Annotated in this window: 60 protein-coding genes and 2 riboswitches (1 of these 62 running past the window's edge); of the genes, 13 read left to right on the forward strand and 47 right to left on the reverse strand. The window is 31.8% G+C overall.

Annotated features, from left to right (window positions below; translation table 11 throughout):
* Nucleotides 1-156 precede the first annotated feature (156 nt).
* On the reverse strand, nt 157-1,542 hold the full coding sequence (locus COC46_RS15145; protein WP_098810565.1) for a HAMP domain-containing sensor histidine kinase: 1,386 nt from the start codon (nt 1,540-1,542) through the stop codon (nt 157-159).
* Nucleotides 1,539-2,183: a response regulator transcription factor gene (locus tag COC46_RS15150; RefSeq protein WP_098810672.1), complete on the reverse strand. Its 645-nt coding sequence runs from the start codon at nt 2,181-2,183 to the stop codon at nt 1,539-1,541. The genes COC46_RS15145 and COC46_RS15150 overlap by 4 nt, the downstream gene beginning before the upstream one ends.
* A 172-nt stretch (nt 2,184-2,355) precedes the next feature.
* Between COC46_RS15150 and COC46_RS15155 the strand changes: the two genes are divergently transcribed.
* Nucleotides 2,356-3,225: a metallophosphoesterase gene (locus tag COC46_RS15155; protein WP_098810567.1), complete on the forward strand. Its 870-nt coding sequence runs from the start codon at nt 2,356-2,358 to the stop codon at nt 3,223-3,225.
* Nucleotides 3,226-3,305: 80 nt separating this feature from the next.
* On the opposite strand, the gene COC46_RS15160 is transcribed toward COC46_RS15155, so the two are convergent.
* Nucleotides 3,306-3,617, reverse strand: coding sequence for an antibiotic biosynthesis monooxygenase (locus COC46_RS15160; RefSeq protein WP_098810569.1), 312 nt, complete (start codon nt 3,615-3,617; stop codon nt 3,306-3,308).
* 151 nt (nt 3,618-3,768) lie between these two features.
* On the opposite strand from COC46_RS15160, the gene COC46_RS15165 reads away from it, so the two are divergent.
* Nucleotides 3,769-4,254, forward strand: a complete 486-nt coding sequence (locus COC46_RS15165) for an FUSC family protein (protein WP_098810571.1) — start codon at nt 3,769-3,771, stop codon at nt 4,252-4,254.
* 116 nt (nt 4,255-4,370) lie between these two features.
* Here COC46_RS15165 and COC46_RS15170 read toward each other — a convergent pair whose 3' ends face one another.
* The gene (locus COC46_RS15170; RefSeq protein ID WP_176545171.1) at nt 4,371-4,754 is read right to left on the reverse strand and encodes a glyoxalase superfamily protein; all 384 of its coding nucleotides are present in this window, start codon (nt 4,752-4,754) and stop codon (nt 4,371-4,373) included.
* 591 nt (nt 4,755-5,345) lie between these two features.
* Here COC46_RS15170 and COC46_RS15175 point away from each other — a divergent pair.
* Nucleotides 5,346-6,077: a DUF6612 family protein gene (locus COC46_RS15175; protein ID WP_098810575.1), complete on the forward strand. Its 732-nt coding sequence runs from the start codon at nt 5,346-5,348 to the stop codon at nt 6,075-6,077.
* A 220-nt stretch (nt 6,078-6,297) separates the two neighbouring features.
* Here the strand turns inward: COC46_RS15175 and COC46_RS15180 are convergent, their stop codons facing one another.
* Both COC46_RS15180 and COC46_RS15185 read right to left on the reverse strand, forming a co-directional pair.
* Nucleotides 6,298-6,822, reverse strand: a complete 525-nt coding sequence (locus tag COC46_RS15180; protein ID WP_098810578.1) for a nucleotidyltransferase domain-containing protein — start codon at nt 6,820-6,822, stop codon at nt 6,298-6,300.
* 324 nt (nt 6,823-7,146) lie between these two features.
* Nucleotides 7,147-8,634: a SulP family inorganic anion transporter gene (locus COC46_RS15185; RefSeq protein WP_098810580.1), complete on the reverse strand. Its 1,488-nt coding sequence runs from the start codon at nt 8,632-8,634 to the stop codon at nt 7,147-7,149.
* A 162-nt stretch (nt 8,635-8,796) separates the two neighbouring features.
* Here COC46_RS15185 and COC46_RS15190 point away from each other — a divergent pair, with 162 nt between their 5' ends.
* Together COC46_RS15190 and COC46_RS15195 are read left to right on the forward strand one after the other, a co-directional pair.
* Entirely contained in the window at nt 8,797-9,339 is a 543-nt protein-coding gene (locus tag COC46_RS15190; RefSeq protein WP_098810581.1) for a recombinase family protein, read from the forward strand.
* Nucleotides 9,340-10,139: 800 nt separating this feature from the next.
* The gene (locus COC46_RS15195; protein ID WP_098810582.1) at nt 10,140-10,907 is read left to right on the forward strand and encodes a divergent polysaccharide deacetylase family protein; all 768 of its coding nucleotides are present in this window, start codon (nt 10,140-10,142) and stop codon (nt 10,905-10,907) included.
* 88 nt (nt 10,908-10,995) lie between these two features.
* Here COC46_RS15195 and COC46_RS15200 read toward each other — a convergent pair whose 3' ends face one another.
* The 15 genes from COC46_RS15200 to COC46_RS15265 all read right to left on the reverse strand — a co-directional run bounded on the left by COC46_RS15200 (nt 10,996) and on the right by COC46_RS15265 (nt 21,858).
* On the reverse strand, nt 10,996-11,517 hold the full coding sequence (locus COC46_RS15200) for a P-loop NTPase family protein (protein WP_098810583.1): 522 nt from the start codon (nt 11,515-11,517) through the stop codon (nt 10,996-10,998).
* A gap of 119 nt (nt 11,518-11,636) precedes the next feature.
* Nucleotides 11,637-12,428, reverse strand: coding sequence for an aminoglycoside phosphotransferase family protein (locus tag COC46_RS15205; protein ID WP_098810585.1), 792 nt, complete (start codon nt 12,426-12,428; stop codon nt 11,637-11,639).
* Nucleotides 12,429-12,591: 163 nt separating this feature from the next.
* Nucleotides 12,592-12,789 (reverse strand): hypothetical protein, encoded by a 198-nt coding sequence (locus tag COC46_RS15210; protein WP_098810587.1) that lies wholly within the window; start codon nt 12,787-12,789, stop codon nt 12,592-12,594.
* 305 nt (nt 12,790-13,094) lie between these two features.
* Entirely contained in the window at nt 13,095-13,463 is a 369-nt protein-coding gene (locus COC46_RS15215; protein WP_098810589.1) for an iron chaperone, read from the reverse strand.
* A gap of 166 nt (nt 13,464-13,629) precedes the next feature.
* Nucleotides 13,630-14,337, reverse strand: a complete 708-nt coding sequence (locus tag COC46_RS15220; protein ID WP_098810592.1) for an SH3 domain-containing protein — start codon at nt 14,335-14,337, stop codon at nt 13,630-13,632.
* Between the two features lie 134 nt (nt 14,338-14,471).
* Nucleotides 14,472-15,005: a fibronectin type III domain-containing protein gene (locus tag COC46_RS15225; RefSeq protein WP_098810594.1), complete on the reverse strand. Its 534-nt coding sequence runs from the start codon at nt 15,003-15,005 to the stop codon at nt 14,472-14,474.
* 593 nt (nt 15,006-15,598) lie between these two features.
* Nucleotides 15,599-16,285: a Dph6-related ATP pyrophosphatase gene (locus COC46_RS15230; protein WP_098810595.1), complete on the reverse strand. Its 687-nt coding sequence runs from the start codon at nt 16,283-16,285 to the stop codon at nt 15,599-15,601.
* 49 nt (nt 16,286-16,334) lie between these two features.
* Nucleotides 16,335-16,508: a hypothetical protein gene (locus COC46_RS22265; protein WP_176545172.1), complete on the reverse strand. Its 174-nt coding sequence runs from the start codon at nt 16,506-16,508 to the stop codon at nt 16,335-16,337.
* Between the two features lie 440 nt (nt 16,509-16,948).
* Nucleotides 16,949-17,095 carry a YtzI protein gene (ytzI, locus tag COC46_RS15235; RefSeq protein WP_098810596.1) on the reverse strand — a complete coding sequence of 49 codons (147 nt, stop codon included), beginning with the start codon at nt 17,093-17,095 and terminating at the stop codon, nt 16,949-16,951.
* Nucleotides 17,096-17,233: 138 nt separating this feature from the next.
* Nucleotides 17,234-17,443, reverse strand: a complete 210-nt coding sequence (locus COC46_RS15240; RefSeq protein ID WP_255294922.1) for a DUF2187 family protein — start codon at nt 17,441-17,443, stop codon at nt 17,234-17,236.
* Nucleotides 17,444-17,749: 306 nt separating this feature from the next.
* Nucleotides 17,750-18,310 (reverse strand): DNA mismatch repair protein, encoded by a 561-nt coding sequence (locus tag COC46_RS15245; RefSeq protein ID WP_098810597.1) that lies wholly within the window; start codon nt 18,308-18,310, stop codon nt 17,750-17,752.
* Between the two features lie 362 nt (nt 18,311-18,672).
* Nucleotides 18,673-18,873, reverse strand: coding sequence for a hypothetical protein (locus COC46_RS15250; protein ID WP_098810599.1), 201 nt, complete (start codon nt 18,871-18,873; stop codon nt 18,673-18,675).
* Between the two features lie 209 nt (nt 18,874-19,082).
* Nucleotides 19,083-19,409, reverse strand: a complete 327-nt coding sequence (locus tag COC46_RS15255) for an ArsR/SmtB family transcription factor (RefSeq protein WP_098810600.1) — start codon at nt 19,407-19,409, stop codon at nt 19,083-19,085.
* 104 nt (nt 19,410-19,513) lie between these two features.
* Complete coding sequence (locus COC46_RS15260; protein ID WP_098810602.1) at nt 19,514-21,289, reverse strand: SulP family inorganic anion transporter; 1,776 nt, start codon at nt 21,287-21,289, stop codon at nt 19,514-19,516.
* A gap of 230 nt (nt 21,290-21,519) precedes the next feature.
* Nucleotides 21,520-21,858 carry a zinc ribbon domain-containing protein YjdM gene (locus COC46_RS15265; protein ID WP_098810603.1) on the reverse strand — a complete coding sequence of 113 codons (339 nt, stop codon included), beginning with the start codon at nt 21,856-21,858 and terminating at the stop codon, nt 21,520-21,522.
* Between the two features lie 776 nt (nt 21,859-22,634).
* Here COC46_RS15265 and COC46_RS15270 point away from each other — a divergent pair.
* Entirely contained in the window at nt 22,635-23,522 is an 888-nt protein-coding gene (locus COC46_RS15270) for a DMT family transporter (protein ID WP_098810604.1), read from the forward strand.
* A gap of 52 nt (nt 23,523-23,574) precedes the next feature.
* Here COC46_RS15270 and COC46_RS15275 read toward each other — a convergent pair whose 3' ends face one another.
* The 16 genes from COC46_RS15275 to COC46_RS15350 all read right to left on the reverse strand — a co-directional run bounded on the left by COC46_RS15275 (nt 23,575) and on the right by COC46_RS15350 (nt 40,457).
* A complete protein-coding gene (locus COC46_RS15275; RefSeq protein ID WP_098810605.1) occupies nt 23,575-24,294 on the reverse strand; it encodes a metallophosphoesterase family protein in 720 nt (239 codons plus the stop codon).
* A 44-nt stretch (nt 24,295-24,338) separates the two neighbouring features.
* Nucleotides 24,339-24,794, reverse strand: coding sequence for a GNAT family N-acetyltransferase (locus COC46_RS15280; protein WP_098810606.1), 456 nt, complete (start codon nt 24,792-24,794; stop codon nt 24,339-24,341).
* 828 nt (nt 24,795-25,622) lie between these two features.
* Entirely contained in the window at nt 25,623-26,288 is a 666-nt protein-coding gene (locus COC46_RS15285; protein ID WP_098810607.1) for a DUF2642 domain-containing protein, read from the reverse strand.
* 42 nt (nt 26,289-26,330) lie between these two features.
* Nucleotides 26,331-27,668: an arsenic transporter gene (locus tag COC46_RS15290; RefSeq protein WP_369700060.1), complete on the reverse strand. Its 1,338-nt coding sequence runs from the start codon at nt 27,666-27,668 to the stop codon at nt 26,331-26,333.
* A 323-nt stretch (nt 27,669-27,991) separates the two neighbouring features.
* Nucleotides 27,992-28,657, reverse strand: coding sequence for a DUF2642 domain-containing protein (locus COC46_RS15295; RefSeq protein WP_098810610.1), 666 nt, complete (start codon nt 28,655-28,657; stop codon nt 27,992-27,994).
* A gap of 208 nt (nt 28,658-28,865) precedes the next feature.
* A complete protein-coding gene (locus tag COC46_RS15300; RefSeq protein ID WP_098810613.1) occupies nt 28,866-29,366 on the reverse strand; it encodes a GNAT family N-acetyltransferase in 501 nt (166 codons plus the stop codon).
* A gap of 196 nt (nt 29,367-29,562) precedes the next feature.
* Nucleotides 29,563-30,081 carry a DUF2628 domain-containing protein gene (locus tag COC46_RS15305; protein ID WP_098810615.1) on the reverse strand — a complete coding sequence of 173 codons (519 nt, stop codon included), beginning with the start codon at nt 30,079-30,081 and terminating at the stop codon, nt 29,563-29,565.
* 279 nt (nt 30,082-30,360) lie between these two features.
* Nucleotides 30,361-30,786 carry a VOC family protein gene (locus COC46_RS15310; protein ID WP_098810617.1) on the reverse strand — a complete coding sequence of 142 codons (426 nt, stop codon included), beginning with the start codon at nt 30,784-30,786 and terminating at the stop codon, nt 30,361-30,363.
* Nucleotides 30,787-31,354: 568 nt separating this feature from the next.
* Entirely contained in the window at nt 31,355-32,230 is an 876-nt protein-coding gene (locus COC46_RS15315) for a LysR family transcriptional regulator (protein WP_098810619.1), read from the reverse strand.
* 70 nt (nt 32,231-32,300) lie between these two features.
* Nucleotides 32,301-33,011: a cysteate racemase gene (cuyB, locus tag COC46_RS15320; RefSeq protein ID WP_098810621.1), complete on the reverse strand. Its 711-nt coding sequence runs from the start codon at nt 33,009-33,011 to the stop codon at nt 32,301-32,303.
* A gap of 463 nt (nt 33,012-33,474) precedes the next feature.
* Entirely contained in the window at nt 33,475-34,809 is a 1,335-nt protein-coding gene (gene glnA, locus COC46_RS15325; protein WP_098810623.1) for a type I glutamate--ammonia ligase, read from the reverse strand.
* Nucleotides 34,810-34,923: 114 nt separating this feature from the next.
* Nucleotides 34,924-36,225, reverse strand: coding sequence for a glutamine synthetase family protein (locus COC46_RS15330; RefSeq protein WP_176545173.1), 1,302 nt, complete (start codon nt 36,223-36,225; stop codon nt 34,924-34,926).
* A 57-nt stretch (nt 36,226-36,282) separates the two neighbouring features.
* Complete coding sequence (locus tag COC46_RS15335) at nt 36,283-36,684, reverse strand: MerR family transcriptional regulator (protein ID WP_098810625.1); 402 nt, start codon at nt 36,682-36,684, stop codon at nt 36,283-36,285.
* 462 nt (nt 36,685-37,146) lie between these two features.
* Entirely contained in the window at nt 37,147-38,196 is a 1,050-nt protein-coding gene (gene mtnA / locus COC46_RS15340) for an S-methyl-5-thioribose-1-phosphate isomerase (protein WP_098810627.1), read from the reverse strand.
* Nucleotides 38,197-38,202: 6 nt separating this feature from the next.
* A complete protein-coding gene (gene mtnK / locus COC46_RS15345; RefSeq protein WP_098810629.1) occupies nt 38,203-39,369 on the reverse strand; it encodes an S-methyl-5-thioribose kinase in 1,167 nt (388 codons plus the stop codon).
* Nucleotides 39,370-39,449: 80 nt separating this feature from the next.
* A riboswitch (SAM riboswitch) is annotated at nt 39,450-39,608 on the reverse strand.
* A 51-nt stretch (nt 39,609-39,659) separates the two neighbouring features.
* Complete coding sequence (locus tag COC46_RS15350; RefSeq protein WP_255294923.1) at nt 39,660-40,457, reverse strand: carbon-nitrogen family hydrolase; 798 nt, start codon at nt 40,455-40,457, stop codon at nt 39,660-39,662.
* 143 nt (nt 40,458-40,600) lie between these two features.
* Here COC46_RS15350 and COC46_RS15355 point away from each other — a divergent pair, with 143 nt between their 5' ends.
* The 5 genes from COC46_RS15355 to COC46_RS15375 all read left to right on the forward strand — a co-directional run bounded on the left by COC46_RS15355 (nt 40,601) and on the right by COC46_RS15375 (nt 45,047).
* Nucleotides 40,601-41,785 carry a pyridoxal phosphate-dependent aminotransferase gene (locus COC46_RS15355; RefSeq protein WP_255294927.1) on the forward strand — a complete coding sequence of 395 codons (1,185 nt, stop codon included), beginning with the start codon at nt 40,601-40,603 and terminating at the stop codon, nt 41,783-41,785.
* 57 nt (nt 41,786-41,842) lie between these two features.
* A riboswitch (SAM riboswitch) is annotated at nt 41,843-41,947 on the forward strand.
* A gap of 63 nt (nt 41,948-42,010) precedes the next feature.
* Nucleotides 42,011-43,231: a 2,3-diketo-5-methylthiopentyl-1-phosphate enolase gene (locus COC46_RS15360; protein WP_098810633.1), complete on the forward strand. Its 1,221-nt coding sequence runs from the start codon at nt 42,011-42,013 to the stop codon at nt 43,229-43,231.
* A 6-nt stretch (nt 43,232-43,237) separates the two neighbouring features.
* Entirely contained in the window at nt 43,238-43,891 is a 654-nt protein-coding gene (locus COC46_RS15365; RefSeq protein ID WP_098810635.1) for a 2-hydroxy-3-keto-5-methylthiopentenyl-1-phosphate phosphatase, read from the forward strand.
* Complete coding sequence (locus COC46_RS15370; protein ID WP_098810638.1) at nt 43,888-44,514, forward strand: methylthioribulose 1-phosphate dehydratase; 627 nt, start codon at nt 43,888-43,890, stop codon at nt 44,512-44,514. Before COC46_RS15365 ends, COC46_RS15370 begins: the two co-directional genes overlap by 4 nt.
* A gap of 20 nt (nt 44,515-44,534) precedes the next feature.
* Nucleotides 44,535-45,047, forward strand: coding sequence for a cupin domain-containing protein (locus COC46_RS15375; protein ID WP_098810640.1), 513 nt, complete (start codon nt 44,535-44,537; stop codon nt 45,045-45,047).
* A 51-nt stretch (nt 45,048-45,098) separates the two neighbouring features.
* Here COC46_RS15375 and COC46_RS15380 read toward each other — a convergent pair whose 3' ends face one another.
* Nucleotides 45,099-45,797, reverse strand: a complete 699-nt coding sequence (locus COC46_RS15380) for a DUF421 domain-containing protein (RefSeq protein WP_098810643.1) — start codon at nt 45,795-45,797, stop codon at nt 45,099-45,101.
* Nucleotides 45,798-46,001: 204 nt separating this feature from the next.
* Between COC46_RS15380 and yjeM the strand changes: the two genes are divergently transcribed.
* Together yjeM and COC46_RS22270 are read left to right on the forward strand one after the other, a co-directional pair.
* The gene (gene yjeM / locus COC46_RS15385; protein WP_255294924.1) at nt 46,002-47,501 is read left to right on the forward strand and encodes a glutamate/gamma-aminobutyrate family transporter YjeM; all 1,500 of its coding nucleotides are present in this window, start codon (nt 46,002-46,004) and stop codon (nt 47,499-47,501) included.
* A gap of 84 nt (nt 47,502-47,585) precedes the next feature.
* Complete coding sequence (locus COC46_RS22270; RefSeq protein ID WP_176545174.1) at nt 47,586-47,726, forward strand: hypothetical protein; 141 nt, start codon at nt 47,586-47,588, stop codon at nt 47,724-47,726.
* 139 nt (nt 47,727-47,865) lie between these two features.
* Here COC46_RS22270 and COC46_RS22805 read toward each other — a convergent pair whose 3' ends face one another.
* From COC46_RS22805 to COC46_RS15430, 9 genes are all read right to left on the reverse strand, one after another.
* On the reverse strand, nt 47,866-48,375 hold the full coding sequence (locus COC46_RS22805) for a hypothetical protein (RefSeq protein WP_255294925.1): 510 nt from the start codon (nt 48,373-48,375) through the stop codon (nt 47,866-47,868).
* Between the two features lie 91 nt (nt 48,376-48,466).
* A complete protein-coding gene (locus tag COC46_RS15395) occupies nt 48,467-48,685 on the reverse strand; it encodes a hypothetical protein (RefSeq protein ID WP_098810645.1) in 219 nt (72 codons plus the stop codon).
* A 433-nt stretch (nt 48,686-49,118) separates the two neighbouring features.
* Nucleotides 49,119-49,733 (reverse strand): TetR/AcrR family transcriptional regulator, encoded by a 615-nt coding sequence (locus COC46_RS15400; protein WP_098810647.1) that lies wholly within the window; start codon nt 49,731-49,733, stop codon nt 49,119-49,121.
* A complete protein-coding gene (locus COC46_RS15405) occupies nt 49,687-50,955 on the reverse strand; it encodes an MFS transporter (protein ID WP_255294928.1) in 1,269 nt (422 codons plus the stop codon). Before COC46_RS15405 ends, COC46_RS15400 begins: the two co-directional genes overlap by 47 nt.
* A gap of 844 nt (nt 50,956-51,799) precedes the next feature.
* Complete coding sequence (locus tag COC46_RS15410) at nt 51,800-53,074, reverse strand: ATP-binding protein (RefSeq protein WP_255294926.1); 1,275 nt, start codon at nt 53,072-53,074, stop codon at nt 51,800-51,802.
* A gap of 447 nt (nt 53,075-53,521) precedes the next feature.
* The gene (locus COC46_RS15415) at nt 53,522-54,499 is read right to left on the reverse strand and encodes a VanW family protein (RefSeq protein ID WP_098810649.1); all 978 of its coding nucleotides are present in this window, start codon (nt 54,497-54,499) and stop codon (nt 53,522-53,524) included.
* Nucleotides 54,500-55,478: 979 nt separating this feature from the next.
* Nucleotides 55,479-56,366 (reverse strand): aminoglycoside phosphotransferase family protein, encoded by an 888-nt coding sequence (locus tag COC46_RS15420; protein WP_098810651.1) that lies wholly within the window; start codon nt 56,364-56,366, stop codon nt 55,479-55,481.
* Nucleotides 56,367-56,429: 63 nt separating this feature from the next.
* Nucleotides 56,430-56,873, reverse strand: a complete 444-nt coding sequence (locus tag COC46_RS15425) for a VOC family protein (protein WP_176545175.1) — start codon at nt 56,871-56,873, stop codon at nt 56,430-56,432.
* Nucleotides 56,874-56,904: 31 nt separating this feature from the next.
* A protein-coding gene (locus COC46_RS15430; RefSeq protein ID WP_098810655.1) for a MalY/PatB family protein crosses the window boundary here: on the reverse strand, nt 56,905-57,671 show its 3' portion. 412 nt of this gene lie beyond the right edge of the window; only the last 767 of its 1,179 coding nucleotides appear in the window; its start codon lies beyond the right edge, outside the window; its stop codon occupies nt 56,905-56,907.

Here is a 57,671-nt window from a genome sequence, read left to right on the forward strand (position 1 = left end):
ACCACTATAATCACACAGGAAGACTAGTTATCCTGTGTGATTATAGTGGTTTTTGTTCTACTAGAGTAGTTCTAAGTGCAGTAACAAGGAATTGCCCTAATTGTAAGCATAATGCTGCTATGTGACATGTATGTTACACCTAATAAAACCCTGACTCTAAAGTAAGGGTTTTGGAAAATGAATAGAAAATTGTATTTTTCCATCTGATAATTTCACTTCATGTTTTAATTGGTGCCGGTTTAAAATTGATTTTACGATTGCGAGTCCTAAACCTGTTCCGGTTAAATGTTTATTTCGTGAAGGCTCCATAACATAAAATGGATCCCATATATTCTGAATTTGGGTAGAATCTTTAAGATTTGTTTCATTTTCTAAAATGAAAATAATTTCCTCTTTATCTTCTAGAAATTGGATGTTAATTTCCCGATTATTTGTATATTTAATAGCATTACTAATTAAATTATTAAATACTTTTTCAATTTGGTCACGATCGGCTTCTATTAATAGCTGCTGTGTGGGATTATAGTCTTTTTTTAGTATTATACTATTTCGATTCAATTCTATATCAAAATCTCTCAAACAATGATCAAAAAGCTGAATTACATTTATTTGTGCTAGCTTTATTATTTCTCTTTCAATTCTTGATAACTCTAATAATTTATCGATTAATCGATTTATTTGATCTGTTTGTTTTATAATTGTATCAATGTATGTTCCATCATCTATTCCATCTTTTATTCCTGCAGAATAGGCTTTGATTAAAGCTAACGGTGTTTTAAGTTCATGAGAAATATCTGAAATAAATATTTTTAAATTTGCATTTCGTTGATTTAAATCTTCATGTGCAACCTTTAGTTTGTCACTCATTTCGTTAATACTTTTAGCAAGTTCTTCTATTTCATCATTTGTTGATATTTTAGCTTTTTTAAATTCTAATTGGGCAATTTCTTTGGAAATATCTTTTAACTCTTTTAATGGATCCGTTATTTTTTTTGACCAAATCCAAACCATTAAAATCAACAGTACTATTAAGAAAATCATAATATAAATGGTGAACTTATTAACGATTTGAACTGCATCACTTAAATAAACAATCGAAACACCAACTACAATAAACAAATTGTCCTTTTGAATAAAATCGACTAAAAAGCTAGATTTCAATTTACCTTGGTCGTAAATTTTACTAATTCTCTTACCACTTTTTACTTCTTTTAATGTTTGATCTGTTACCCAAAATTTATTTAAGGTTACTCTTTTTTGAATCAAATTATCTCTTAATGATCCATTAAATTGATCTAAATCTGAGCGAGTTGGTTCATATACAATCGTTACATTATATTTTTGCTCAAAATGTGTAACTGATTGTTTAAACTCATCCATTGGCATTTTGTTTAATTCACTTGAAAGTTCATGTACTCGATTTTTCATTTGAAATAAGTAATATTTAGGTAATAAATATGAATTGATAATCAGATAGAAAATAAAAACAAAAAGAATTGATACTGTAATTGTAACTGATATTTTTCTTCCTAATCGATTCATTTTTCTTTTATGAGACTGTATCCTAAACCTCGATGTGTTTGAATAAGATCTTCTCCTATTTTTTCTCTTAATCTTCTTATATGTGTATCAACAGTTCGGTCATCCCCATCATAATCAATTCCCCATACATTTATTAATAAATTTTCACGTGATAAAATGTTTCCTCGATTACGGACTAAACAACTTAATAAGTCAAATTCCTTTTTAGTTAAATTGAGATTATCATCGTTTTTATATGCTAACTTACCTTTAAAATCTACTTTTATATTACTAACTACAATAAGATGCTCATCGTTTAATAACTTTTTAGCTCTTGTAATCAAAACGCCTGGATGAAATGGCTTCCTTACATAATCGTCAGCACCTTGTTTTAGCGCTTGTAATTCGTCTTCATCCTCACTTTTAGCAGTAAGCATTAATACTTTTGTATGTCCATTTTTCTTTATTTCTTTACACACATTTATCCCACTATTGTATGGCATCATCCAATCCAAAATTGCTAAATCAATTTGCTCACTATAAAATAGATCAATTGCCTGTTCCCCGTCTTCTGCTAGAAAAACATTATATCCTTCCTTTTTAAAATAAGCTTGTAAAATCTTTAACATATCTTTTTCATCATCAGCGATTAATATATTTATTTTTAATCCCTCCACTATCTTTTATATTTTGTCACTTTCATGTAACAAATAGAACTTAAGCTTGTTTCGAGGAGTGATAACATGAGGATAATTGAAATTTTAGTCAGTGCATTATTCATTGTATTTACGCTTTATTTAGTTTCAATTCATTAATAAAAGGTAGGTAATCGTTATGAACTATAACATATTTCGAAAGCTAATTAGAAGTTTAATAGTTTTTACTTTGATATTATTAATTTTTCCAATAATGATATATAGTTATTCAAAAAATATCGAACCAAAAATGTTAGATTTAAATCATGTGACTATTTCTTCTAAATCCGTTTCAAATGAGATGAATGGACTAAAGATTGTTCAAATTAGTGATAGCCATTTAGGTACTTATTTTTCATTAAAGCAATTACAAAATATTGTCGCTAAAATTAATAAACAAAATCCAGATATAATTGTGTTTACCGGAGATTTAATTGATAATAGTGCTCTATACGATAAAATAGACCAAATCCCTTCTGTACTTCACCAATTAAAGGCAAAACATGGTAAATATGCTATTTACGGTAATCATGACGTTGGTGGTGCTGGGAAGAGGATTACTTCATCTGTATTGATTAATTCTGGTTTCACAATTTTAGAAAATAAACAGATTGAAATAAACTTGGACGAACATAGTAAGTTAAATATTATTGGATTGGATGACTACCTTTTAGGCAGACCTAACCCGTCTGAAGCATTCAAGAATGTACAAAACAATGCGTTTAACCTATTACTAGTACATGAACCTGATGTAGCAGATCGACTAAAAGAGTATCCAATTGACTTACAGCTATCAGGACATAGCCATGGTGGCCAAATAAAACTACCATTTCACGAAGCAATCTATACTCCACCACTAGCGAAAATTTATACTGAAGGGTTGTATGAATTAAAGAATCATCTAAAACCAATGTCATTATACGTGAATCGTGGCATTGGTACTACGAGACTTCCATTTCGACTTTTTAGTGTCCCAGAAATATCTGTATTTACTTTAACGAACAAATGATAAATCCCGCAAGGTTATATTTGGATCCTTGCGGGTTTACTTATTAATTTTAGATTGAATTTAGCCGATATCAGAACAGTTTAAGACATTGGACTAAAATCCTTCCAAATTGTCACTGATAAAAGTTCATGGGTTAGATCATCACTAAACCATGTTTCATTCCATTCATCTTGACTTCTCTCAAATTTTGTTCTTTCCTCATATTCTTCAACATTTCTATATTTAATAAATAAATTAATGTAATAAAATTGATCATCTTCTCTTTGCATAAAATTCATTCCAATATTTGACGGCTCTGATTGAAATTTTGATGATGCTGATTTTTTTAATCTTGCTTTAAAGTCCTCTAAATATTTTTTTTCAAGCTTATACTCAAACAAGACGGTAATCATTTTTTCAACCCATTTCTATCAATCATTATTTTTTAACTAAAGACTAGTATAAGTAGTTGATTTCTAATTTATACTTTCTAACAATTCATACATAATGGATTAATTTGAGTGGATAATATGAAAAAAATGGAAAATTCTACATGAGGTGCATATGGAAGAGTTAACATCACAGAATCCAGCCGATAATTTAACAACTCTAATTTGGAAATTATCAATTGGTTCTACTTTAGCATGGGAAATCTCAAAGTTTTTTGGTTCTGATCATCCATACTTAGGGCCGGTCTCTCTAATACTAACGATCCAATCAACAATGGACAAAACAATTAGTCTATCTTTGAAACGAGTAATTGGAACAATGATCGGAATTGGAGTTACAGTAATAATTGCGAGTTATCTAAAAGTTACCGGCTTGAACTTAGGGCTATTAATCCTGATTGGTTCTTATATTGCTAAATACTTAAACTTAGATAAAAAAGTACTTCACCAGGTTGCTTTAACAATTCTTTTTGTATTTGCATTTGAACACCAATCAAAAGACTATGCAATGGATCGAATGAGAGATACTCTTGTAGGTGTTTTAGTTGCTAGTTTAATACAGTTCATTTGGTCTTCAATAACCTCAAGAAAAAGAAATTGATTTAGGTCAAATTGAACATCTTAGTCCTTAATTTTAAAGAGGATTAACTTAGAATAATGCCTAAGTCAACCCTCTTTATTTTAAGGCTTATTCTGAAAACTTAACTTCTTTGGATATTATCCCTCAATATTTTCATAAAATACAATTCGATTACCGAATGGATCCCCAATGCGAACCTCGCGAGTATTCCAAGGAGTTTTTTCAATCCCAGGACGTGCATATTTGTAGTTCTTCGATAGTAGCTTGGAGTGAAGTAATTCTAAATTTTCTACCTCGATCCTAATAGCACCTCCTGGACTACAATCTCCATGGTGTTCAGAAAGATGAATAATACAATCGCTAAATGATATTTGCATGTATAAAGGTAGATCATCTTCAAATCTATGCTCCCAATCGATTTCAAATTCTAAAAATGTTATGTAAAATTCTTTTGCCTTAACTTCATCGAATATACGTAATATTGGCGTTGGACTTTTCATTGTTATTTTTGATTTGCTCATTGAATACATCACCTTTTCTTATTTTATTTTGAGCTCTATTAATTTTTTATTTCAGATACAAAAGATTACTTAAAGAATCTTTTTTCAAATTGAACACCACTTGTTACAAACAATCCTGAAAGCAAAATAACCAATCGTAAGATGATCATCTTGTATCTAAAAGAGATTTCCCCACCCTATCTGAATTCCATACTATTCTAAAATACATTGATGAAATATTTAGATTAAGTTTTCAATTTTTAAATATAAATTTATTATTGCTAGTTAACTATTTCAACATTTTATACAAAACTACCTTTTTCACCTATCCTTACTTTATTCATAATTAAAACCATAATTAAAATCATGAATTTGCTATACAAATGAATTAACTAGTTATTTAAGAAGTGGAAAATTCTATGTTTCTAAACTTAAAAAGAATAGTACGAAAAGGGATGATTTGTGCATGAAAGTTCAAATCACCCTCTAATTAAATTCAATTTGACTTTTTAAATGTCATTATTTTTACGAAATTATACAAGTTCTGTCGAATACATATATTTACAGGTTCCAATTTTTCAAGTCAAATCATCCAGGAAAGTAGGTTTGTATATGAAAAAGTGGCTTGTATGTTTTACTTTGGTTTGGTTTATAATCGTCCTTGGTGCATGTAATAAAGAGCTCACAAAAAAAGAAGTAATTGCTAAAGTTGAAGATCATGCACACGAAGTTGAGGATTACCATGCTGTTATTAAATTAGGAGTAGAAATTGTAGACAATTCATCGGATAAAACACTGCAGTCATCTAAAGCCATACTCACTACTGATTTGAACGAAAAGAATTTGGAAGGTTACGGACTTGTTGAGTCAAATTCAAATGGAATTTCAACCAATTCTGAGTATTATTTTACAAAAGAAAACACCTTTATAAACCAAAATAATCAGGGTTGGCAGGTAGTACCGAATCAAGATCAGATCATACAAGATAATACTTTCTATAAAAATGTCTTTCATATTATACCGAAGATTGCAGATAAATTAGTAATGACAAAACAGGCAGATTCATATGTCTTTACTTTTAAAGGAAAAGATTTAGACGTCTATCGGGCATTTGAAGATCCTTATTCAGTTAAGTTTGTTGGGGTTGAACCAGAAGATGTTCAACAAGATATCACGATTGTAATCAATTCAAAAACTTTTTATATTGAAAAACTGACAAACACTTTAAAAGGTCAAAAAGACAATATTTCTATCACAATCAATATTAATCACGTCTATAAAAAAATGAATGATATTGAAAAACTTAAAATTCCTAAGAAAGTAATCGATGAAGCCAATTTCTAAGAATCAAAAGGTTCCATAAGCAGGCTCTTGGAACCTTTTCTTGAAAATGTATTTATCTAGTTCAATAACATGTTCTACTAGTAGTGAATTTGTTGCGTTTAATTGATTCTTTTAATCAATTTTTCAATTGTTTTAGTTGAATAAATTAATTAGTATTCAAAAAAAACTGATTTTTGAACGACTATCACACATAATTTTAAAAATTGACTATTAATCCTCTTTATCTTATTGAATCAATAATCCTTTGAATTACTTTCATACTTTCAATGTCCTTTGGTCGAAGCTTACGTCCTGTACCTTTTTCATATATCTTTTTTTCTTCGAGTAACTGGTTTGGGTTTAGGACGCTAATCGAAATACCTTTTAAAATATAGTTCTTCAATGGTAAGGCATCTTTCCTCCATTCCCACTCTGGAAAACCATTGGCAATGATTTTACCTTCTTCCGATACGATTACAAAAACAAAACTCACATCAATATCGTTCTTTAGGAAATCTGTTTGTAGTTGACTAACAGGTATTTTCTTGAAACCAGCACTAACCAATGCATGTTCTATTGCATCCCTATATTGAATTAAAGTGACAAGATCAATATCTGAATGTTCGCGAGTAACTTGTCCGAGAAGAAAATCAATTGCCCAACCTCCTCGTAACCATATTTGAATATCTCGAGCTTTGCATATTTCATTTATTTCACGGAGTACATTTAGTTGTTTCTCTAGTAAACTAGTTTCATTATTGTCCAAATTACACCACACCTTTTTTACTGTTAATAATAAGTTTCGCTCTTAATGGATTCAAACCTTCTTTAACTAAGTATGGGGTAATTTATTATCCAAAAAAAACCATTAACTTCGTCTATTAATTACAACGATAATTACGTCGTTATTTGTATTCACAATACTACTTGTATTATTAATTTCTTGTGTTTAATTGTCTTTTATCTTAATTCTTGTTCATCTAAATCTATTCCTTTTTAAATAAGAATAAATAAAGGTTGTCTAATTAGACAGCCTCTTTTTCAGATCAAAAATCACCATTCATAAAGACAAAATTAAAAGGCTTCTTCATTACGAAGAAACCCTTTCTTGATGTCCCATATTTTGATTTATTCCGTTTGGTTTATTAAATACAGCTATTGAATCAACGATCGATTTGCTTGCTGCATTTAAACCAATTATGTTAGTTTTTATATTATTTTCGTGGAATTTAATCACTAGTTTATCAATAGCAGCTACACCAGATTCATCCCATATATGAGCTTTTGATAAATCTACATCAACAATTTTCACTTGTTCTTTAAAATTAAATGCTGCTACAAAATCAGTAACAGATGCAAAAAACAATTGACCTTCTACCTTATAAACTCGCTTATTTAAATCAATTTGAGATGTTACTTTTACTTTGGAGATTTTAAAAGCAAAGAAAACAGCGCTTAATACAATTCCGATAATTACACCAATTGCTAAGTTGTGCGTTGATACTACTGCTACAACCGTTACAACTAATACAATTGCATCGGTTTTAGGTAATTTGTGTAATGTTTTTATAGATGTCCAATCGAATGTGCTTATTGATACCATGAACATTACAGAAACTAATGCAGCTAATGGTATTTGGACGACTAATTTATTTAAAACAATAATTAAAAACATTAAAAATGAACCAGCGACAAAAGTAGATAATCTACTACGACCACCTGATTTCACATTAATGACAGATTGCCCAATCATTGCACATCCAGCCATTCCACCGAATAACCCATTAACTATATTTGCAATACCTTGACCTTTTGATTCCTTATTTTTATTACTTGTTGTATCTGTCAAATCATCAAGTAGTTGAGCTGTTAATAACGATTCAATTAAGCCAACTAACGCTAATGAAACAGCATAAGGAAAAATAATCTGAAGTGTTTCAAAATTAAAAGGCACATTTGGTAAGATGAAACTTGGGAGTGATCCTGAAATATTCCCCATGTCTCCAACTTTATTAACGTCACTACCAGTAAAAATTGCAATCATACTAATCACAATGATTGCGACTAAAGGTGCAGGGATTACCTTTGTAAGTCTAGGAAACGTATAAATTATTATTAAACCACCAATAACCATCGCATACATTTGCCATGATTGACCAACAAAATAAGGTAATTGCGCCATAAAAATTAAGATTGCTAAAGAATTAACAAACCCCGTCATAACTGACTTTGGAATAAACTTAACCAATTTACCAATTCCTAGAAATCCTAGTATTAACTGAATAATTCCAGTTAAAATAGTTGCAGCAAGCATATACTCAATTCCATGTTTTTTCACTAAGCCAGCTAGCACTAAAGCCATTGCACCAGTTGCAGCCGAAATCATACCTGGGCGACCTCCAACAAATGAAATGACAACAGCAATACAGAAAGAAGCATATAACCCAATCATCGGATCGACACCAGCAATAATTGAAAATCCGATTGCTTCAGGAATAAGAGCTAATGCAACAACAATCCCCGCTAAAACATCCGCTCTACTATTTGAAAACCATTCTTTTCTTATTTTATTTACCAACTAACTTTCACCTCAAATACCATTTATTGACTTTTAACTCTCATAAAAGTCGCGACTGAACACTAAAAATTAGTCTACCATCTTCTTTCCCAAAAAGGAACCTTTTTTGGGCATATTATATGTTATGATAATGTAAACCCCTTAACAGTTAGGAGATAATATATGTTAATCGGATATATGAGACCGAATCATGATGACCCAAAATGCGAACAACAACTAGCTCATTTAACACAAATTAATTGTGATGAAATCGTTATGGAGGATCATTCATCTGCTAAAAATAGAATACAACTGGATAAAATCGTAACTAACCTCATGCATGGTGATACAATCGTCGTTACAAAACTATTCAATTTAGCTGATTCAACTCGTCATCTTATGGAAATTTTAGAGACTTTAAATTCAAAAGGTGCTTTTTTACAATCAATAGAGGAAAATATAAATACTTGCATTCAATCTAAATATTTTTTCATCGAGATCGTAAAGCATTTGCTTTCTTTTCAAAGTGATGTAATAAGTGAAAATACGAAACAAGGATTATACGAAGCAAAACAAAAAGGGATATCTTCCGGACGTCCAAAAAAACCAGATGAAAATGTGAAACGAGCTATTTTAATGTACGAAAGTAAAAAATATACTTTAGACGATATTAAACGTGAAACCGGGATTAGTAAGTCAACGCTTTACCGTTATTTAGAAAATTAAAAATGACCTTTAACATCGCAAGGTCATTTTTTTTGATATTGGTATGGATTCTTTTAGTAATAAACAAAAATCCTATATTAGAAAAAATTAATAATCTCTAAAATTTAATTCCCTAAAAAATCCGGTTTAACACTGCAACGACAATTACCGCAAGAAAAAATGCAATTATGGCAGTTGTAACGGTCGTATCCTTTTTCTTACATTTTTTTTGCATTTTAATAAATCAGTCGTTAGTTAAAATTTTAAAATTACTACTACCGGTTTCTCTTTTTTAACAACTTGACTACATTCTCTTTTGGACTCCAGCAATTAAATTTATAATGTGTCTTCGTTTCAAAACCCAACCTGCTACAAGAATATCTCATTCCTTCTACTTTTTTCTCTGCTTTAAAATGCTGACATGTTGCACAGCAATGGTAATCCTTCATATATCCCCCTAATTATCTTCAAAATCTTGCTTTTTAACATACGATGAACTTTCATGAGTTAGTTTTTTTCTTCTTCTGAACCCTCATAAGTTAGATTTTTATCATCTTCTTTTTCTTCATGAACCAATATAATCAATAATTCTAAATTTAATCCTATTGAAAATAGAATAATTAAATTTTATTTTATTTCTCAGTTTTTTAATTGAGCACAAAATCTCATTTACTTTTAATACTTCAATCAATTCATTTTAATATCGAATTTTTTAAATTATTAGTGCTTTAAGCGAGTTCTTTTCAATATTTTACGGTTATTTTCTTTATAATCACAGAAAATAGAAGAGCATAGTAATTTATGGAAAAGGAGATTTACCGATGAAGCTTTGGATTACTTCTATTTTCTCTGTATTAGTAGTTCTATCAACTGCATGTTCTTCAGTATTTGCTGAGCCTAATCATAAGGTTGCTATTGTGATTGATGACTTTGGCAATAACATGAAGGGCACCGATCAAATGCTTTCTCTACCGATCCCGTTGACAGTTGCTGTCATGCCCTTTTTACCATCTACTAAGAAGGATGCAACAATGGCTCACTCTAAAGGCTATGAAGTAATTGTTCATTTGCCAATGGAACCAAGACGAGGAAAAGCAAGCTGGCTTGGCCCTAATGCAATTATAACTAACTTAAGTGTTCAAGAAATTAGAAGAAGAGTACTAGCAGCTATTGATGACGTCCCATATGCGATCGGAATAAATAATCATATGGGTTCGAAAGCAACTTCTGATGAGAGAGTAATGCGCATTGTATTATCGGTTTGTAAAGAAAGGGGATTGTTTTTTTTCGATAGCAAAACGAATTATCGAAGTGTAGTTTCGAAAATTGCAGATGAAATTGGAGTGCCAGTCATTGAAAATAAACTATTTTTCGATGACTTATACACACTTAACCACATTGAAAAGCAAACTCGATTACTATTAGAAAAAGTAAAAATAGAGCCCACTATGATTGCTATTGGCCATGTAGGAGAACCAGGTGAAATTACCTCAAGTGTGATAAAGAAATACATCCCTAAAATTAAACAAGAGGCAACATTTGTATTTTTATCTGAATTAGTTGAAAATGTCCCTATTCCATTACATTAAAAAAAGCTGGTGGAATATACAAAAAAATTAGGAACCGCTCTTTTGCGATTCCTTTTTTGTTATTTTTTTAGAATGCATACTACATCTGTTAGTTAAAATAATTTTCAATCTCACTTATATTATTTACAACCAATATTTTATCATTGTAATCATTAAACTTTTGAAAGAATTTTGGTTTTCCTACTTCTTCAAAATACTTATTCCATTTAAACATTTTAAGGAATATTTTTAGTGTAGGTTTATAATTTGATTTTTCTAGTCTAAGCTTCTGTAAGAAAAACCTTCTAATTATTCGATAAGTTCTAACGGAATAACTAGTATCTAAAAAAATGATTAACTCTGCTTTTTCAAAACTATTAGTAACCCATTCATCATTATGTACACCTTCAACAATCCATGTATCTGAACTACTAATGAGCTTATTTAAATGTAATTCTCTTTCTTTTTCTGATCGCATTAAATCTTTATGTCCCATTCGCCTTTTCCACACAACATTATCTAATTCATAATGGGGAATATTTAGCTCGGTAGACATTTTTCTTGCTAATGTAGTCTTGCCACTTCCAACTGAACCAATTATATGTATTTTCCTTGGCAAATTATTTTTCAATTAAATCACCACTTATCTTTATAACATTGAATCTATATTATTCGACTTAATACTTAAAATGACCTTTTCGGTTTATTATTTAGCGTGGAGAAGGTGACTTTCGTTCGTAGATTTAACGATTATATCCATTCATTACCGTGATTTCGAATGAACATACTATCTTTTAGATAATGTTCTAAATGCCCTTCCTCAATCATCCTTTGAAAAGCAACATCACCTTCACTTGCTTTTCTTTTAATGGTTTTACACAATCCTTCTAATCTTAACAACACCATCTTTAAATAATCTAATTCCTTTTCTTCACCGTAAGACTCAAAAAACAGGCTAACCCTTTGTTTTATCCGTTCTCTATTATGTAAAGGAGAATTATAAACTTCCTTACCACTTTCTGATAAATAATATCTACTTAGTGGTACACAAGTATAAAGTGTGTAAGCTATATCCCATAATCGTGGACCTGGTCCGGCAACATCAAAATCTATAATACCTACTGGTTTTTCATGTTGAAAGATAATATTATATCTTGCAAAGTCATTGTGACATAATACCTCCATTTTCCGAGGTGTATTATCAATCGCCTTCCAGTCATCTGATAACGGAAAATCACTGACGGCATCATGGTAAAGACGAAGCATTTTCGCTATATCTTTTAAGGAATCATTGGACCACATGTATTCTTTTAATGGGTCATTTCCAGCTTCCCCTTCAATAAACGATAAGATTTCTCTTCCATTTTCATCTATCCCTAAAAACTTTGGAGCATAAATGTAGCCCTTCTTCTCCAAATGTATTAATAATTTATGTATTTTGGTACTTTCAGGCTTTAATTCTCGTCGTACAGTATTACTGATGCGATAGACATTTGAAACATTACCTCCTGTTAGCTTTTCTTCATTTTCATAGTTTGACATCTAAAATTCCTCCTAAATTCCACTTACAATAGGAAAATTTATTTAAAATCATTAAGATCTTTTATTGCTACTTTTCTTAGTCATATTATATTTAATTTACTTTTTTCATACCTTTACCTCTAAAAAAAATAGGAACTGATCACTCAGTTCCTATTTTTTGCGCTTATTGACCTATTCTATTTTCTATCGGTTTAGCAAAAATAATCGAAATTAAAAATACGAAAAATCCACCACTAATTGAAGCAAATAATGTTACCTCTAAATCTGGTGCATGAAAAATGAATCCTCTAACAACAAAATAAATAACTGAAAAGATAAGTGCTTTAAAGATATTATTATATACTACTCTTTTATATATCAATTAGTACCTCCTTAAGCAACAATAAGTCTGATATGAAATAATTCGATGATAAAAATTAAAAACCTTTAATAAATCAACTTAAGTGTTAAAAAATCATAATTTTTATCGAATGTTGCACCTTATATTGATGTACGTATTTTTTTACATCTTTCTAATTCCACCGCAGTTCGTAACTTTATTTAATATTTTCTTACCTCCATGTAGCAATAATAAGATAATTGTAGTAAGAAGAGGCATTGAAATTACTTGCATTACAAAAAAGCATGACAATATCGTTGTCATGCGTTTTTACATAAGCTTAAAGACTATCTCCAAAAACTCGTATGGCCTGCTTTATCTTGAATATTAAATTTAATCATTTTCTCAAGTAATTCGTAATTTACAGGTTCTTTCCACGGAATGCGAAACAAGCCTTTTGTATAGCTATAACCAGCCTGTTTGAGATCATTAGCAAATTTTGTGATACCTGCTTCTTCAGGTGAAACGCTCATATGTTGCTTAGCTGTTGAAAAGCCCATTATAAATGTTCCATGATCAGAAAACATTGGCGTATTCCATTTGATTTGTGGTTCTAGATTAGGAAATTTAGTAGTAACCCACTCTAAAATTTTAGCTGTTCGCTCTCGGTGGTCTGGATTATCAATACTTGCTAAATAATCTGCAAAAACTTCCATCTTCTACCTCCTTAAATAGATTCTATTGTTCAGAAATGTTCTTTCATTTCTTCAACGATAAATTAATTTCTATACTTATTGTTTACAACTATCAATATTATCAATCAAAAAGGTATAAAATCGAAAACTCTCATTTATTCTTATAATCACATAAATGTCAAATTTTCTATTTCAAATGTGAACTTACCACATATCCTTTTTTGGTACCTATTTGCACGTAACTGTATGCTCGGCCACTTCCATAACCCTTACTTAATACTTTTACAGTCGTGTTCGAGTATAGTGTTTTTATTTTTTTCCCAGAGCTACTTGCAGAAGTTCGTAAATACGTTATAATTTTTGTTTTCATTGATTTATTTACTATGATCGCTTTTGGTGCAAAGTTTACTTTTATTCCTTTTGAGATGTTTTCGGCACTATCCATACTTTTAAACGTAAAACCATATACTTTTCCAACAATTGTTGCACCTTTATATATAAAACTACTTCTTCCTTTTGGTACCGTAACTTTAGACCCATTTGGAAGTGTCACAATCGTCGCCTTGTAATCATATTCATTTGCAGGTGTAAACGAAATTGTAATTACACCATTTACATCTTTAAATTTTATATTTTTAGCTTCAACTGGTGGTCGACCTGGATCTTCCCATAAAATTGTTTTACCTTTTGAGACATTCCCATTCCAATCTACTGTTTGAAGTTTAATAGTTGTAATACCAGTAAAGCTTGTTGGTTTGTAAGTAAGTATCCTCGGTTTGTCATAGTCATATATCATTTTTTTACCATTTGGAAGTGTAAGAATAGTCTCGACAAAATCTTCATCGCGTGGGTTGTCCCAGCTAAAAATTAAGTCATTTCCTTTACGCCATGACAATGCATTATTTATTTCTGCTGGTGCTTTCTTATCATATGTTGTCTTAAATGAAACTTTCTCGCCTTCTTCTAAGCTTTGTTCATTACCTTTCTGATCATAGCTTAAAAAATAAAAAGTATAAGAAGTATTTTCTTCTAAATAAAGAAGTGAATTTCTTTATCTCCCGCTTTAACATCTGTAACCCATTCTCCATCTTTATCGTAGATTGTTACACCTTTGTAATCCCAACTATATGGTTCATCCCAAGTGATATGAGCTTCTTTATTTATAGTTTCAATCTGTATATTTCTGATTTTATCAGGTGCGTATTGATCACTCGTAGTATGTACGTCGATCGAGAATTCATCACCATATTCCCTATTTGGCCCTAATCCGTAAACTGAATACTTATAATCTGTATTTTCGAATGCTATTTTGTCTGTAAACGAAGTAACTCCAGCGTTCACACCAAATGAACTGATTTCTGTTGCCGATTCGCGAATTATCATATAGCCGTTCACAGCATCAGATGCAGCTTCCCAAGTTAAGGTCACATTTTGACCAATTTGCGATGCTTGCAAATTACTAATCATGCCTGGTTTTATATACCCAGTTGCACCAGCACTCTTTACTGGAATAATAAATACGAATAATGTACATATACATATAATTCGAATCAATTTGTTCAAAATAACCTCTCCACCCTTTATTAAATTAAACGATAATTTACTAGTTTTTGACTAATTTTATTAATTTTTGACCTAGAAATTATTTATTCTATTTACTATTTTAACATCCATTTAACCGTTTTTTAATTAAAAACTAATTTTTAATAATGAATTAAATATACAATTCTGCTTTTAAATAAAAATAGACCACCTTTTCTTAAATAAATGGTGGTCTATTTTTATATGATTCTACTTTTATTGCGATTATATCTTTTAATTTGATTAAAAGATATACAAGGAAATAAATATAAAACTCCCTTTAATTTTTAATTCCTTTTTCCCTCAAATAATTTTCATAAACATCTTTTACCTTATCAGATTTTGGTGCTACTTCCGAGAGTCGATTATTTAAATCATTTAAAAGATAGATTCCTCTAAATAAAGTACCAGCTAAAATTCTAAAAACCTACTATTACACCCACAAATCCAAACATTGAAAGTAGATAACCTAAAATGGTTGCTTAAAACGATTGATAAAAATAATTTCATAAGAACGCCTCACTTATCTTTTAATTAAATATTTTCCATAACTTCTAAATCGCTACCAAATCGCTTTATGTAAGCCCCAATGGCAAATAAGCATATTCACCGTCCTTAATAATTTCACACTTCTTAACTAGAATCGGTACATTAAAAATAGGCCCATCTATTACCGTAGTGTGGAATTCTCCACTTTCACCGCATGGGTCAATTCCACGCGCTTCAAGTTCTCTTACATATTCTAGAGTTAATGTACGCCCTAAATCTTCTTCTCTCATTCCTAACTTTAAATTAACAGTAACAACAATCGTTTTAAAACCTCTATTTATAAATTCTTCGACAGCTTCACGATGATTCATTTCCCATAATGGCATCCCAAGCTTTAATCCCACACTTTTTGTAATCTTATCATGCCAACAATCTTGAACTGGCATATCCAGGTCTCCCGTTACTAATACTTCTGCGCCTTGATTTTTAGCATTTTCTAATAGCTGAGTGAATACCTTTTCATAATCAGCCCAACTTGCCACTCCAGTATATACAGGTAACCCAATTGAATCAGCTTGAGCACGTACTAATTCAGGAGGCATTCCATGCGATCTTGAACGTTTTCCTTCTTCCTCTAGCATAACGATTAATCCAATCGATTCCCCTACTTTCATTGCTCTATATAAAGCTAAGACACAATCTTTACCCCCACTAAATGAGGTTATAAATTTGCGACCATGGGCGTTATTTTTCCAATTTAAGGTTTCTATCATTCTAACTTTCTCCTTCTACCTAATGACTTTTTCATATATTTTTAAAAAGCTATATTTCTAATGTATTCATAGATCCAGGAGGAACCTTATATATCATCTTTCCATCTCCGTCTAAAAATTCAATACTTGGAATATCGTTTTCATCAACTATCATTCGAGTACGCGACTTACCGTTATGATCTGATAACTGAACCGTTACTTCTCCGATTGAATTTTTCCACATAAATGCATGAGGAGTATTTCCTCTCCAAATATTTTCTAACTCTCTATCTTTTTCTTTATAGTTAAACCAGTTTACTATATTTATATTTTCAACATTAATACTTTTGAAGTCATTAATAGAACTAGCCCCTATATTTCTATCTATTGGGAGTTCTATAATTTTCTTAATATTCCTTTTTTTAACAAAATACTACATTTGATATTTGTTTATTAACCGTTTCTACTGTTAACTATTAAAGACTATTAAAAAATGAAAAACACAAGATATTTCTCTTGTGTTTTTGGGTTGAGCTTATTTTCATTTACATACACAATTTATATACAATTTGTGTATCTAGATAATTCATAGTGTATTCATTAATTTTTCCCATTAACATTTCAAAAATATTGTGTAGTTTTTTTGAGGAATCATACTGATTACAAACCTTTCGTCTGTCAGTATTATTTTTCATCATAGTTATTTTTCTTTTTTACGTCTTCTAATTTATCTACTTTATGTTGTACGCTATAGCCTTTATTCACGGAAAGTACAAATGCTCCAAATATTACCACGATAATGATTCCGCTAACAACAAAAACTCCAGTCATGTGATCTCCTCCTAAATAACTTTATTAGTATGATGAAATAAAATGTCCAATTGCCAGAAATTCAACTATTTTAATAATATTATCAAATATTCTATCAATAATAATAAAACAGTTTAGTTAATAGACACACTTATACTTCTAAGGGTTTTTCACTTTAGAAACAACAACCTTATAATTTTTATGTGCTACAACTGTTCTATTTCCTGCAAATTCCATATTCGTCTTATTTTCAGTGATAAACACAATTACTGAATTTTCATAGACCTTCTCAACAATCCCTTTTATTCCATTCTTAAAAATGATATATTCTCCTAATTCTGCAACTTTTTTTTGCATTAAACACATCATTTTATCCCTCCAATCTATAAGATAAAGAGTGTTATTGCTTGATTTTTTCCCAAAAAATATAAATGGTCATCACTTTTTTCTCAAGTCTTAGTTGCATTCCTAACGAAGCTTAACGGAAGTATCAAAATTGAGGACTCATTAAACAACTTGTAATTATTAAGCATGGTTTTAACTTATACTTATCTAAAAAATACTACCGCATTTAAGACACTACCTAAAATAAGTTATTTTACATTTTATTGGAAAGTAACTACTTTTCAGTTTATTTTACGGTAATTAAAATTTTCCCCTTGAGAATCAACAAACTTATTCACAGGTTCTACTAGATTGAAGAGCATACTGGAAAGAGGAAAAACTACTTATTAATTGATTTAATTCATTTTTAGCTTTCTCCAAAATTACTTCATCTTTATAAATCGAAAATCTTGAAATATATCGATCTAATTTATCGTTTAGTTCGATAATATTCTCTTTCGCATTTAAACAAGTTAAATCTTTTGCCAAAGCTTCACTTAATGAGTGTATACTAGGAATATCTATTTCTTTTTGGATAGAAACAATAGCTGGTGTATAATCCATTCTGTATGATTGACCTGGTATTTGCTGCCAAAATTCTTCCCATTCATTAAGTAATCCTGCCATATAAAGAATCAACTTTAAATATCCACATAACCATGCAGTACAGCTAGTGTTTCTATTTTTACAACCTTTTCCATCTTCTAAGTCATTGCAATACATACAACAAGACCCACCATTTTCAATACAAACATTACAGATGACTGAAATACCAACGCCCTTTAAATACAGATGTCCAAAGTGTATCAGTTCTTCCCTTGTCATGAAACGTTTTTTTTCAGAAGAATTCATCACTTTTAATCCTTTCTTTTTTACTAAAAGAGAGTGTTTTGCACTTTAAAAACAGTTGAAATCTTTAAAACTAATCCCCATTGAATTGATCGATCATTGAGAGTGTATCGAACAAATACTGATTAAACATTTAACGATTAAATTATTCGATATTCAATAGGTCTTAAATGAAATAGATAACATTGTTACCTTCTTTAATGTCAGAAACAATGCTTTTACTCGTAATATTACAAGTTGTTGAGATCCCGTAGATCATCCATTTATCAGCCTCAAGGTACGTATCAATTAGATGAAATTATCGTGTTATTCAAGTGTAAAGATCCTGTTGTCTATTTTTCAAACACACTTATTCCACTTTGAAATTACGTTTGTTCGTCTTCCTGCTCATCTCTTTTTGCTTGTAAATAAAATTCTACCAATGTGTCAAAACCTTTGCGAAAATACGGGTCTCGATAGAATTTGTTGACAAATCCTTCTTCCGATAAACCATTCATCTCTTTTACTATTTCTTTTACGCTTTCTGCTGCTCCTTTTTGAATTTCATATTTTAATTTCAAATGCATACGTCCACTCTCCATTACTCTTGTTATTCATCTAGCATCTTTTACGAGTTAACACGCATATTAACCACTGTCCTAATCCTGAATAACTTTCGCATTTATTAAACAAGTAGTATTATCGTAATCCGACGCTCTACTTCATCGCCTACATCTTTATACCCAACATTATCTATGTTTATAAGAGCCAATAATAAAAATTTTTTCAAACGTTTTTAATCTTCATTAAATTTATCTAACATATTGATCGTATCAACTAAGTGATTATTAAAAATTTGACGGGCAACTAACAATAACTCAGAAATCACTGGATCTCTAAGGGAATATGTAACTTTATTCCCTTCCTTCCTACCATTTACAATGTTTTTATTTCGTAATATTGATAGTTGTTGAGATACTGCAGACCCTTCACTACCAATTATACTTTGGATCTCATTTACATTTCTTTCACCCTCACTCAAAATTTCAAGAATTTGAATTCGAAGTGGATGACCTAGTGCTTTAAAAAAATCTGCTTTAAATTGTTGTAGTTCTAAATTCAATTATGCTCCTCCAAACTATCTACATGATCAAAGATCCTAATTCCAATCTATTTATTATCTTAACTATACCTATTCAGAGTGTTATTTTATACTCTTTAAAATAATTACTCAATAGAGTCTAATATCTTAAGATCTATTTCTCCGTTTTTTTGATCCTTATTATCTAAAAGTTTTGGTTTGGATAAGATCGAACATTCTAAAAATGCAAAGTGCTTGCAACCTAGACACTTATTATAATTAATATTTAATAGTGCGTATGAAATGGCCTCACCTGAATGTTCAAAAATATTTTGTTTACCAATCACATCATACAGTTTGGTACGAATTAGTAAATCTTTTGCTTGGGAGTGAAGACCTGTAAGTAACACAAAACTGTTATTTTCTCTATGAAAATTAACGATACTTGCTAACTTAGCTTCACCTGTTGTATCGATAAAAGGAACCTTTCCAAATCTAAGAATTATGAACTTTGGTTTATTATCTGATAACTTCAACATAGATTGTTCAAATAGATTGGCAGTTCCAAAAAATATTGGACCTTCAATTGTATAAATGCTGATTTGAGGACAATCGTGATCATCATTAACCGTATTTGGCATCAATTTTTGATTCTGACGGGAACGATCGGGTAATACCTTTCTAACGATATGAAGTTCGGACATTCTTTTAACAAATAAAATAACTGCAACGATTAAGCCGACCTCAACAGCCGTTGTTAAATTTAGAAAAACTGTCAGTAAAAAAGTTAAGCATAAAATGATTGTGTCACTAGATTTAGTTTTAAAAATATGAATAAACTCTTTTCTTTCACTCATATTCCATGCTACAAACATTAATATTGGGGCCATACTAGCTAAAGGTATTTGTGATGCAAACGGTGCAAGCGCTAATAAAATAATCAGGACAATAATGCCATGGATAATTCCAGAGATGGGTGAAACAGCGCCACTCTTTATATTCGTTGCAGTCCTAGCAATTGCTCCTGTGGCGGGTATTCCTCCGAAAAAAGGAATAACCATATTAGCGATCCCCTGTCCTATTAATTCCTTATTACTATTATGCCTACTACTTGACATACCATCTGCGACTACTGCTGATAATAGTGATTCAATCCCACCAAGCATTGCAATGACAAACGCAGGACCAATTAGTGTATGAATTTTTTCCAAACTCAGATTAAGAAAATGAAATGCTGGAATACTACTCGGAATAGCCCCAAATGTGGAATTAATTGTTGGAACTTCCCCTTTAAAAAAAATGTAAGCGATTATACTAGAAAAAATAAGACCAATTAATGATCCAGGCAACTTTGGATATAGTTTAGTAACTGTAATAACGGAAATAAAACATATTATAGAAGTTATTAAACTATAAGGATTAATTGTTGTAATATGTAATCCTATTTCTCTCATATTTGAAATGAAATCTTCATGCGTAGTTATATTTTGAAGTCCTAAAAAATTAACAATTTGTCCAGTAAAGATAATAACTGCTATCCCTGCAGTAAAACCTATCGTAACTGGTCGAGGTATAAATTGAATTAGGAAACCCATTTTAAAAATTCCCATTAAAGTAAGAATAACACCAGCTAAAAAACCTGCAATAAGTAAGTTTTCATATCCGTAATGAATTACAATTGATAATAGTATAGGTATAAATGCGCCTGTAGGACCCCCTATTTGAAACTTAGATCCTCCAAAAATAGATATTAATATTCCACCAATAATTGTTGTATAAATTCCGTATTCAGGTTTCACCCCTGAACTAATCGCAAAAGCCATACCAAGAGGGATTGCAATAATTCCCACAATTATTCCAGAAATTAGATCCTTTCTAAAAAACTCTAAATTATACTGTTCAAATCTCCCTCGCCAACTCAAATTATTACACCTTCTCGTATATTTGATTATTTGAATATACAAATATTTATTATTATCATAATAACAGATTACTTCCCCGTCAAACAAAATCTTACAATTTGACTTGTAACTATTTACCAAAAGATTTTTACTACTTTCAATAATGTCTCTTGCATATAACTATTCATCAAATAAAAAAAGAACCTCGCTGAAAGGTTCTTTTGAAAAAGTGATGTATAGTATAAAAACATCTATATTTTTTTTACAAATTCAGATTTTAATTTCATTGCTCCAAATCCTTCAATTTTGCAATCGATATCATGATCTCCATCAACCAAGCGGATACTTTTTACTTTTGTACCAATTTTAACCACGAGAGAAGATCCTTTTACTTTAAGATCTTTGATGACAGTCACTGAATCACCATCATTTAAAATATTTCCATTAGCATCTTTTACAACTTTCTTATCATCCTTTTCAGTTTCAATATCCAGTGTCCATTCATGCCCACATTCAGGGCATACAAATAGATTCTCATCATGATATGTATATTCTGAGTTGCATTTTGGACAATTTGGTAGTTCGACCATTTTTTTATCCTCCTTAAAATTGCTTTTTTAATCAATGTTTTTATTTGGAAAAGAATACTTCCATTCAAAAATTTCAAAGGAAATTCTTCACCCACCTATACTGCCATAGTTTAATCATCCTGACAACTTATATTTATGTAAATTTGAATATTTGAATATACATATTTAAATTTGAAAGATTAACAATATTAAATTGCTTAATGTACCTAATTCGTTTTTTGCAAATAATGTCATAATTGAATGACACAATTTAATTTTTTCAATATAATCATCTGGAAACTCAATAAATCCCCGAAAATTCAACTCTCTGCTTTAACACTATTTGAGATAAGGTTCACGTAGTTATTTAAGCGGCAAAAAAAATGACAGGAGACCTTAATCCTGTCATTTTTTTGTATTATTTACTTCTTCAAGACTCTTTCCCTTTCCTTAGTTACTAATATAGTATCGAGATGAAGCTAAAACCACTTGAATCTTATCGGGCATAAAACTCTCCTTACTTATTGTAAAATATTTTACTGCTTGACAAGCTACTTCATGATTTAATTGTTAATGGCCTATAAGTATAATTGATATTATCAATAATATGATATTAGAAATAGGAGGGATTGAAATGCCGTTATCTACCATCAATTTATACTATTGGAAGCCATTTTCAACTTCACCACCACCACCGTTTACTTCAGCTGTTGAATCAACAATGAATGTGCTTATATTAAAAACAGATTAAGAATCTGCGAAATATAAGCTGTTTCGCAGATTCGAAGGAGTAGACGATGAAATCTAAAATTCAATTCTTACTATCAATGGTGATTTTTGGTACGATTGGCGTATTTGTGAGATCCATTGATTTAACTTCGAGTGAAATAGCTTTATTACGTGGTTTAATTGGAAGTTTATTTTTAACTACAGTCTTATTAATTAGAAAGAAAAAAATATTATGGGCTTCAGTAAGAGTTAATGCTTTACTTTTATTACTTTCAAGTATTACTTTAGGTGGAAACTGGATTTTCCTTTTTCAAGCATACAAATATACGACCATCTCTAACGCAGCACTAAGCTATTATTTCGCACCTGTCTTTGTTCTAATTTTTTCACCTTTATTATTGAAGGAAAAATTATCAACAAAGAAATTAATCTGCATTGGTGTTGCCATGTTAGGAATGATCTTAATTGTCGGAAGTGGCGGGTTAAGTACATCTGGTTTAAAGGATTTAATTGGGATTGGTTTTGGATTAATGGCAGCAGTGTTCTATGCTTCTCTAATGCTATTAAACAAGTTCATTAAAAACATGGACGGTTTGGAAACTACACTCATCCAGCTTGCAACTGCAACATTCCTTCTCATGCCCTATGTGTTCTTTACAGAAGGAATCGGTATTTTAGAAGTATCAGACTCTTCAATTCTATTAATATTTATCTTGGGAATCGTACACACGGGTATTGGTTTCTTACTATTCTTTTTAGGTATGCAGAAATTAAATGGACAAAGCATTGCAACATTAAGTTATCTAGATCCAATCACATCATTACTAATTTCTGCTGTTATCTTACAAGAACAAATGACAATTGTTCAAATGATAGGTGGGACTTTGCTATTAGGTTCCACTTTTGTAAGTGAAAAGCAATCTTTCAGATCATCGAAGCCGGTAATAAACAGATAAAATCAAATAAACAGTGGGAAGCTTTTCGATTCCCACTGTTTTGTATTTTAGTTTATGAGTTTCTGTACTTAGCAAACATAATTTCATCATAATATTTGTCAAGGTGAGGCAATTTCAATTCTTTGGCAACCCTTATTTCCTCTTCCTTATCATATTCTACCCTAACAAATTGGATCGAATTAGCCTTGTTTGTACCATCAAGGATCGCATATGATGCTGAAGTTAAATCAAGTGAGTTTCCGACACTTCCAACATTACATAGAATTCCATTTTTAAAGGTTTCTAAAAAGGTAGTATGTATATCCCCATAAAAGACGATATCAGGAGATTTATGGTTATCATTAGAATTTGTCATTTCGCTGTTCTCAAACATACTTAATCGCTTTTCAATTGGGTGAAAAGGCAAGATTCGCTCAAATTCACTTCTTGGTGAAGCATGAAAAAATCTGATTAATTGTCCATTTAATTCAAGATCTATGCTATATGGTAACGAGGAAAGAAATTCATAGTCTTTTTCAGTTAATCGATCTTTAAACCATTGAATAAAATCATTATCAGATGGTGATTGAATAAAGACATCCCAATTGCCACGAACTACTTGTTCACAATTTTTTTGAATGAGCTCTATACACTCTGAGCCTTGAGGTCCTTTACCAATTAGATCGCCTAAGCAAAAAATCCTTTCGATTTGTCTTGAGCGAATGTCTTCTATAACAGCTTCTAATGCCGTTTTATTTCCATGGATATCCGAAATAATTGCAATTTTTGTCACGTTTCTTCCTCCTTTTCATTTTGTCTTTTAATGCAGATTCGACGCTATCGATGTCCATTTTTTCGTGCCTGCTTATACCCATAATACACACATGTACCGTTTGTAGATATATCTTTTACTTCAAAACCACATTTTCTATAGAAATCGAAATTGTTAGTAGATGTATGTGCAAACCAATCACCATGTGGGAGTTTTTGAACACATAGTTCAACTAGTTTTTTGCCGATCCCTTTACCGCGATATTCTGTGTTAACGATCAAATCTAAGATGTTAGCATACATAATTTTATCTGAAATTACTCTTACCATTGCAATTATTTTGTTGTGATCCCAAACAGTAAATGCCCAAGTTGAGTTTTCAAAAATTAAGGTAAACTTTTCCCGCTGCCAGCTTGGAGTATTACTAACCCACCCTGCATCCTCAAAAAGGGCTTCAATGTCATCTACTGGTATTCCTTTAGTACTTTCCCTAATCACTAATCCATTGAAATATTGATACATACTTAAGCCCCCTTTAATAATACTTTTTATATACTACGATTAGAAAGCTTTTACCTTTAAATTCTATTAAATTAGTAAAATTGGGTAATAGTTTCTATTACTTTCTTTGATGCCCTGAATATTGTCTTTCTATTTGATAATATTGCTTACTCATAGGGGCTTCATGAGTTAATTAAATGTCATTTTCTTGATTTTTCCTTACTCATATGGGCTTCATAAAATAAGTTTGTAATTTTGCATAAAAAAAAAGAACAAAGAATCGTCCATTAAGGTCAAAAATTAAAGATATAATGTTTTTTCGTACTGGCAAATAGTAACCTACATTTCAATATAAATGTATTCAAAAACTATTTTAAGTAAAACAGTACTCTCATATTATTTTAGCATTTAATTTTAAAAAAGCTTGAATCTTGGACATGCGATGTAATCCTTAACATAATTGGGATAATTTTGGGTTGGTTTATTTCGAAAGTATATTCTTCTTGGTATATAAAACAACTCATACGTGCCAGTAAATCCTTGTGATATTTACCTGAGGTCAACAACAGCTATAAATTCATTTTTTAATAAGATCATCTAGCTATATGTAATAGAAGTAGATTTAATTTTCATCTACTTCTATTTTTATTAGCTTTCTCATTTAACTGATTCTTGTTTTTCACTCCTAACTTATTAAACTTATTTAGTCATTAAAGATGTAACATATCAATTTTTGAAATATATCCACATCATTTGTGATTAGGAAAACTGGAAGGAACATCAGAGTAATTAATGGTAGGAGATTGGCAATGAAAAGGAAGATAAATAATCTTTTTACGAAATTCATTGCTATGGTATGTGATAAGATTTAATATGATTAAGCCTCAATAACGTTACCTCTCCACTAGCTGCTACTAATTCAATTACTCCTTCCTCCACTCTCTTGAGCAATCCAATTTTCATTGGATCATGTCCCCCATCAAAAACGACAAATTTTCCTTGTTCTTTTTTTAATTGTGATTCAATTAAACGTGAAAATGGCATATTAGATGGATTTACTGGTAATAATTCGATTTCTGCGTTATAGGGATTTGTATTATGATTGTATGGTGTAAGCCATTTTAAATGAGATAATGAGATATATAACATTTTAAATACTGGTGAATAAAACACGATATAGTCACTTAATACATTTGTAATATATCCATGAAATGTGATGTTCCCAGTAACATAAATTTCTGCAAAAATTCCTTTTGCATTCATTAATATTTTTCGATAAGATACTGTGCCTATATCTTCTGCAATAGAAGGGGTAATAGGATGATCGATCTTATCTTTAAAGTTGTTACTAAGATTTACCCTATGGACATGAAACCATGGAATATAATAATATTTCTCACCATTATATAAAACTAAAACATCCTTACCATAATCAGTTAGAATCCCTTCAAAATAATTTTCTCCTGATAATTGGACATAAACTTTTTCACCAAGTAATGATTTTACATCACTCAATTATATTTCCTCCTTTTGTTCAAGTAGATTTTATACTTTAAATTAAGCGAAAATTAATTGCACCCAATAAAATAGTAGAAACAGCGTAACGATTGTTGTTAATGGGATTACGATTAATGATACATTTAGATAATCCTTCCATTTCACTTTAATTTTATTTTGTTTTAATATGTGCATCCAAATAAGCGATGCTAAAGTACCTACTGGGAGTAATAATGATCCAATGTCGCTACCGATAATATTAGCTAGATAAATCGTCTTCAAGGTAATTGGATCAAGCCCCATTTCCGTCAGTGTGATCGTTCCAACCATTAGAGCTGGATGATTATTAAACAAATTCGATAGGATTGAAACTAATCCACCCATTATAAAACTTGCTTGTAATAATCCATGGTTTACGATTGGTTCACAAAAATTTACTAATGCTGCAGTTAAGCCAGCATTATGCAGACCGTAAATAATCACATACATCGAAAATGCAAAGACTAATATATGCCAAGGTGTCTTTTTTAATATATCTACAGGGCTTGTCCGTAAGTGATACCATCTCCAAGCTAATAAGACGAGTGAACCTAAGACTGCTACATATTGAATCGGTATTCCCATGAAGGAAGCGACAAATAATAAGCAGCGCATTAGGAAAACAAATCCTAATACCTTTAACATAAATTTTGTTCTTTTTTGCTTTGTTTCTACTGACATTTTTCCTTTTAAAGGATGGAAGTTTTTAATAAAAAAAGACTCTTCAATATCATCGGTAGACACTGGTAATCGTTTTGGTAATTTATTTCTTAATACCATGTACATTAGCCATGACATAAAAAGTAGTCCTGTACTTGCAGGGACAAACATCATAGCTGTGTGCATATAGAGAGTCATATGAACAATTTTTAATGCGATTAAGTTTACGATATTACTTACACCGATCGGTGCACTCGAAGCTGTAGCAATTAATGCCCCGCTAAGAAGATATGGTATTTGTTGATGTGGCTTTAATCGTAGATTTTTTAATAGAAGAATTAAAATCGGAGTTGTAATTAGAATACTACCATCATTATTAAACAGTAATGTCATTAAAAAGCATAAAAGCTGGATATACCAGTATAATCTGCGCCCTGACCCTTTAGCTAAACTGGCAAGTCTAGCTGCAGACCAATGGAAAAACCCAAAACTTTCTAAAATAATCGCCATGACGATCGTTGCGATAATTGTAATAGATGCTTCTCCAATTTTGTGTACAATATCTATTAAATTACTTTTTGTTACGATCCCGGTTACTAAAATGATTGCTGCTCCAATTGCAGCAGGCCATGCTTCATTTATTCCTTTAGGTCTCCAAAAAATGATAGCCATTGTCAATAGAAAGACACTAGCACTCATTAAAATTTCGAAATTCAATAAAACTCACCTTCTTATAACATATTTTTCAATAGAACTTGTCCATTTGTTATATTATTATTCAAATATAACAATCATGTTTTAGGTTATTTCATTAAATTAAGAAAGATAGTTGTTTTACCTATATAATTCAAATGTCCCCTAAAGATAAATGACTATAGTGACAATTGTCCAATGGATCCGTGCAAATACCCTAATACTCCGTTTTGCCTATCTAATAAAAAAAGAGAAGCTCTAGTAAAAGAACTTCTCAATTAATTAATAAATAGATTTTAAATTTAAATGATTAAAGTTTGCTAGACTATTTAAGGTAAATGAACGGACTTTACATGGTTCAGTCTTAAATAGGCAATTTCTCCACTTGCAACTGAAAGCTCAATTACGCTATTTTCAATCTTATTAAGCAAACCAATCTTCATTGGGTCATTCCCACCGTCAAAAATAACTAGCTTTCCCTCTTCTTTTTTTAATTGAGATTCAAATGAGCGCACAGGGGAGATATTAGATGGATTAATTGGAAAGTTTGCATTATCAATTGAATACGGTGTCACATTTTCTGGGTAAGGTGAGAGCCATTTTAAATGGGATAATGAGATATACATCGTTTTAAAAACTGGGGAATAAAAAACGATATAATCACTTAAAACATTTGTAATATAGCCATGAAATGTTAAATTACCAGTAACATATATTTCTGAGAAGATTCCCCTCGCATTTGTTAAAACCTTTCTGTAGGAGATTGATTCAATTTCGTTTGCAATTGAAGGTTCGTTAGGTGATTCGATCTTTTCTTTTATTAGTTGACACAAATGAACACGGTGAACATGAATTCCAGGGATATAATAATACTTTTGACCATTATATAAAACAAGCATGTCTTGTCCTCCATCTGTTAATATCCCTTCAAATGCAATATCACCAGATAGAAGCACAAAAACTTGTTGACCTAGTAATGAATCTATATAACTCACCTTCTACTCCCCCTCGTTAATCTAAAAACAAAACTTTTTGTACTAAATGTTAGATAAATGAATAATCTATTTATTCCTTCCATTTTACTTCTATTCTTTTTTGCTTTAATATATGCTTTTAAACTAGTGTCACTAAAGTACTAAATTTTAAATTTTATAACACTGAATAAAAATAGCTTGAATCAATGTTATCTATGTAAACATTGATTCAAACTACCTTACATCTTGATAATATGAAATGCTTTATTAGAAGATTCAATTCTTTCCCTTCAATTTTAATCTTTTCAGATTTCAATAATTCAGCCCCATAATACTCGTAAAAATAGCGAGTTTTATTATCTTCTAACACTTCAACAAATACATTATTGAAATTCAATTCTTTAAATTGATTAAAAAGTTGCTTCAATAATTGCTTTCCAATTCCTGTTCCTTGATATTCTTCAAGTAGATAAATAGAAGTGAAGTCACCTGAATGTTCGACTTTATTCTTTTCTCTTTTTCCACAAGTCCCAACACCAATAATTTCTCCATCGTTATTTTCTGCTACATAAATAGTATTACTTTTATCAGTAAAATTCTGATTCCATGAAATAGTTCTTTGATCATATGATAGGCTTTGTAAAATATTTCTATAAGTAGTTCTCCAACTATCGACGTGTATCTTAGCTATTCTTTCTGCATCATTAAGATTAGCTTTTCTAATATTCATTTAATCCACCTCACACTTTTTTAGAGGTAAATTATATAATACATTTCAAACTTGGATAGTCCTTCCGCTTATCGAACACTCCAGCAGTTTTGTCAGCCCACATTTCGAGTATTTTCGTTTATAATCCCTATTCATCTAAAGTAAATTTCGTAGAATTCAAAAAACCTCCTGATTTTAGGAGGTTTTGTCATGGATTTCAAAGTTGCTCGATCTTGATGAGTAAAGTGATGATCGCTATTGTGAGCACGATCGCAAGTGCTACCGATCCACCACTTGTACCACCAACGCGTTCATATTCAGCATTTTTTTCTTGTGTTGAAATTGATTTTCTTTTGATTGCATCAATTTTTTTCGCAGCATGCGCGAAATACATCGCGTTGCCGTACATTCCGATGAGAATACTGATAACAAAATTCACAAAACGGTCTAATGCACTCACCTGGCTAAATAATAAATCGGACAGGACAAAATAAGCAAAATAAACACTGACCCATCCCCACATCTTGCGGTACGCCATCCAGTACACGCCTAAAAAGAAACTTGCCCAGTTCCAGCTCAATTGCTTGTGTTCCCGTGCATAATCATAGTCAGATTGAGAATAAATTTTCAAACGATTTGCGTACACATTGGCGTTGTAGCCGGCGAAAAGCCAAAATCGTTCCACATCCCGTGTGTCTGTTATGTTACTTGTTTGGTCTTGATCTTGTTCGGACATCGATCTATCCCCCTTTATATTTAATAGTATGACAGACACAATTGGTCATGAAATTTTTTTTCGAATTGTCTGCTTATTTATAACTTCCATAGAGGAATCGGAAATTTGCGTCTAAAGTGTTTGGGAATTTGCTTTAGAGTGTGTGTTAAAGGATTGAGACAAAAGATAGACGAACAAGTTGAAATTCGGACTAGAGCGATGGCTTGCTAAATATGTTTACTAAGGATTATCCTCATAAAAAAAGATCTTCGTAATTGAAGATCCTCTTTATTAGCTATATTATTGAGCTGGCAAAGTTGAAACCTGCCATGTAACACCAAATTTATCTATTACTTGTCCGTATAATGGACTCCAAAAAGTTTCGTGTAATGATATGATTACTTTACCGCCATCTTGTAATTTGCCAAATACTTCTTTCGTTGTTTCAACGTCATTAATTGAAAGAGCTAAAGTGGTCTGATCGCCAATTTGATATGGTAGACCTGTAAATGTGTCAGAAATCATTAAATCTGTTGAACCAACTTTGAGATGCGCATGTAGGATACGGTTTTTTTCTTCATCAGATAGTTTTGTATTTTCATCTCCAGGCATGTCGCCAAATCTTTGAAGTACAAGGGTCTTTGTATTGAATGCATGTTCATAAAATGAAACAGCCTCCTGTCCATTTCCATTCAATATTATATAAGGGTTGATACCTAAAATCATCGAAACACCTCTTTTTTATTTTCGATTTAATCTCTCCATCTTTTTTACTAGTATTAATCTACTTTAGCTTTAGACTGGTCACGATTTTGTTCCCACTTTTATAATTTCTACTTTAAAACATTCATTCCTTCAATTTTAAGTAAAAGGTTTTTTTAGCTTTGATTTATTAACAATTATTTAGTTCATTAAGGTGTAAACCGTCTTTTATTATTAATAAATTATCACAAAAATATACTATTTCTTTTTTAACTAACCGCTGAAAGAATTCAATTAAATAAAAAACAAAAAAGATACCACACTTTCCTGCACAGCAATTTTGAACTTTAGAGTGATTTAACTGCTTTTTCACATCTATGCATTCATATATTAAAAATTAAAAAAGATCTATTCACAAAAAATGAATAGATCTTTTTAGATTATTGATTGACTTTAAACATTAAATATCATATTTACTGCATGTGCGTTTAAATAGATTCAGACATTTAAATAATATCATCTACATATTCTCTCAACATTTCATCACTCAATTTTCCTACCCCAATGTCAAATGCGTCACAGTAAGTTCGGTTTATTGTTTTTCAAACATTTTATTTTTTAAAAAATCCATAAAAACAGACTTCGGTTTACCCTTTAAATAAATAAAGTCAATACTAATATTTGTTTTCACCGGAGGATTCATTTCTACTCTAAAAATTTCTTCATTTTCTAATTCTTTTCTTACACAATGTTCGGGTAAAAAGCTAATGCCTAACCCTTGCAATACCAAATTTTTAGCGGTTTCCATATGATCAACTTCAACATATATATTCGGTTTTACTCCATTACTTAAAAAGAGGCGATGAATAATAAGCCAATCAATAGAGCCATAATCAAAAAAGATTAGAGGCTCTTTGCTTACATTTTCTACTGTAACGCTATCCTCTTTTAAAAAAGGATGGTTTGAAGGGACAAAAAGACTAATAGGATCATTGTATAGACGAATTGATTCTACTTGTGGGTGAGTTTCTGTTCGTACAATTCCAAAGTCAACCTCCTTGTTGATAACCTTCTGTAAGATATCTTTTGAATGCCCCGTTATAATTTTCATCTTAACGTCCCCATACTTAGATTTAAAAGCTGGCAATATATAAGGGAGAACGTTATTGGAAATTGACAAAGCGCTCCCAAGAACTAGCTCATAAGGTACAGTAACTTGTTGTAATCCATACTTTGCTTCCTGATATGATTGAAGAATTTTTAGTGCATGTGGAAAAAAATATTCTCCCTTTTCAGTTAAAGAAATTTTGGTTCCATTGCGATGAAAAAGTTTTAAATTAATTTCACGTTCAAGTGATTGAATACGTGCTGTTACAGATGGTTGAGTTAAGTAAAGAGCCTCTGCTGCTTTATTGAAACTACCGAGTTGACAAACGTAGATGAAAGCTTCAAGATTTTCAATGTTCATTTATTACTGCTCCTTACTTCTTTAAGTGCACAATTGAGTTTACCTATTCTATTATATCTAATTTCATAATTTAATTTTCACCATTTGCATTTACTAATTCTGTCTCATGAGCTGATTTAATAACGATCCTAGCTAAAATTTCTGTTGGATCAATAACACAAATTTCTTCGGATGATTTAAGTACAAGAGGAATCTCTGTACAGCCTGCTATTATTGCTTCTGCCCCATTATTTATCAATATATTAGCTACTGTCGATAGGTATAAGTGCCCTTTTTCCATATCACTTCCTTTAATAGCATATATCCCATTCATCACTTCTTTCTGCATTTGTAAATCAGGTTCGATGACATTAATATTGTAAGCATTACAACAATGTTGATAAAGTCTTGTTTTTATTGTTCCATCTGTTGCTAATAACCCCACTCTTTTAATGTTGTTTTTATGTAAAAACTTAGCTGTTTCTAAAGGCATATTTAATACTGGGATACTTATAGAATTTTCTATTGAGTTAAAGTAAAAGTGAGCTGTATTGCATGCAATAACAAGAAAATCTGCTCCGGCATTTTCTAGTCTTTGTGCTGATTGTATTATAAATGGGGTTGGATCAGTCCCATTTCTCAAAATAGCTGTAGTTCGATCAGGTATTTGTGAGAAATTATCTGCAATGATATGGATATGATCCTGATCCTTCTTTGCAGGTGTATAAAAAATAATTTTCTTCATTAAATCGACAGTTGCTAATGGTCCCATTCCACCAATTATACCAACTACTTTTTGCATTTCCTTCACCACTTACTAATTAATTTTTTTCTAAAATTTTCGAAAAGCTCTCCTATATTATAATTTTTAATTTAATTGGCGGATTATAGAAATAATCTATAACCTGATAGAAACAATATATCGGTAGATAAATCGTTGAAATAGTTTCACCGTACTAATAATTTTTCAAATCCTCTTCATAAACGTTACTTTCAAACTCACTTAATATTGCTGTGTAACCTGCCTCTTACAGATAATCTTTATTGTTACGTTTCGTAAGTTAATTCAGTAGAAATGAAAAAGGCACTTATTTCTATAAAAAATAAGTGCCTTTCTTCCATATACATCTACTCCGAAAGATTATGTAGAATATCCTTCTAAAAAATTTGGTCCTTTTTTGGTCTATATTTTCTCCTACTTCCACCCCTTCTTTTTGTCCAAAATAAAAAACCCTCAACGCCAACAGCGTCAAGGGTTGATTTGATTAATATACTGACATATATTGATCTCTTTCCCAAGGGTGAACTTGAGTACGGAAGATATCCCATTCGATTTCTTTTGCTTCTACGAAGTGCTCGAATAAGTGTTCTCCAAGAGCGTTTACGATAACTTCATCTGTTTTTAATTGATCTAGAGCTGCTGCTAAAGTTGCTGGTAAGTCGATGATACCAACTTCTTCACGCTCTTCTTTTGTCATAACATAGATGTTACGATCAACTGGAGCTGGAGCTTCTAGTTTGTTTTTGATTCCGTCTAATCCTGCTGCTAATAATACTGATAATGCTAAGTATGGGTTTGCAGCTGGGTCAACTGAACGTACTTCTACACGTGTGCTTAAGCCACGAGATGCAGGAATACGGATTAATGGACTACGGTTTCTTGCAGACCATGCAACGTAACATGGAGCTTCATAGCCTGGTACTAAACGCTTGTATGAGTTTACAGTTGGGTTTGTTACCGCTGTAAAGTTTGGAGCGTGTTTTAAGATACCTGCGATAAAGTGACGAGCAGTCTCGCTTAAGCCTAATTCACCAGACTCATCATAGAATGCGTTTTTGCCATTTGTAAATAATGATAAGTTACAGTGCATACCAGATCCGTTAACACCGAATAATGGTTTTGGCATGAATGTTGCGTGTAAACCATGTTTACGTGCGATTGTTTTTACAACTAATTTAAATGTTTGAATGTCATCACAAGCTTTAATTGCACCAGCATATTTGAAATCAATTTCATGTTGTCCTGGAGCTACTTCGTGGTGAGAAGCTTCGATTTCAAAGCCCATTTCTTCAAGTTCAAGAACGATATCACGGCGGCAGTTTTCACCTAGGTCAGTTGGAGCTAAGTCGAAATAACCACCTTTATCATTTAATTCAAGAGTTGGTTCGCCTTTTTCATCTAATTTAAATAAGAAGAATTCTGGCTCAGGTCCTAAGTTGAAATCCGTGAATCCTAAAGCTTCCATTTCTTTTAACATACGTTTTAAGTTATTTCGAGGATCTCCTTCAAATGGAGTTCCGTCTGCATTGTAGATATCACAGATTAAACGAGCTACTTTTCCTTTTTCAGCAGTCCATGGGAATACTACCCAAGTGTCTAAATCAGGGAATAAGTACATATCTGATTCTTCGATACGAACGAATCCTTCGATTGAAGAACCGTCAAACATCATTTTATTGTCTAAAGCTTTTTCAAGCTGACTTACTGGAATTTCAACATTTTTGATAACTCCTAGTAAATCCGTAAATTGTAAACGTATGTACTTTACGTTTTGTTCTTTTGAAATACGGAAAATATCTTCTTTAGTAAACTTAGCCATTATAAAAGTTCCCCTTTCGTATGCAACAAACAAAATTAGTCTAACACACTTTAAAATAGAAAAGTAGAGATAACCTACTTCCACTTTTCTATTTTTTTATTTTAAGTTTAGTGATTAGCAGTTTAAATACGTTTCTTTTTCCCATTCTGATACTCGTAATCGATATGCATCCCATTCTTCTTTTTTGTTTTGAAGGAATGAATAAAATACGTGTTTTCCTAATACTTGCTGTAAAAATTCACTGTTTTCAAGTTCTGTAACTGCTTCTAGTAAGCTTCCAGGTAATGTATCAATTCCTTCAGCCTTTCTAGTTACATCATCCATTAAATACAGGTTTTCACTACGTTCAGCCGGAGGTGTTAATTGTCTTTCAATACCATCCAAGCCTGCAGAAAGTAGTACAGCTAAAGCTAAATAAGGATTTGCAGATGGGTCTGGATTTCTTACTTCAATTCGAGTACCTGCACCTCTTGCAGCCGGTATACGAATTGTACATGTACGATTACTTTGTGACCAAGCTACATAAACTGGTGCCTCATAGCCTGGAACTAATCGTTTATACGAATTAACAGTTGGATTTGTAACTGAAGCATTTGCACGAGCATGCGTTAATACACCTGCAATAAATTGACGTGCTGTTTCAGATAATCCAATTGAATCATGCTGATCATAAAAGGCATTACCATTATTATTTCCTAGACTCATATGACAATGCATACCTGAGCCATTTTCACCGAAAATTGGTTTTGGCATAAATGTTGCAACTAAACCATGTTTTTCGGCAATTGTTTTAACTGTATATTTAAATAATTGAATATTATCAGCTGTTTGTAATCCTGGTGCGTACTTCCAATCAATCTCATGTTGACCGATTGCTACTTCGTGATGTAAAGCTTCAACTTCTAAGCCTAACGCCTGAAGTGCTTTCGTAATTTCACGTCGAATAGTAACTGTTTTATCTAGGGGAGCTACATCAAAATATCCACCATTGTCATTTGGTACTAACTGATTTCCTTCTTTTGAAAATAGGAAGAATTCAGGTTCAGGTCCTACATTAAAAGAAGTGAATCCCTTGTCAGCCGCTTTTTCAATTGCACGTTTAAGCACATTTCTAGGATCGCCTTCAAAAGGTGCCCCATTCGGATAATAAACATCGCATATGAATAATCCAACTTTTTCGTTAGTGTCGACTTTCCAAGTATTTAAATCTGGGTAAAGCATCATATCACTTGCTTCAATTTTCGTGAATCCATTAATACTAGAGCCATCAAACATAGTTTCATTGTTAAGTATTTTTTCAATTTGAGTGATTGGTAGTTCTAAATGTTTGAATACCCCTTCTACATCTGTAAAAAATAACTGTACAAATTCAAGGCTGTGTTCTTCAACACTATTTAAAATCGTTTCCTTTTTCATTTATATTTCCCCCTATATAAATATAAAAGCTAGAATAATCCAGATTTAATCAATAACTTAATGAAAGAATCGAGACATATCTCCTTGTCGTAAAGAAGTTTTACCTAATTTACCATTTTGATATAACTCTTGACGAAGCATTTTTCGAAGCTGTTCATCTGATATTGATTTTTCAACAATGACTTGTTGAACGATTGTTTCTTTGGATTTTTCTGACGATTTTAGATTTAGCACTTCTTTAATTCCCGCTAAATTTAAGCCTTGTTCTATAAATGTTTTTATCTCTAATAATCGATCGACATCATTAAAAGAAAATAATCTACGATTTCCTTCAGTACGCGCTGGTCGAATTAAACCATGCTCTTCATAATATCGAATTTGTCTTGCAGATAATTCAGTTAACGAAATGACTATTCCGATTGGGAAAAGTGGCGTTGAGCGTCTTACTTGATCATTCATAGCAATGCTCCTTTCGTTCATCTATTTGTATTTTATTCCATGTTAGATATTCTGTCAATACGATGTTAGAAAATCTAACATGAAATTATTTGTTTTTTATTCTATGCATTTTTATGTAAAATTCTACTATTTTATCAAAAAAAATAATCTCCATTAGTTTGGAGATTATTGCAGTTTGTATTCAAATATTGTCCTATGTAAAAAAGTCTTTCGATTAGCTAATGTAACAATATTTTGTACATCATATTCTACGTTTTGTAATGAGAATCCCTTTAAAAGAATTCTCATTACTTCTTACAATTACTACAAAATTTAGTTTCTCTTTTACGAGTTTCTTCCTATTATTAGTTCATGTTTACGTTTTGCCAATAATTTTTATCTAAACTTATATCCATTTCTCTACGGTACAAGTTGCGAAATTTCAGTTTAATTTAATCGTAAAATAACCGATTTATCTTTTCTTTACTCTTGCTCCCAACCTTTAAACGTTTCTTTATAATGACTTGAAACAATTCCTTTTTCTGTAATAATCGCCGTTATTAATTCATTCGGTGTTACATCAAACGCTGGGTTAAGGACATCAATACCGTCTGGAGCAATTTGAACATTTCCAATATGCGTTACTTCAGAACGATCACGTTGTTCAATGACAATTTCACATCCTGATTCAATTGATAAATCAATAGTCGATAAAGGAGCAGCTACATAAAACGGAATTTGGTAATAATTAGCTAAAATCGCTAATTGTAAAGTTCCAATTTTATTTGCAGTATCACCATTTGCAGTAATGCGATCTGCCCCAACAATGACTGCATCAACCTTTTTATTTTGTAATAAATAGCCAACCATGTTATCAGTTAATAATGTAACCGGGATACCACTTTGATTTAACTCCCATGAAGTCAGTCTAGCGCCTTGAAATACTGGTCTAGTTTCTGTTGCATACGCTGAAATTTCCCAGCCCTTTTCTTTCGCTAAGTGCAGTGGAGCTAAAGCTGTTCCGTATCGACTTGTAGCAATACTACCTGCGTTGCAATGAGTTAATACAGCAGCTCCATCATGTAATAAAGTTAAAGCATTTTCACCAATTTCTTTGCAAGTTGCTTCATCTGCAAGATGTAATTTAATCGCTTCTTCCATAATGGTTAATTTAGCTTCTGAAACAGTTATTGCTTCTTTACTAACGCTAATTAGCTTTTCAACTGCCCATGCTAAATTTACCGCAGTAGGTCTAGCACTAATTAGCTCATCCGCTAATACTCTTGCTTGATTATGAAATTCATCAATCTGTTCAGTGTCGATGTCTCTAACTCCTAAATATAGTCCATACGCTGCAGCTAAACCAATCGCCGGTGCACCTCTTACTTGTAGCTTCACGATTGCTTCACGTACATCTAATAAAGTAGTTGCATCAAAATAATAGATTTCGGTTGGTAATTTAGTTTGGTCTAAAATTTTTAAACTTTCACCGTTCCATTGTAATGATTCTGGTATTTGCTGTAATGTAGTCATCGATTATTACTCCAATCCGTTTAGTAAGTTCCCAATATTTTTAATATTAAATCTATTTTTTATGCAGTATACTCCGAATTTTAAGACTTCTTTCTTTACTTTAATTTTTTGAGTATGTTCAAGTGAATCAACGTCTTCAACATGAGCCAGACCGATACTTCTACGGATTAATTCACATCCAATAACCCCAATCGCATCCACCCAATATCCTTCTATTTTTTCTTTAATTAAAGCTAATTGATTGAATGGTCTAACACTATGCTCTTCCCAGAGTTGAATAAATGTTTCATTAAAAATTTTCTCGATCTTCAAAATGTGTTCAATAATTTCGTCTTTTTGTTCAGTTCGGCTGAAAATTTGAACAAGTAGATTTGCTTGAATTTGACCCAAATCAAATCCAATTGGTCCTACAAATGCAAATTCAGGGTCAATTATTTTTGTCTCAGTTGCAGAAACAAAAATGCTTCCTGTATGTAAATCACCATGTAATAAAGCTTCTTTTTTCGATAAAAAATCTAATTTTAGTTTCGCTACCTCGATTTGTAAATCTGAATCATTCCACAGTTCTTGAATTTCTTCTGTTAGTTCTTCTTCAAAATTATTCGTTTCACTGTTAAAAAACGGATCTGTATAAACTAGATTTTCTGTTATATCACATAATTCTGGATTATTAAAAAGATACTCTAACTCTTTTTTCTTAGCTGGTGTAGTTCCAAAGTCTGAAGTGAAAAATAATGACTTCGCTAAAAATTCGCCTATATGTTCAGCGAAGAACGGATAACTTTTCTTCTCAATTAGACTTTTTCGTAAAATTTGTAAGTGAGAAAGATCTTCCATCACAGTTAGGGCTTGATCCTCATCATGTTCTAAAATTTTCGGTGCATGTAATGGAATTAACTCATTATAAATTTTTGTCGCATTGCTCTCGATCGTTGCACGGTTTAATGTTAGTGGCCAGCTTTCACCAACAACTTTTGCATATGGTAGTGCCTGTTTAATAATTAACCCCTTTTCACTTCCTACTGGTGTAACTTTAAAAACTAAATTTAAATTCCCGTCTCCGATTTCAACACTTTCACATAGCTCATTTTTAAAATAGCCAAGTTTTTGTAAATAAGTAATGGCAGTTGCTTCCGTTAAAGGTCTATATTCTTTTCTTTGTTTAACAGTCATTGAATCCATCCCCCTTGATTTTTGCAAAATAAAAAGCCTCTTTTCCGAGACGAAAAGAGGCAATGTTAATTGGCTTTCGTCTCTTATCTACCAGAAAAATTACTTTTCTGTTGGAATTAGCACCGTGCCTTACTGAGCCAAAAGCTCAGGCGTATTCAATACGCCCCATTTCACAATGGTATTACAGTCGGTTGCTGGGCATCATCGGGCCAAATCCCTCCGCCTACTCGAAATAAGAGTTCGCATATTTGATTTTATAATCGTATTTTAGTTTAAAGAATTTTAATTTGTCAATTACTTTTTTTAACTTTTTTATAAATTTCTTCTTTTCTGTCTTCAAAAATAGGGATCGTACCACGTATTTCATCGACTTTTTTCGGATCAATGTCTCCAATTACGATTTCTTCATTCGTGCTACCTTTGGTAATTACTTCACCCCAAGGATCAATAATCATTGATCCTCCACCAAACGTATTCGCTAGATCCTTTCCTACTCGATTGCAAGCAACAACATAGCATTGGTTTTCAATTGCTCTTGCTTTTAATAAAATATCCCAGTGATTCATTCTTTGAATTGGCCATTCAGCGACAAAAAATAAAACTTTTGCACCCTTTTGAGAATGAGCACCAATCCATTCTGGAAAACGTAAATCATAGCAGACAAAACCTGCAGCACTTAAACCATCGACTTCAAAAAGTCCGTCTGTCTCGCCAGCTAGAAGATAGTGATGCTCATTCATAAGCTGGAATAAATGAACTTTATCATAAGTTTTTACTAATTCTCCAGTACTGCTAATAATATTTAACGTATTCGTAACACCATTTTCTCTTGCAATTGGAAACGAGCCAGCAATCAACGTTATGTTATTCGTTTTTGCAATCGACTGAAGTTCAGAAATAATCGCTTCTTGTTTACCTGTATGCAACCCAATTTCTTCAAGACAGTATCCTGTAGTCCACAACTCCGGTAATACGATTACATTAGCATTTTCTTTAACAGCATCGTTAATTTTGGATTTTATGTTCTCAAAATTAGACATTGAATCGCCTAAAATAACATCTGATTGAATACACGCAATTTTAATCACAATTTATTCACCCTATTCTAAATTTTATAGACATTTTTAAATCGAGCATATATGATGGTGAAAGTTATTGCAACAGTCGTTCATGAAAATCATTCGATTAAGAAACGATCTAGTCAGCTTAAATTTATTATATTTTTGGAGTGATTAACTTGAAGCATAGTAAACTATTAAACAATTTACCAAAACAATTTTTTGCTTCACTAGTTCAAAAAGTGAATCAGTCGATAGGTAATGGTCATGATGTAATTAATCTTGGTCAAGGTAATCCAGATCAGCCCACGCCTGATCATATTATAAAAGCTTTGCAGCAATCTGTTGAAAATCCATTAACTCATCGTTATTCTCCGTTTAGAGGGATGAGTTCATTAAAAAATGCGGTTGTAGAATTTTATAAACGAGAGTATGATGTTGACTTAGACCCGGAGGAAGAAGTAGCCATTTTATTTGGTGGAAAAGCAGGCTTAGTTGAGCTACCGCTTTGTTTATGTGACGCGGGTGATACTATTTTAGTTCCAGACCCTGGCTATCCTGACTATTTATCTGGTATATCTTTATCTAAAACGGTGCCTTACATGCTCCCATTAGTTGAACAAAATCATTTTTTACCAGATTATAAATTAATTCCTCAGGAAATTTTGGATGCTAGTAAAATATTATTTATTAATTATCCAAATAATCCTACTGGGGCTATAGCAACAGAGGAATTTTTTAGAGATACTGTTGAACTTGCTAAAAATAATCAAATTACAGTTTGTCATGATTTTGCGTATGGTGCGTTTGGATTTGATGGTAAAAAACCGTTAAGTTATCTTCAAACACCTGGAGCAAAAGAATGCGGTATTGAAATTTATACACTTTCTAAAACTTATAATATGGCCGGTTGGAGAATTGGTTTTGCAGTAGGAAATAAAGAGGTTATTTCAGCAATTAATTTATTACAAGACCATCTATACGTTAGTATCTTTCCTGCTGTACAAGAAGCTGCCGCTGCTGCATTAACTGAATCTCAAGAAAGTGTTAAACAATTACTAGCACTTTATGAAGAGCGCAGAAATGTAATTATTAGCGGATGTCATGAAATCGGCTGGGAAGTAACTGCGCCTGCAGGTAGCTTTTTTGCATGGTTAAAAATTCCAGCAGGTTTTACCTCGCAGGAATTTGCTGATCTATTACTTGAAAAAGCACATATTGCAGTTGCTCCTGGGAATGGCTTTGGTGAATACGGTGAAGGGTATGTAAGAGTCGGGCTGTTATCTGACACAGATCGACTGAAGGAAGCAATTGCTAGATTAAAAGAAATTGAAATATTTTCAAAATTTAATGTTTGACAATTGGTTTTGTTCATGAAATAATGCGATTATATTAATAATTCAAAATTAAATATAAACTTATTCAGAGTAGGTGGAGGGACCGAGCCCGATGAAACCCGGCAACCGGCTAGTAAAATAGCACGGTGCTAATTCTCGCAGCATTTTGCTGACAGATAAGGTGTAGGTAAACCTCTCCTTAGTGGAGAGGTTTTTTGTTTGATTAAAACTTTTGGAGGTTATGAAATGAGTGGAGTTATTGCAACTTACCAAGTTTATGATAAAAATCATCATTTAGAAAAAAAAGCCGAGTCAATTGCACTTGGTTTGACAGTTGGTTCATGGACGTCTTTACCACAAAATGATCAAATTCAGTTACAAAAACATAAAGGCAAAGTACTCTCAGTTCTAGAAGTAGAATGCGAGGAAAATATTGTTAACTTTTTAGGCTATAAACCTACAAAAGGAATTATCGAAATCTATTATCCTAGTTTAAATTTTTCAGCTGATCTTCCAGCTATCTTAACAACAGTTTTCGGTAAGCTGTCTCTTGATGGCGAAATTAAACTGATCGATTTAAATTTTACTGATGACCTATTAAATCTATTTCCCGGCCCAAAATTTGGTATTAAAGGCATTCGTGAGAAATTAGATGTTTATGACCGCCCTTTATTAATGAGCATTTTCAAATCAATTATTGGTAGAGAGATCCCGTACATTTCTGAAGAATTAAAGAAACAAGCTTTAGGTGGCGTTGATTTAATTAAAGACGACGAAATACTTTTTGACACAAACACAACATTAACTGATCGTGTCATCTATGGGAAAAATATTTTGAATCAAGTTTATGAAAAAACAGGACACAAAACTTTATATGCGGTGAATTTAACCGGTCGTACATACGAGTTAAAAGAAAAAGCATTACGCGCTGCAGAAGCTGGAGCAGATGTATTTTTATTAAATGTATTTTCTTATGGAATTGATGTACTTCAAGGTTTAGCAGAAGATCCTTCAATCAATGTACCAATCATGGCTCATCCTGCTGTTTCGGGTGCATTTACTGCATCTCCAATTTATGGAATAGACGCTGGATTATTACTTGGTAAACTTTTAAGAATTGCAGGTGCAGACTTTAGCTTATTCCCTTCACCTTATGGTTCAGTTGCTTTAAAGAAAGAAACCGCTTTAAAAATTGCTGAAAATCTAACTGAATCAAATGGATTAAAAGAGACATTCCCAGTACCATCTGCCGGAATTCATCCAGGACTTGTGCCTCAATTAATTAGAGATTTTGGAATAGAGCAAGTAATCAACGCTGGCGGTGGAATTCATGGTCATCCTGATGGACCAATTGGCGGTGGAAATGCATTTAGAGAAGCAATTTCAGCAACATTGTCTGGTGTTGAACTAAATGACTACGCACTTCCAAATACATCATTACAAAAAGCACTACAACTTTGGGGGTAAACAGCAATGGCAATAAAGATTTTTTGTGATTTTGATGGAACAATTACTGAAGGAGACAATATCGTCAATTTAATTAAGGAATTTGCTCCTCCTTCAGTAAGTGAATTAACAAGTGAAGTATTGAATGGCAATCTATCCATTCGAGAAGGCGTTGAGAAAATGTTTGCTACAATTCCTTCATCGAAAAAACAAGATATGATTGATTTTGTAATCAATCGTACGGTCATTCGTGATGGTTTTACCGATTTTATTCAATTCGTAAACGACCAACCTATTGAGTTAAAGGTTGTAAGTGGTGGATTAGACTTTTTCGTTCATCCTATTTTAGCAGAGTACCTTCCACCTTCTGCTATTTTATGTAATCGTACAGACTTTACTGGCCAAACTGTAAAAATTCATTGGGATCATTCATGTGATGAAAATTGTACGAATGACTGTGGAATGTGTAAGCCATCCGTAAAGAGAAAATTTAGTGATTTGGATGATTTTATTATTGTCATCGGTGATTCAATTACTGACTTACAAATTGCAAAAGAAGCTAATTTAATTTTTGCTCGTGATTTCTTAAAGGATAAATGCGAAGAATTATCTTTACCTTTTATACCTTTTGAAAATTTTTATGATATACGAGCTTCATTAGAGAAGGAGGTGCTAGTATGAAGGACTTTTTCAAACATTATGATGAAATTCGTGAAGTAAAAAAAGTACTTGCTGATCGTGACTGGTTTCTAGGTACTAGTGGGAACTTATCGATTAAAGTGAATGACGAACCTTTAAACTTTTTAGTGACAACTAGTGGTAAAGATAAAACAAAACATACTTATGATGATTTTTTACTTGTTAATGAATTTGACCAATCTGTTTGGGATGATACAAAAAAACCTTCAGCTGAAGCCATTTTGCATCGTTTGATTTATCAACATTCAAATGCAAAATGCGTTCTTCATGTGCACACGTTAGCAAATAATTTTATAACAAAAGACTTTCCGTACCAGAATGAGTTATCTTTTTCAAGTATTGAAATTATAAAAGCGCTAGGACTATGGGAAGAAGATGCAGAAATAACAATTCCAATTATAAAAAATCATGCACATATTCCAACGCTAGCTGACGCATTCCTTCCACATATTAAGAACGATCATGGTGCCGTATTAATTCATCATCACGGTATTACAGTATGGGCAGATTCCGCATTTGAAGCAAAAAAACATTTAGAAGCATACGAGTTTCTATTCCAGTACTCATTACAAGGAATTCAAAAAAATTTATTTATAAAAAATTAATTAATTGGGGGTTTCAACCAATGGCAACAATTTGGGTAGAAAAAAAGGATTATCATCTTACAAGTGATGTTGAAGTGAAAGCATACTTAGAAGAACAAGGTGTAATTTATGAAAATTGGAATATCGACCAATTACATAGTTCATTACAAGAAAAGTTTATTTTATCAGATGAAGAAAAATCGGCAATTCTAGAAACATTCAAAGCTGAAATCGACAGTATTTCATCAAGACGTGGTTATTTAGCAAGTGACATTATCACCCTTTCAGAATCAACGCCAAATCTTGATGAGTTACTAAAAAACTTCAATCGTGAGCATCATCATACTGATGACGAAGTTCGCTTCATCGTTAGTGGACATGGTACTTTTATTATTGAAGGAAATGAAGGCTTCTTCCATGTTAACTTAAATCCTGGAGACTTAATTTCTGTACCACCAAATGTACGCCACTATTTCACATTAGCAGAGGATCGTAAAGTAGTAGCAGTTAGATTATTTGTGACTACTGAGGGTTGGGTACCTATTTACGAATAATGATTAAATAAAATCAAAATTGACTCATATCCGCTTTTGGATGTGAGTCAATTAATTTTCATCTTCATTTAAATGATCTTCTCGATAGTCTATATATAAAGACCCATCAGTTTGTACTTCTACAAAAAATACATCTGAAATTGAGGTTATACCTACCCTTTCAAGCTGGGCCATTAACCATTTTTTATCTAAATGTAAATTTGATAAAGCATCATCGTTTACTTCACCATCTGATACCACCGCAGTTGACGTAGGAAATAATAAAGTTTTTTTCCACGTTTTATTTTTTTTCGTTTTAACATCTTTTGTCTTCATTACCGATAGACTTCCATCAATTTCAAAGATGACGTATTCTACATCTTTTAAAGAGTAAATATTTTCATTACGGAGCATTCCTTGAAATTGCTCAGTATCTAATCTAGCTTTTTTTAAAGCATTCTCCATTATTTTCCCTTGTCTTACTAAGATAATTGGTTCCCCAAGTATAAACTTACGTGCAGTCTTTGATTTTAAACTTAAATACCCCATTAAAATCGTCAAAATTGCCCAGCCAATTAATCCAATTATGCCATCATCAATATCTAAAGTTTTATCTGCCGAGATTGACGCAGCTATATTTCCGATTGTAATAGCGGTTATAAATGTAAAAACATCTAATTGACTAATTTCCTTCTTCCCCATTAATCTCGTTAAAATAAATAATACAAAAAATGAGCAAATAACTCTAAATAAAACTTCATTTAAGCTCATTTATTTCATCCTTTCTCTTTTAAACAATACAATTTTAAGTAATTACTAATCAACTTAGCCTTTGAAAAATGGAATTAATCTATACCTAATTAATCCTAAAAATTAGAAAGCTCGCTCGTACCATCCTATATCCTCATATTTTATCGATATATTGAAGAAAATAGTTATATTCTTTCATTACCGACTACTTATTGAGGTGAGATCTTGAGTAAAAAACTTTCAATTGTTGGATTAATATTAATGGTATTTACGACTGTATATGGTTTTGGTAACATACCTACCGCTTTTTATTTAATGGGATATAGTGCAATTCCATGGTATTTGCTCTCGGCTATAACGTTTTTTATACCTTTTGCTTTTATGATGGCTGAGTTCGGAGCTGCATACAAGAATTCTGAAGGTGGAATTTATACGTGGATGGCTGATTCAGTTGGGCCTAAATTCGCTTTTATAGGTACTTTTATGTGGTTCTCTTCTTATGTAATCTATATGGTTAGTGTCTCTTCAAAAGTTTGGATCCCACTTTCAACGTTTGTTTTTGGTAGGGACAAAACACTATCACTTTCATTATTTGGACTTTCTTCAACTCAATCAATTGGGTTATTAGCACTACTTTGGATGCTAGTTGTAACATTTTTCGCTTCCAAAGGAATTGAAAGTATTAGTAAGGTAACTACCATTGGTGGGATTACTGTTTCTTCATTAAATTTAGTTTTGCTAATCACTAGTATCATTATTTTTATAATGAATGGCGGAAAGCTTGCACAACCAATTAAAAGCTTTTCATCAGCATTTACTAACTCACCGAATCCAAATTATATTTCGACCCTTGCTATCTTATCATTCGTTGTATTTGCAATCTTTGCTTATGGTGGATTAGAAGCTATCGGTGGATTAGTTGATCAAACGGAAAATGCTGAACGTAACTTTCCAAAAGGGATTACAATTTCAGCCATTATTATTTCAATAGGTTATTCGCTAGGCATTTTTCTGGTTGGTATTTTTATAAATTGGTCAAATGACTTAAGTGCCAGCTCGACAAATTTAGGTAACATAACGTATGTCTTAATGTATAACTTAGGATTAGAACTTGGTAAAGCATTTAACTTATCAGCCAGTACATCCGATACGATTGGAATATGGTTTGCAAGGATAACCGGATTATCAATGTTTCTTGCCTATACAGGAGCATTTTTCACCTTAATTTATGCACCATTAAAAACAATCATAAAAGGAACTCCAAAATACTTATGGCCAACTAAATTTTCAGAGACGAATGAAAAAGGTATGCCTGTAAATGCAATGTGGGTACAGTTTGCAATTGTATCAATTATCATCATCCTTACTTCCTTCGGTGGCCAAGGAGCATCTTCATTTTTTAATAAATTAACTTTAATGACAAATGTTTCAATGACTTTGCCATATATATTTTTAGGAATTGCCTATCCAATGTTTAAAAGAAATAACCGGATCGACAAACCATTTCAAATTTTAAAGTCGAACTCTTCTGCTTTATTTGCAAGCATACTCGTCATTTTAGTAGTTGGATTTGCAAACTTTTTTACGATTATCCAACCAGCTATCGAAGGTGATTTTAACTCAACGATTTGGATGATTGCTGGGCCAATTTTCTTTTCTATTTTGGCTTTACTAATTCTTAATCGTTCAAGAAAAAATACCCAAAAAGAGAAAAAAATTGCATAGCATCTTACTTTCCCACTTATTGTTAATAACAATCTCGAAAGTAAGTTGGAAATGTGGCGCATACTATATTTGGAGGTGATATTAATGGGTCACAATCAAAATCCACATGTAAAAAAGAAAAACAAAAATAAAGGGCAACCAATACCTGCTGCAATTAATTCAGAAGGCTATTTTGCCCCTAGTAAATCAAACACTGAAGCTCTTAATGAGGTTAAAAATCACTAAAAAAATGACCGTCAATTTATTGGCGGTCTTAATTTATTTATAAATTTTACGGAATCCTAAGTAAACTTCATCTATAAGGAATTGTTCCCTTTTTCAGTTAGGTCTTTACGTTTAATTCCTTTTTAGGCTACATCATATATTACTTACTCATCGAATTAGCTGTTCTTAGCAAATCTTTAATGGAATATTGCTTTCCAGTTTCCGATGAAAAAAGAATTGATATAGATCGATAAAGCCCATCTTTCTTCCAACGAATTGTTTTCGTATTATCATCATCAGATACGATTAAGACTTTAGTACCATCTTTTAGTTTTGTTGTTTTCAATTGTCCAGTATCACCTGAGATGGATGACTTTTTATGATGATAAGTTGTGATGTACATTATGACCTCTTCTTCTCCATTTGAATAATTTATCGTTGTAAAATTAATCGATCCATTTCCTTGATTTTTTTGTACATCCATCGAGACATTCTTTGCTATAAAGGGTAGTTTTTCAGGTACGGTTATTTCATTTTGCACATTTTTAGGTAATTGTTCAAATACTGCTTTCACCGTTTTAGGATATTCTTTTTTTAATGATTCAACTGCACTTCCCTTCGAACAAGCAGTTAAAAAAAGTATTAAGATTAAGACAATGATTTTTTTCAATCAACATACCCTCTCTATTTATCTAAAAATTTTTCCTTAGTTTTAATAAATAAAAACTGCCTGTATACCAGACAGCTTATAAACCCAAATATTAAGGTTCAACAATGACGATTTTTCCTTTTTGTACATATAGCAATAGCTCTGCATTTTCTGTTTCATTTCGATATGTATAACATGTAAGATCTTCAAGCCCACCGTGTGAAACATCGTGAACTGTATTTATTAGTTTGTATTTATTTCCTCTAAATTCAATTTTTCTTTCAATTGATGGCTGCTCCGTTAAAATTTGTTCCTTCGATCGAAAATTCATTTAACCACCCCTTTATTCATCAATAGTATAGCCATAATCTTAGTTTTCAATTTTATGGCCCGAACCAAAACCAATACCATAACCATCCAAGTCAAAAATAGAAACCCTTTCCAAACTCCCCAATCAACCTTAGTTAATTCTGGCAAATTAGGTCGCATTTCATGCAAATGAAAATGATACTTATGTGAATATGGATACCATATCGAGGAGTTGAAGCATTAAAGCCGAATGCTAATTTATTTTCCGTATCAGTTGAAATGTGTGTGGAAAAGAATAATCGAATCTCAAATACTACGATTAATCGGGCAGTAATGTTTAATATTTAATTTAACTTAAAAAGGATATCGATGGAGAAAAGACTTGGAATATGTAAAATAAATAATTTTTCTGATTCTACATGCGGGTTGTTAACTAAATAACAACCCGTTTTTCATTAGACTTCTAGAGCCATTTTTAAAAATTCTACAAACAAGATTGATTGCTCTTTCATCATCAATTCTTCATTCGAAATGATTGCATAATCTAGCGCTAGTCCATCAATAAATGAAACAATCATTCTTGCTAATACTTCACTATCATACTTAGAGCTAAATTCTTTATTTTTTTGACCTTCTTTAATGACATCAGAATAGATTTTAATCCCAAAATTATAACGTTCTTTTCCATATTTTCTTCTTCTATCATCATTTCGACCGGTAATAAAAAACTCTAAAGTAGTTGGAGCCAAAGGATCCATTCTATCATTTGGCACCCTACTTTTACCAAACAATCTCAATAAAAGTAATTCCCAATAAGAATCGACTTTTTGATTCAACATTTCTGATGTTTCATCATATACTCTCGCTAGTGACTCTGCTAAAATCGCTTCAAACAATTCTTCTTTATTAGAAAAGTATTGATATAAGCCACCTCTACTAACATTTGAAGCATCCATCACATGCTTCATAGTCGTTTTTTCGTAGCCATTATCGATAAAAACTTGTTTTGCTGCTTCAACTATTTTAGTTCGACGTTGCTGTTGGTGCTCCTTGCTGACTTTCGGAGACATCTTTCCTCCCCCGCTCTACTCTATTTTTTGTTAAGAATCCTATTAGTGAAACAACTATTAAAAGTGATGCAGATATTATAAATGTTGGAATAACGCCTATTATTGTTGATAGCCAACCTCCTAATAAAGGTCCGATAATTGTAGCTGTAGTTGTTACACTTCCAATTACACCAAATACTCTGCCAGTTAACTCAACAGGTGTGTCTACTTGAACTGATGCTTGGAATGGAACAAAAACTAAACCAGCTGCAAATCCTGCAAATAGCCCTAATAATGGCGCCCAAATAATTGAGTAATTAAGATTAATATGCGTAAATATAGTCATCATACCAAAACCAAATCCGATTCCACAAACTCCCATTAACATTAAAGTATAGGCGCGATAATTTGTTTTTTTCACTAACATTAAACTAGAAAAAAACATTCCAACTCCAGATCCAGTTACTAAATAACCAAATAAACCTGGTGATGCTTTTTTAAGTTCTCTAATTAAAACTATAATTTGCGAATCTGATAACTGCAAGATTAAGAGACTAAAACCTAAAAATAACATACCAACTAAAATTTGAGTATTTCCTTTAATAAATGAAACTCCTTCCATAAATTCAGTTTTAAAGGAAGAATTGTCTTTATCTTTTACTTTTTCTACTTTAATCTGCTCAACAACTTTTGGTAGGAAGAAAATTAAGATTGCAGAGATAATAAATGACACTGAATTAATGTAAAATACTGGCGTTGTACCAGCTGCCGATACGAGTATTCCACTTAAAATCGGTCCAAAAATTTTTGTAGCAGAGTCAATCATAGTCGTTATCGACATAGCACCCTTTATTTCATCATTTGGAACTAATTCTTTTAACTTACCATTTTTTGCAGGATTAAAAATAGCTGAAAACAGGCCTATTGTAAACAAACAAATATAGACCATCCACAGGGTATTTGCTAGCGCAAGCACAATAAATAATCCCGCTCGAACAACATCAGATAAAACCATTAAATATTTTCGGCCAAACCGATCTGCTATCGTCCCTGCTATTGGACCTAATAAAGCCATCGGAACAGCGAGACATAAAATAATAAATGATACTTCCATCGGCGTTGCATTCCACTTAATCCCAACAAGCGTTATTATCGCAACAATACTCAACCAATCTCCTATACTAGAAATTGCTTGAGCTGTCATTAATGTCAAGAAACCTTTATTGCTCATGATCCCCTTCATCAACTTACACCTCCTAAAAACGACATTAGTGTCGTTTTTATTTAATTATAACGACACTAATGTCGTTATTCAATCAATTTTTTCTGAAAATTAGTAAACTTTAATTATTTCCTCGTTTAACTTTATTCAAAAATGAAATTAAAAGTATTATTTTTTTACCTTACTTGTAAACTTCACTTAACATAAGTTATTTCGACAATATATTGTTGTAGCCTCAATTATTCTAAAAATGATGAAGATAGAGAGTTGTTCTTACGAGTATAATCCATAAACATTCAAAGAAGTGATAGATTTGGAACTGTATTAGTTAGCTATACTTGGAAGGATGATGTAATATATTGGGATAGTTTGTGAAAATGAAGCAATACAACAAGCAGTCAAAAATTTAGTTAACTTAAATAAGAACAAATCAAACGAAGAGATGCTTATTCAACTTTCTTACTGTAGGTAATCGCATTATTTAAACTGTCAGAAAAATCATATACTAACTAGTTTAATCACACTGTCTAATAGAAAAGGAATGCATAATGTATATAATGACTAGTTTTATTCTATGACTATTTATCATACAAAGAAGGTGAGACAATAATTGGCAAAAATGTTAAATCTATTGAAACCAATTCTATTTATCAAATGGTTTTATAGAAAAAAGACAGAAAAAGCTATAAGAGATTATATAAATACTATTGAAGAATGAATAAATAAATAATTTACTAAGTATTTGCTACTAAATATCCATTGTTTTTATTAATAAATATCATAAAAAAATAGAAGCACAATTCGGCTTCTATCTTTAGGATATTTTCTTACCCCTTACTCACTTGAATAGTGAATCCCTCTTTAATTATTCAAAATTAAATCCAACAGCTTGGTTCTTTTCCCAATTTTGTTTTTTCTGTTTGTGTAAAATTGATCTCATTTCATCACAAATGCGAATGATATCTACTTTTTGTTCACAATCCCACTCGATAATAATTGAGATATATAACTCATTTAGTTGAGCATATGAGAAGTCATTCGTTGAATCGATTAGCAACTGCATTTCTTCATTATTTAAGATTCGATTTAACTTTTTCTTCAGTAAATAGTCAGAACGCATTTCTTTCGTTGGCTGTTTAATTTCATATGCTCGATCAAATCTACCAGAGCGATTCATTAACGCCGGATCAATTCTTTCTGGATAATTAGTCGTTCCGATTAAAAATAAACCTTCTTTAGAAGTTGCACCATCGATCGTGTTTAGAAATACTGAGCGAACTGAAGCTGGCATACTTTCAATATCTTCTATTACCAATACCATCGGAGTTAATTTTAGCACTGAACTAAAAACTTCCTTAATCGTATAACTTGATGTATATTCAGTGATTTGCCAATATGCAACAGGTGCATTAATACTACTTGCGATGGATTTTACTAATGTCGTTTTTCCATTACCCGGATTTCCATATAATAAAAATCCTCGTTTATATGGTATATCATATGTTTTAAAGAAACCTCGCCCTTCATTAAAGAAATGATCAATTGATCGATAAATTTCTCTTTTTAATGATTCCTCTAAAAACACATCTTCTCTTCTAACCATTTTAGTAATATTTTCAATTGATGTGTCTACACCGTCATCTGTATCCGTATAAACGGTTACATAATTTTTGATATAATCTCGTTTTCTTTTAAGAACATATTGAAAAAAGGATGAAAGACACGCATCATTATTAGCAAAAATTAAGTCTCTATTATACTGATTATCAGCCTCAAATATCATTGCTTTTGATAATGCTACGCCATAATTCGGATAATAATATAACCCGTTTTCTACTCTAGGTTTAATGATGAGTTCCATTGTTTTTTCAGTGTGATTCGAAGAAATAGTTTTTGTTTCAAGCTCTTTATAAATATGGCTGATTAATTGTACCTCACTCGATTCTTCTTTTAGATCTTCTTCGAGAATTTCCCAAATTTCATTTGTTGTTTCCTCATCTGAATACATCTGGAATTCAGCTCCAAATGTATCATATAGCTTATTTTGAATCGTTGAAATTATTTTCCCATAATCGTAATAATAAGGTAATGTATTACGTTCCATATCCTTCGTATCAAATAAAAAAGCTCTATTTGTCATGCAAATCTCCTTTGTTTTCCAATCTTTCTTATCATTCTAAATTCTTAGGTTCTATAAGTCTAGGGTTGAAAGTAATAGATTTCACTTAATTTTTTGTGAGATACAGGGGAGTGCTCCCAAAAATACGATTAAATTTTGTACTTTATTCATAAAGTTGTGAACTTTGATCATAAAGTAAGGATTTTCGTGCATAAAGTGGCGTTCTTTGTTCATAAAAGACGGATTTCCGTGCGGACGGGATTCAGGTATTTGCTGTGAGTTTAAAAGATGTAACCCAATCAGCGAACACCAAGTAAACAATATTGATAAAGTTGTGAACTCCGTTGAAATATTGGCTTATCTAGTTTATTTATCACTTTATTAGACTTAATTCAGATTCACGAAAACACAAAAAACCCACAAGTTTAATTTTTCCTTGTGGGTTTACCATGTAATTGCTCAATACTATTAATCCCCAACCGAACTATGCGGTGGCACTATTTTTCCTTTTCTAGAAGGATTAGAAAAATGTTTGTCATCTTCCGTATTTATTTCTTCTGGTAAACGCTTTGGTGCGATTGGCACATTCTTTACTTCATAATTAATTACATCTGAAGAATGTAACGTAACAACCATGCTCCCACCATATTGTTTTGCTCTAATTAATATGGGTTGATTATATTTATTTTGAAATCGGAAGTCTGGTCCATACCAACTAACTGTAGCATCACGTCCTGGGGGTACATAAGGTACTCGTCTACTATGGGAATAACGTTCAATAATTTTTAGACCAGCGCGATCAACTGCATTAAACAGTGTTGACGACACTTGACATATACCGCCACCAACGCCCTCAGATAATTCACCTCTAACAATAATTGGTGCACGTTTATATCCCTTTGCTCCACTTCTCTCTCCGACTACTTCATTAAAAGAAAAAATTTCATTTGGGAAAACTACGTAATTATCAATTGCTTTTGCTGCAAGTGAAATATTGTGTACTCTACTTGTATTATTGGAATTAAAGTAGGTTACATATTGTCCTATTTGTTGAATTCTAATGTGAGCAAGTAATTCACTATCCACTTTAGGGTATATATCTATCTCTGGTACTTCAATGACAGATGGTCCTTTTCCATAAAAATATGTAGTAAATTTATCCTTAAATTCTTTTCGATAAAGCTTATAACCCACCTGACCTGGAACAATCCGTCCTTCTTCATTGATTGAGGCATTAATCGGTTTACGGTAAATTTGTTGATCTAGTTTTTCAATAAATTGATTAAACTTATTATCGTTTATCATCGGTGTACCTGGAAGTGTCATTGTAAAATCAGTACGGTTAACTACAGCAATTGGATGGCCCTGTTGAGTAACTGTTAAGCTGTTAGGAAGATCTACGGATTGAGTCAATAATAAAAAACTAGCTAATAATTTTTGTAACATTGTCGGATTACCGTTGCCAAAATTTTATAAAAATCAATAAGAATCCAGCTAATTGAAATTGCGCAAGATTTATAGAAGCATTCAAATCCCAATCCATTTCATTACTACAAGAACAAATTATATTCTCGATCTGAATTCTTGAACATCCACAATAGGTGCACATTTTGAAGTTGGGTACCATTTATCAGTTTAAATAAACTCGGGTTACATATTTGCTCTAATCATTCAAACATTGATTCGCAATGTTTTTTGCGCGATGATAATTCCTCATCATTGCCCTAATGTTGAATATTTCCATTACAATTCGATATGGCTAGGTTTTCACTATATCGCTTGTTGTTTGATGAAGATGATTATTTCTGATAATTGAATACCGTCTATGTAGGTGTCGTATCTTGTTTTCGATTTTTATAATGTTGCTCGTTTTGGCAAATCGGTTTCCCTCCTTTTTCATTACATATTTTTGAGAAACACATGACGCTGCAACCTACGTAGGTGTTTCTCAGCCTTTCTCTGCACGATTGTCATATTACTATTTTTCTTTTTCTTTTGAACAAACAGCTAATTTTTTAACCACATCAATTCCTTATGAGAAATCTGTCAATTCAATCGCAATTATCATGTAAAATCTCCAACAGAAACATGAAATGCTTTAAATTTATTGACATGGTCCCAAATTCTAATTGTTTGTTCAGTTATTCCAATCTTCCTTGCAGTTTCACATATAGAATATATTTTCAAATTGATCACCTCATATTCACTAAAACATGAAAGGTGATTTGCACTTAGAATGCTATGTGATAGATTTTAAATTTAAATTAACTGTTACATACATTTCAATTTTAGTATGAACCATTTTTAATACTTTCATGTTTTTTCCTTATAAATCATTCATTAAAGCGAGCGCTTGCCTGTTGAAATCATCAATCCGAACGATAAATAAAAAAATACGAGCTGCAATGAAAGCAACTCGTATTTTTCATACATTATTAGATTTGAAATCCTTTATGATTACATTAATCGTATTAAATGATTCATCTGTTATTATTGAACTGTAATCTTTATTCGCATCAAAAGTAATCAAAGCCTTCCATAAAGCCCATCCTCTAGCTCTGTTCCAAGTATTTTCATCAAATTTTAAAACTTCCTTAAAAGTTTTTCTACTATGCTCATCGAAAAATGTCCAGGCCATTGCAGCGTCACAGGATGGATCACCTACTCCGAGTATTCCAAAATCAATGACAGCACATAGTTTTCCATTTTTAACAAGTAAATTCCCTGGGGCAATGTCACCATGTATCCATACTGGGTTTCGTACCCATTTAGAGTTGAGGGATGTTTCCCATATTTCTATTAATAAATCTTCATTAAAAAACTCTTTCGTTTTCTCAATTGAATCTCTAGTTTCTTTATCGTAGACAGCTAAATTTCCGCCTCTATGGAAATTATGCTTTCCTGCCATTGGCCCACCACTAGCGTCAATTGACTGTAATTCATTTAAGAATTGCCCTAGATCAGTTGCGAATTGATTTAGATCACTTATGTTTTCTTTATTTATCGTTTCACCATCAATCCATTGATTGATTGTCCATGGCCAAGGGTAGTATTTGCTAGGTTTACCTTTAGCTAACGGTATAGAAATTGGTAATCTCAGTTTCTGAGCTAAAATTGGTAACCAAAAATGCTCTTTTTCAACTTGAGGAACATAGCATTCTTCACTCGGCAATCTTACACTCATAGACTCTCCTAAATGAAACGTTCTATTATCATTGCCACTTAATTTAACAGGTTTTATATCTAAATCAGACCAATTCGGAAATTGTTCAATTATTAATTGTTTAACTAATTCAGTATTTATTTTATTCATTCAAGCCTCCTAATCTATATAACCAAATCTATTAAAACTACCAATCTTTTAAATTAGTTGTTATTACTTTTGGGTAACTAATATAAATGTTACGCCGAACTTGTCCCTAACTGTTCCAAAGGCAGGGCTAAATGGTACTGATTCTAACGGAGCGATGACATTTCCACCCTGTTGTAAGGAATTAAAAATACGCCTCGTTTTTTCTACGTGATCGATTGAAAGATTGATCGTTACCTCAACTTTTTTTTGCGCAATTTTCTCTTGTTCACAGTCGTAGTCCTCCATTGAGTTAGATTGTATTGGCGCATCAAATAACATAATCTCACTTTCGCCGATTTTTAAAATTGCATTTGCTACACTATTCTTTAACGCTTCTGGACAAGGAATTGGCATTTCTCCGTATGATTGCAAATTAAGAATGGTTGCTTCTAGTTCTTTTTCGTAAAAATAGACTGCTTCTTTTGCATTACCACTCATAACTATACATGGTGTAACTTTCATCGTCATAAATACCATCTCCTTATCAAGTCTAATTTTATTAAACCTTCAATTTATATGCTTTAACAGCCTTCTCTAACCGTGTCATAGCTTCTTCTAGTGTTTTTCTTGTGCATGCGTAATTTAATCTCATAAAACCATCACCATCTAGACCAAAACCGCGCCCTTCATTTAAACCTAATTTAGCATCATTGATCATAAATTCGTTTAATTCATCACCACTTAGTCCTAGGCCTCTAAAATCTAACCAGCCTAAATAAGTAGCCTCTGTTACTCTCATTTTTACTTCTGGAATATTTGTTTTTAAGAAATTATGAATATACTCAGCGTTTCCTTTTAAATGGATTAATAATTCATCTAACCATTTTTCGCCTTCATTATAAGCTGCAATAACTGCTTCGATTCCAAATATATTTAAGTTCTCTAAACTCGAACGAGTAATTGCATGAGTAAACTCAATAAATAAATCTTGGTTTGGAATAACAGCTAGCGACGAAAATAAGCCAGCAATATTAAAGGTTTTGCTTGGCGACATAAAGGTAATACTCATATTTGCAGCATCTTCACTTAATGAATAAAAAGGTGTATGCGTACCTTTCTTATACACTAGATCAGCATGAATCTCATCTGCAATGATAACAATTTTATTCTTCTTACAAATTTTAAACAAACCCGATAATTCCTCTTTTGTCCATACTCTTCCAACCGGATTTGCTGGGCTACATAAGATAATCATTTTCGTTTTCGTTGTAATTTTATTTTCAAGATCTTCTAAATCCATATAATAATAGCCATCTTCTTCAATTA

It is taken from the genome of Bacillus sp. AFS041924 (assembly GCF_002577195.1).
GTDB lineage: Bacteria > Bacillota > Bacilli > Bacillales > Bacillaceae_G > Gottfriedia.

Bases quoted from the DNA above. Each gene is read 5' to 3' on its own strand.
- COC46_RS15145 (WP_098810565.1), bottom strand. From the start codon at position 1,542: ATGAATCGATTAGGAAGAAAAATATCAGTTACAATTACAGTATCAATT.
- COC46_RS15360 (WP_098810633.1), top strand. From the start codon at position 42,011: ATGAGTGGAGTTATTGCAACTTACCAAGTTTATGATAAAAATCATCAT.
- glnA (WP_098810623.1), bottom strand. From the start codon at position 34,809: ATGGCTAAGTTTACTAAAGAAGATATTTTCCGTATTTCAAAAGAACAA.
- COC46_RS15175 (WP_098810575.1), top strand. From the start codon at position 5,346: ATGAAAAAGTGGCTTGTATGTTTTACTTTGGTTTGGTTTATAATCGTC.
- ytzI (WP_098810596.1), bottom strand. From the start codon at position 17,095: ATGACTGGAGTTTTTGTTGTTAGCGGAATCATTATCGTGGTAATATTT.
- mtnA (WP_098810627.1), bottom strand. From the start codon at position 38,196: ATGACTACATTACAGCAAATACCAGAATCATTACAATGGAACGGTGAA.
- COC46_RS15400 (WP_098810647.1), bottom strand. From the start codon at position 49,733: ATGTCTCCGAAAGTCAGCAAGGAGCACCAACAGCAACGTCGAACTAAA.
- COC46_RS15365 (WP_098810635.1), top strand. From the start codon at position 43,238: ATGGCAATAAAGATTTTTTGTGATTTTGATGGAACAATTACTGAAGGA.
- COC46_RS22265 (WP_176545172.1), bottom strand. From the start codon at position 16,508: ATGTGGAAAAATTCAATCGGAGAAGTAACGGTTCAGTTATCAGATCAT.
- COC46_RS15335 (WP_098810625.1), bottom strand. From the start codon at position 36,684: ATGAATGATCAAGTAAGACGCTCAACGCCACTTTTCCCAATCGGAATA.
- COC46_RS15420 (WP_098810651.1), bottom strand. From the start codon at position 56,366: ATGAATAAAATAAATACTGAATTAGTTAAACAATTAATAATTGAACAA.
- COC46_RS15155 (WP_098810567.1), top strand. From the start codon at position 2,356: ATGAACTATAACATATTTCGAAAGCTAATTAGAAGTTTAATAGTTTTT.
- COC46_RS15395 (WP_098810645.1), bottom strand. From the start codon at position 48,685: ATGAATTTTCGATCGAAGGAACAAATTTTAACGGAGCAGCCATCAATT.
- COC46_RS15280 (WP_098810606.1), bottom strand. From the start codon at position 24,794: ATGTATCAATATTTCAATGGATTAGTGATTAGGGAAAGTACTAAAGGA.
- COC46_RS15410 (WP_255294926.1), bottom strand. From the start codon at position 53,074: ATGACAAATAGAGCTTTTTTATTTGATACGAAGGATATGGAACGTAAT.
- COC46_RS15415 (WP_098810649.1), bottom strand. From the start codon at position 54,499: ATGTTACAAAAATTATTAGCTAGTTTTTTATTATTGACTCAATCCGTA.
- COC46_RS15165 (WP_098810571.1), top strand. From the start codon at position 3,769: ATGGAAGAGTTAACATCACAGAATCCAGCCGATAATTTAACAACTCTA.
- COC46_RS15290 (WP_369700060.1), bottom strand. From the start codon at position 27,668: ATGAGTGCTAGTGTCTTTCTATTGACAATGGCTATCATTTTTTGGAGA.
- COC46_RS15160 (WP_098810569.1), bottom strand. From the start codon at position 3,617: ATGATTACCGTCTTGTTTGAGTATAAGCTTGAAAAAAAATATTTAGAG.
- COC46_RS15265 (WP_098810603.1), bottom strand. From the start codon at position 21,858: ATGGTCGAACTACCAAATTGTCCAAAATGCAACTCAGAATATACATAT.
- COC46_RS15380 (WP_098810643.1), bottom strand. From the start codon at position 45,797: ATGAGCTTAAATGAAGTTTTATTTAGAGTTATTTGCTCATTTTTTGTA.
- COC46_RS15310 (WP_098810617.1), bottom strand. From the start codon at position 30,786: ATGATTTTAGGTATCAACCCTTATATAATATTGAATGGAAATGGACAG.
- COC46_RS15405 (WP_255294928.1), bottom strand. From the start codon at position 50,955: ATGAAGGGGATCATGAGCAATAAAGGTTTCTTGACATTAATGACAGCT.
- COC46_RS15190 (WP_098810581.1), top strand. From the start codon at position 8,797: ATGTTAATCGGATATATGAGACCGAATCATGATGACCCAAAATGCGAA.
- COC46_RS15195 (WP_098810582.1), top strand. From the start codon at position 10,140: ATGAAGCTTTGGATTACTTCTATTTTCTCTGTATTAGTAGTTCTATCA.
- COC46_RS15305 (WP_098810615.1), bottom strand. From the start codon at position 30,081: ATGTCCGAACAAGATCAAGACCAAACAAGTAACATAACAGACACACGG.
- COC46_RS15370 (WP_098810638.1), top strand. From the start codon at position 43,888: ATGAAGGACTTTTTCAAACATTATGATGAAATTCGTGAAGTAAAAAAA.
- COC46_RS15330 (WP_176545173.1), bottom strand. From the start codon at position 36,225: ATGAAAAAGGAAACGATTTTAAATAGTGTTGAAGAACACAGCCTTGAA.
- COC46_RS15375 (WP_098810640.1), top strand. From the start codon at position 44,535: ATGGCAACAATTTGGGTAGAAAAAAAGGATTATCATCTTACAAGTGAT.
- COC46_RS15315 (WP_098810619.1), bottom strand. From the start codon at position 32,230: ATGAACATTGAAAATCTTGAAGCTTTCATCTACGTTTGTCAACTCGGT.
- COC46_RS15425 (WP_176545175.1), bottom strand. From the start codon at position 56,873: ATGACGATGAAAGTTACACCATGTATAGTTATGAGTGGTAATGCAAAA.
- COC46_RS15215 (WP_098810589.1), bottom strand. From the start codon at position 13,463: ATGGAAGTTTTTGCAGATTATTTAGCAAGTATTGATAATCCAGACCAC.
- COC46_RS15250 (WP_098810599.1), bottom strand. From the start codon at position 18,873: ATGCATTTGAAATTAAAATATGAAATTCAAAAAGGAGCAGCAGAAAGC.
- cuyB (WP_098810621.1), bottom strand. From the start codon at position 33,011: ATGCAAAAAGTAGTTGGTATAATTGGTGGAATGGGACCATTAGCAACT.
- COC46_RS15230 (WP_098810595.1), bottom strand. From the start codon at position 16,285: ATGATAGAAACCTTAAATTGGAAAAATAACGCCCATGGTCGCAAATTT.
- mtnK (WP_098810629.1), bottom strand. From the start codon at position 39,369: ATGACTGTTAAACAAAGAAAAGAATATAGACCTTTAACGGAAGCAACT.
- COC46_RS15240 (WP_255294922.1), bottom strand. From the start codon at position 17,443: ATGATGTGTTTAATGCAAAAAAAAGTTGCAGAATTAGGAGAATATATC.
- COC46_RS15245 (WP_098810597.1), bottom strand. From the start codon at position 18,310: ATGAATTCTTCTGAAAAAAAACGTTTCATGACAAGGGAAGAACTGATA.
- COC46_RS15205 (WP_098810585.1), bottom strand. From the start codon at position 12,428: ATGTCAAACTATGAAAATGAAGAAAAGCTAACAGGAGGTAATGTTTCA.
- COC46_RS15170 (WP_176545171.1), bottom strand. From the start codon at position 4,754: ATGAGCAAATCAAAAATAACAATGAAAAGTCCAACGCCAATATTACGT.
- COC46_RS15270 (WP_098810604.1), top strand. From the start codon at position 22,635: ATGAAATCTAAAATTCAATTCTTACTATCAATGGTGATTTTTGGTACG.
- COC46_RS15300 (WP_098810613.1), bottom strand. From the start codon at position 29,366: ATGAATATTAGAAAAGCTAATCTTAATGATGCAGAAAGAATAGCTAAG.
- COC46_RS22270 (WP_176545174.1), top strand. From the start codon at position 47,586: ATGGGTCACAATCAAAATCCACATGTAAAAAAGAAAAACAAAAATAAA.